General features: G+C 67.1%; 53 protein-coding genes and 1 tRNA gene (2 of these 54 only partly in view). 19 read left to right on the top strand and 35 right to left on the bottom strand.

Annotation, left to right across the window (positions count from 1 at the left end):
* Positions 1-1,227 carry the 3' portion of an AMP-binding protein gene (locus tag ACSQ12_RS01380; protein ID WP_436064027.1) on the top strand. The gene continues 1,437 nt to the left of window position 1, outside the view, so only the last 1,227 of its 2,664 coding nucleotides appear in the window; its start codon lies beyond the left edge, outside the window; the stop codon is at positions 1,225-1,227.
* Here the strand turns inward: ACSQ12_RS01380 and ACSQ12_RS01375 are convergent.
* The 11 genes from ACSQ12_RS01375 to ACSQ12_RS01325 all read right to left on the bottom strand — a co-directional run bounded on the left by ACSQ12_RS01375 (position 1,157) and on the right by ACSQ12_RS01325 (position 9,933).
* Positions 1,157-2,665, bottom strand: coding sequence for an FAD-dependent oxidoreductase (locus ACSQ12_RS01375; protein ID WP_436064026.1), 1,509 nt, complete (start codon positions 2,663-2,665; stop codon positions 1,157-1,159). The genes ACSQ12_RS01380 and ACSQ12_RS01375 overlap by 71 nt on opposite strands.
* Positions 2,666-2,738: 73 nt before the next feature.
* A complete protein-coding gene (locus ACSQ12_RS01370) occupies positions 2,739-3,323 on the bottom strand; it encodes an HhH-GPD-type base excision DNA repair protein (RefSeq protein ID WP_209741593.1) in 585 nt (194 codons plus the stop codon).
* Positions 3,324-3,390: 67 nt separating this feature from the next.
* The gene (locus ACSQ12_RS01365; protein ID WP_436064025.1) at positions 3,391-4,449 is read right to left on the bottom strand and encodes a HoxN/HupN/NixA family nickel/cobalt transporter; all 1,059 of its coding nucleotides are present in this window, start codon (positions 4,447-4,449) and stop codon (positions 3,391-3,393) included.
* Positions 4,449-5,321, bottom strand: coding sequence for an urease accessory protein UreD (locus ACSQ12_RS01360; protein WP_436064024.1), 873 nt, complete (start codon positions 5,319-5,321; stop codon positions 4,449-4,451). Before ACSQ12_RS01360 ends, ACSQ12_RS01365 begins: the two co-directional genes overlap by 1 nt.
* Positions 5,318-5,935 (bottom strand): urease accessory protein UreG, encoded by a 618-nt coding sequence (gene ureG, locus ACSQ12_RS01355; protein WP_209741595.1) that lies wholly within the window; start codon positions 5,933-5,935, stop codon positions 5,318-5,320. The genes ACSQ12_RS01360 and ureG overlap by 4 nt, the downstream gene beginning before the upstream one ends.
* Positions 5,936-5,947: 12 nt before the next feature.
* On the bottom strand, positions 5,948-6,628 hold the full coding sequence (locus tag ACSQ12_RS01350; RefSeq protein ID WP_436064023.1) for an urease accessory protein UreF: 681 nt from the start codon (positions 6,626-6,628) through the stop codon (positions 5,948-5,950).
* Positions 6,609-7,094 carry an urease accessory protein UreE gene (gene ureE / locus ACSQ12_RS01345; protein ID WP_436064022.1) on the bottom strand — a complete coding sequence of 162 codons (486 nt, stop codon included), beginning with the start codon at positions 7,092-7,094 and terminating at the stop codon, positions 6,609-6,611. The genes ACSQ12_RS01350 and ureE overlap by 20 nt, the downstream gene beginning before the upstream one ends.
* Positions 7,095-7,118: 24 nt before the next feature.
* The gene (gene ureC / locus ACSQ12_RS01340) at positions 7,119-8,864 is read right to left on the bottom strand and encodes an urease subunit alpha (protein WP_436064021.1); all 1,746 of its coding nucleotides are present in this window, start codon (positions 8,862-8,864) and stop codon (positions 7,119-7,121) included.
* On the bottom strand, positions 8,861-9,205 hold the full coding sequence (locus tag ACSQ12_RS01335) for an urease subunit beta (RefSeq protein ID WP_436064020.1): 345 nt from the start codon (positions 9,203-9,205) through the stop codon (positions 8,861-8,863). Before ACSQ12_RS01335 ends, ureC begins: the two co-directional genes overlap by 4 nt.
* 8 nt (positions 9,206-9,213) lie before the next feature.
* Entirely contained in the window at positions 9,214-9,516 is a 303-nt protein-coding gene (locus tag ACSQ12_RS01330) for an urease subunit gamma (protein ID WP_436064019.1), read from the bottom strand.
* Between the two features lie 114 nt (positions 9,517-9,630).
* Positions 9,631-9,933: a DUF4193 domain-containing protein gene (locus ACSQ12_RS01325; protein ID WP_028270561.1), complete on the bottom strand. Its 303-nt coding sequence runs from the start codon at positions 9,931-9,933 to the stop codon at positions 9,631-9,633.
* Positions 9,934-10,214: 281 nt separating this feature from the next.
* Here ACSQ12_RS01325 and ACSQ12_RS01320 point away from each other — a divergent pair, with 281 nt between their 5' ends.
* Positions 10,215-11,750 carry a DUF222 domain-containing protein gene (locus ACSQ12_RS01320; protein ID WP_436064018.1) on the top strand — a complete coding sequence of 512 codons (1,536 nt, stop codon included), beginning with the start codon at positions 10,215-10,217 and terminating at the stop codon, positions 11,748-11,750.
* Positions 11,751-11,808: 58 nt separating this feature from the next.
* Here the strand turns inward: ACSQ12_RS01320 and ACSQ12_RS01315 are convergent, their stop codons facing one another.
* Positions 11,809-12,444 carry a DedA family protein gene (locus ACSQ12_RS01315; protein WP_436064017.1) on the bottom strand — a complete coding sequence of 212 codons (636 nt, stop codon included), beginning with the start codon at positions 12,442-12,444 and terminating at the stop codon, positions 11,809-11,811.
* A 71-nt stretch (positions 12,445-12,515) separates the two neighbouring features.
* Here ACSQ12_RS01315 and ACSQ12_RS01310 point away from each other — a divergent pair, with 71 nt between their 5' ends.
* Positions 12,516-13,478 carry a 1-phosphofructokinase family hexose kinase gene (locus ACSQ12_RS01310; protein WP_436064016.1) on the top strand — a complete coding sequence of 321 codons (963 nt, stop codon included), beginning with the start codon at positions 12,516-12,518 and terminating at the stop codon, positions 13,476-13,478.
* Between the two features lie 155 nt (positions 13,479-13,633).
* Here ACSQ12_RS01310 and ACSQ12_RS01305 read toward each other — a convergent pair whose 3' ends face one another.
* Positions 13,634-14,920 (bottom strand): MFS transporter, encoded by a 1,287-nt coding sequence (locus ACSQ12_RS01305; protein ID WP_245198863.1) that lies wholly within the window; start codon positions 14,918-14,920, stop codon positions 13,634-13,636.
* 299 nt (positions 14,921-15,219) lie between these two features.
* On the opposite strand from ACSQ12_RS01305, the gene ACSQ12_RS01300 reads away from it, so the two are divergent.
* From ACSQ12_RS01300 to ACSQ12_RS01285, 4 genes are all read left to right on the top strand, one after another.
* Positions 15,220-15,948 (top strand): GntR family transcriptional regulator, encoded by a 729-nt coding sequence (locus ACSQ12_RS01300; protein ID WP_436064015.1) that lies wholly within the window; start codon positions 15,220-15,222, stop codon positions 15,946-15,948.
* A gap of 136 nt (positions 15,949-16,084) precedes the next feature.
* Positions 16,085-17,431: an L-fuconate dehydratase gene (locus tag ACSQ12_RS01295; RefSeq protein WP_436064014.1), complete on the top strand. Its 1,347-nt coding sequence runs from the start codon at positions 16,085-16,087 to the stop codon at positions 17,429-17,431.
* On the top strand, positions 17,428-18,900 hold the full coding sequence (locus ACSQ12_RS01290; RefSeq protein WP_436064013.1) for an aldehyde dehydrogenase (NADP(+)): 1,473 nt from the start codon (positions 17,428-17,430) through the stop codon (positions 18,898-18,900). The genes ACSQ12_RS01295 and ACSQ12_RS01290 overlap by 4 nt, the downstream gene beginning before the upstream one ends.
* Positions 18,897-20,099, top strand: coding sequence for a fumarylacetoacetate hydrolase family protein (locus ACSQ12_RS01285; protein ID WP_436066904.1), 1,203 nt, complete (start codon positions 18,897-18,899; stop codon positions 20,097-20,099). The genes ACSQ12_RS01290 and ACSQ12_RS01285 overlap by 4 nt, the downstream gene beginning before the upstream one ends.
* 219 nt (positions 20,100-20,318) lie before the next feature.
* Here the strand turns inward: ACSQ12_RS01285 and ACSQ12_RS01280 are convergent, their stop codons facing one another.
* Entirely contained in the window at positions 20,319-21,323 is a 1,005-nt protein-coding gene (locus ACSQ12_RS01280) for a LacI family DNA-binding transcriptional regulator (protein WP_436064012.1), read from the bottom strand.
* 149 nt (positions 21,324-21,472) lie between these two features.
* Between ACSQ12_RS01280 and ACSQ12_RS01275 the strand changes: the two genes are divergently transcribed.
* Positions 21,473-22,465, top strand: a complete 993-nt coding sequence (locus ACSQ12_RS01275; RefSeq protein ID WP_436064011.1) for a family 43 glycosylhydrolase — start codon at positions 21,473-21,475, stop codon at positions 22,463-22,465.
* Here ACSQ12_RS01275 and arfA read toward each other — a convergent pair.
* Positions 22,462-24,009, bottom strand: coding sequence for an arabinosylfuranosidase ArfA (gene arfA, locus ACSQ12_RS01270; RefSeq protein ID WP_436064010.1), 1,548 nt, complete (start codon positions 24,007-24,009; stop codon positions 22,462-22,464). The two genes, ACSQ12_RS01275 and arfA, sit on opposite strands and share 4 nt — an antisense overlap.
* Before the next feature lie 182 nt (positions 24,010-24,191).
* Between arfA and ACSQ12_RS01265 the strand changes: the two genes are divergently transcribed.
* Positions 24,192-25,301 (top strand): S1C family serine protease, encoded by a 1,110-nt coding sequence (locus ACSQ12_RS01265; RefSeq protein WP_436064009.1) that lies wholly within the window; start codon positions 24,192-24,194, stop codon positions 25,299-25,301.
* A 19-nt stretch (positions 25,302-25,320) separates the two neighbouring features.
* On the opposite strand, the gene araA is transcribed toward ACSQ12_RS01265, so the two are convergent.
* The 7 genes from araA to ACSQ12_RS01230 form a co-directional block, all read right to left on the bottom strand.
* Entirely contained in the window at positions 25,321-26,841 is a 1,521-nt protein-coding gene (gene araA, locus ACSQ12_RS01260; RefSeq protein WP_436064008.1) for an L-arabinose isomerase, read from the bottom strand.
* 35 nt (positions 26,842-26,876) lie between these two features.
* Positions 26,877-27,557, bottom strand: a complete 681-nt coding sequence (locus ACSQ12_RS01255; protein ID WP_436064007.1) for an L-ribulose-5-phosphate 4-epimerase — start codon at positions 27,555-27,557, stop codon at positions 26,877-26,879.
* On the bottom strand, positions 27,554-29,284 hold the full coding sequence (gene araB, locus ACSQ12_RS01250; protein WP_436064006.1) for a ribulokinase: 1,731 nt from the start codon (positions 29,282-29,284) through the stop codon (positions 27,554-27,556). The genes ACSQ12_RS01255 and araB overlap by 4 nt, the downstream gene beginning before the upstream one ends.
* 114 nt (positions 29,285-29,398) lie before the next feature.
* Entirely contained in the window at positions 29,399-30,115 is a 717-nt protein-coding gene (locus ACSQ12_RS01245; protein ID WP_436064005.1) for a class F sortase, read from the bottom strand.
* Positions 30,116-30,232: 117 nt separating this feature from the next.
* Complete coding sequence (locus ACSQ12_RS01240; RefSeq protein ID WP_209741615.1) at positions 30,233-31,066, bottom strand: DUF4397 domain-containing protein; 834 nt, start codon at positions 31,064-31,066, stop codon at positions 30,233-30,235.
* A 163-nt stretch (positions 31,067-31,229) separates the two neighbouring features.
* Positions 31,230-32,255, bottom strand: coding sequence for a LacI family DNA-binding transcriptional regulator (locus ACSQ12_RS01235; protein ID WP_436064004.1), 1,026 nt, complete (start codon positions 32,253-32,255; stop codon positions 31,230-31,232).
* On the bottom strand, positions 32,210-32,848 hold the full coding sequence (locus tag ACSQ12_RS01230; protein ID WP_436064003.1) for a hypothetical protein: 639 nt from the start codon (positions 32,846-32,848) through the stop codon (positions 32,210-32,212). The genes ACSQ12_RS01235 and ACSQ12_RS01230 overlap by 46 nt, the downstream gene beginning before the upstream one ends.
* A 95-nt stretch (positions 32,849-32,943) precedes the next feature.
* On the opposite strand from ACSQ12_RS01230, the gene ACSQ12_RS01225 reads away from it, so the two are divergent.
* Positions 32,944-33,747, top strand: coding sequence for a dioxygenase family protein (locus ACSQ12_RS01225; protein WP_436064002.1), 804 nt, complete (start codon positions 32,944-32,946; stop codon positions 33,745-33,747).
* Positions 33,748-33,767: 20 nt separating this feature from the next.
* On the opposite strand, the gene ACSQ12_RS01220 is transcribed toward ACSQ12_RS01225, so the two are convergent.
* From ACSQ12_RS01220 to arsB, 6 genes are read right to left on the bottom strand one after another with little or no spacing between them, the layout of a single operon-like run.
* A complete protein-coding gene (locus tag ACSQ12_RS01220) occupies positions 33,768-34,979 on the bottom strand; it encodes an MFS transporter (protein ID WP_436064001.1) in 1,212 nt (403 codons plus the stop codon).
* A 2-nt stretch (positions 34,980-34,981) separates the two neighbouring features.
* On the bottom strand, positions 34,982-35,428 hold the full coding sequence (locus tag ACSQ12_RS01215; RefSeq protein ID WP_436064000.1) for a low molecular weight phosphatase family protein: 447 nt from the start codon (positions 35,426-35,428) through the stop codon (positions 34,982-34,984).
* A 45-nt stretch (positions 35,429-35,473) separates the two neighbouring features.
* Positions 35,474-36,859, bottom strand: coding sequence for an NAD(P)-binding domain-containing protein (locus ACSQ12_RS01210; RefSeq protein ID WP_436063999.1), 1,386 nt, complete (start codon positions 36,857-36,859; stop codon positions 35,474-35,476).
* 32 nt (positions 36,860-36,891) lie between these two features.
* Positions 36,892-37,869, bottom strand: a complete 978-nt coding sequence (gene trxB / locus ACSQ12_RS01205) for a thioredoxin-disulfide reductase (RefSeq protein ID WP_436066903.1) — start codon at positions 37,867-37,869, stop codon at positions 36,892-36,894.
* 36 nt (positions 37,870-37,905) lie between these two features.
* Positions 37,906-38,328: an arsenate reductase ArsC gene (locus tag ACSQ12_RS01200; protein WP_209741622.1), complete on the bottom strand. Its 423-nt coding sequence runs from the start codon at positions 38,326-38,328 to the stop codon at positions 37,906-37,908.
* A gap of 23 nt (positions 38,329-38,351) precedes the next feature.
* The gene (gene arsB, locus ACSQ12_RS01195; protein WP_436063998.1) at positions 38,352-39,449 is read right to left on the bottom strand and encodes an ACR3 family arsenite efflux transporter; all 1,098 of its coding nucleotides are present in this window, start codon (positions 39,447-39,449) and stop codon (positions 38,352-38,354) included.
* Positions 39,450-39,557: 108 nt separating this feature from the next.
* On the opposite strand from arsB, the gene ACSQ12_RS01190 reads away from it, so the two are divergent.
* The gene (locus ACSQ12_RS01190; RefSeq protein WP_209741624.1) at positions 39,558-39,908 is read left to right on the top strand and encodes an ArsR/SmtB family transcription factor; all 351 of its coding nucleotides are present in this window, start codon (positions 39,558-39,560) and stop codon (positions 39,906-39,908) included.
* Positions 39,909-39,961: 53 nt separating this feature from the next.
* Here ACSQ12_RS01190 and arsA read toward each other — a convergent pair whose 3' ends face one another.
* Together arsA and ACSQ12_RS01180 are read right to left on the bottom strand one after the other, a co-directional pair.
* Entirely contained in the window at positions 39,962-41,725 is a 1,764-nt protein-coding gene (gene arsA, locus ACSQ12_RS01185; protein ID WP_436063997.1) for an arsenical pump-driving ATPase, read from the bottom strand.
* Between the two features lie 117 nt (positions 41,726-41,842).
* Positions 41,843-41,915 (bottom strand) — tRNA-Lys (locus ACSQ12_RS01180).
* Positions 41,916-42,157: 242 nt separating this feature from the next.
* On the opposite strand from ACSQ12_RS01180, the gene ACSQ12_RS01175 reads away from it, so the two are divergent.
* The 3 genes from ACSQ12_RS01175 to ACSQ12_RS01165 all read left to right on the top strand — a co-directional run bounded on the left by ACSQ12_RS01175 (position 42,158) and on the right by ACSQ12_RS01165 (position 44,771).
* Complete coding sequence (locus tag ACSQ12_RS01175; protein WP_209741626.1) at positions 42,158-42,817, top strand: hypothetical protein; 660 nt, start codon at positions 42,158-42,160, stop codon at positions 42,815-42,817.
* A 318-nt stretch (positions 42,818-43,135) separates the two neighbouring features.
* Positions 43,136-43,753 (top strand): DUF47 domain-containing protein, encoded by a 618-nt coding sequence (locus ACSQ12_RS01170; RefSeq protein WP_209741627.1) that lies wholly within the window; start codon positions 43,136-43,138, stop codon positions 43,751-43,753.
* A 1-nt stretch (position 43,754) separates the two neighbouring features.
* Complete coding sequence (locus ACSQ12_RS01165) at positions 43,755-44,771, top strand: anion permease (protein WP_436063996.1); 1,017 nt, start codon at positions 43,755-43,757, stop codon at positions 44,769-44,771.
* 7 nt (positions 44,772-44,778) lie between these two features.
* Here ACSQ12_RS01165 and pstB read toward each other — a convergent pair whose 3' ends face one another.
* The 4 genes from pstB to pstS form a co-directional block, all read right to left on the bottom strand.
* On the bottom strand, positions 44,779-45,558 hold the full coding sequence (gene pstB, locus ACSQ12_RS01160; RefSeq protein ID WP_011690076.1) for a phosphate ABC transporter ATP-binding protein PstB: 780 nt from the start codon (positions 45,556-45,558) through the stop codon (positions 44,779-44,781).
* Positions 45,559-45,604: 46 nt separating this feature from the next.
* Positions 45,605-46,714: a phosphate ABC transporter permease PstA gene (pstA, locus tag ACSQ12_RS01155; protein WP_436063995.1), complete on the bottom strand. Its 1,110-nt coding sequence runs from the start codon at positions 46,712-46,714 to the stop codon at positions 45,605-45,607.
* Positions 46,715-47,647, bottom strand: coding sequence for a phosphate ABC transporter permease subunit PstC (gene pstC, locus ACSQ12_RS01150; protein WP_209741630.1), 933 nt, complete (start codon positions 47,645-47,647; stop codon positions 46,715-46,717).
* Between the two features lie 194 nt (positions 47,648-47,841).
* Positions 47,842-48,963 (bottom strand): phosphate ABC transporter substrate-binding protein PstS, encoded by a 1,122-nt coding sequence (gene pstS, locus ACSQ12_RS01145; RefSeq protein WP_209741631.1) that lies wholly within the window; start codon positions 48,961-48,963, stop codon positions 47,842-47,844.
* A gap of 234 nt (positions 48,964-49,197) precedes the next feature.
* Here pstS and ACSQ12_RS01140 point away from each other — a divergent pair, with 234 nt between their 5' ends.
* On the top strand, positions 49,198-50,325 hold the full coding sequence (locus tag ACSQ12_RS01140; RefSeq protein ID WP_209741632.1) for an FUSC family protein: 1,128 nt from the start codon (positions 49,198-49,200) through the stop codon (positions 50,323-50,325).
* An 88-nt stretch (positions 50,326-50,413) separates the two neighbouring features.
* Entirely contained in the window at positions 50,414-51,787 is a 1,374-nt protein-coding gene (gene radA, locus ACSQ12_RS01135) for a DNA repair protein RadA (protein ID WP_436063994.1), read from the top strand.
* A gap of 3 nt (positions 51,788-51,790) precedes the next feature.
* On the opposite strand, the gene ACSQ12_RS01130 is transcribed toward radA, so the two are convergent.
* Entirely contained in the window at positions 51,791-52,552 is a 762-nt protein-coding gene (locus ACSQ12_RS01130) for an SDR family NAD(P)-dependent oxidoreductase (RefSeq protein ID WP_436063993.1), read from the bottom strand.
* 159 nt (positions 52,553-52,711) lie between these two features.
* Here ACSQ12_RS01130 and ACSQ12_RS01125 point away from each other — a divergent pair, with 159 nt between their 5' ends.
* The 3 genes from ACSQ12_RS01125 to ACSQ12_RS01115 form a co-directional block, all read left to right on the top strand.
* The gene (locus tag ACSQ12_RS01125) at positions 52,712-53,017 is read left to right on the top strand and encodes an SHOCT domain-containing protein (protein ID WP_436063992.1); all 306 of its coding nucleotides are present in this window, start codon (positions 52,712-52,714) and stop codon (positions 53,015-53,017) included.
* Positions 53,018-53,136: 119 nt separating this feature from the next.
* The gene (locus ACSQ12_RS01120; protein WP_436066902.1) at positions 53,137-54,627 is read left to right on the top strand and encodes a multicopper oxidase family protein; all 1,491 of its coding nucleotides are present in this window, start codon (positions 53,137-53,139) and stop codon (positions 54,625-54,627) included.
* An 87-nt stretch (positions 54,628-54,714) separates the two neighbouring features.
* Positions 54,715-56,702, top strand: partial view of a heavy metal translocating P-type ATPase gene (locus ACSQ12_RS01115; RefSeq protein ID WP_436063991.1) — the 5' portion only. Its footprint extends 172 nt past the window's final position; 1,988 of the gene's 2,160 nt are visible here — the first part of the coding sequence; it begins with the start codon at positions 54,715-54,717; its stop codon lies beyond the right edge, outside the window.

The raw sequence follows: 56,702 nt of genomic DNA, 5'->3' as shown, positions 1-56,702 counted from the left end.
TCCGCGTCCGTGCCGGACGAGGGACCGGCGGACGTCCGGCGGATCTTCGCGGAACAGCTGGAACTCGACGACGTCACGGACGACAGCACGTTCGTCACCCTCGGCGGTGACTCGCTGTCCTACGTGGCCGTCTCCGTGCGGCTGGAAAAAGCCCTCGGCGACCTCCCGCCGGACTGGCATGTCCGCACGGTCCGCGAACTCACGAACCCCGAACTCATGAACCCCGGTAAGACCCCGCGGCAAAGGCGTGGGCGGTTCTTTGCCCCGCTGGAAACCGGCATTGTCCTGAGGGCCCTCGCGATCGTGTTCATCGTCAGCACCCACGTTGGCCTTTTCAGCTGGCAGGGCACCGCGCATGTGCTGATGGCCGTCGCCGGGTTCAACTTTGCCCGCTTCCAGCTCGCCGGAGAACGGCTGCCCCGACTTCGCCGCCAGCTGCGCAGCCTCGGCAGGGTTGTTGTCCCCAGCGTCGTCTTCATTGGCGCGGCCTACCTGCTCACCGACCGGTACGGCCTCGCCAACGTCCTGCTCCTCAACGCCATCATCGGTCCGGAAGAGGTGACCACACAGTGGCACTTCTGGTTCGTGGAGGTGTTGGTGTACATCCTTTCCGCGGCAGCCGCCTTGCTGGCCGTTCCTTGGGCGGACCGCGCGGAGCGGCGCTTCCCGTGGACTTTCCCCCTGCTGCTGACCGGGGTCGGGCTGCTGGAACGCTTTGAACTGGTGGACCCCGACGTGCCCAACACCGGGCCGGTACTGTGGCTGTTCGCACTCGGCTGGGCAGCGGCACGTTCGCACGGCCTCCTCCAGCGACTCGCCGTCACCGCAATCACGGTCCTCACGGTCCCGGGCTTCTTTGACAACCCGAACCGTGAGGCGACACTCGCTGCCGGCGTCCTCCTGCTCATCTGGCTCCCCAGCATCCCCGTCCCCGCCCGCCTGCACCGCTTCGTGGGCCTGCTGGCTGCCTCCTCGCTGTACGCCTACCTCACACATTGGCTGGTTTACCCGCTGCTGGTCGGCGTTAGCCCTGCTTTGGCGGTGGTCGCTTCGCTTGCCGCCGGAGTGGCGTACTGGGCGCTTTCAATGCGCGTGATGGCGGCGTTGCGCCGTTGGAAGAAGACCCGGCTCGAGAAGGGACCCCAGGATAATTGTCCTAGGCCGGCGCCTGACCGGAACCAAGGTTCCGGGTGGCGGGGCCCTGGATCACGGTACCGTCGGTGCTGAACCGGGAGCCGTGGCACGGGCAGTCCCAGGTCACGTCGGCCGCGTTGAACTCCACGGTGCAGCCCAGGTGCGTGCAGACGGCCGAGACCGCACTGACCTTTCCGGCGGGGCTGACGTAAACGGCGGTCTTTGCCCCGTCCACGTCCACCACCCTTCCTGAACCCCGGACGAGGTCCGACCGAATGGGAACGGTGGCGCCCGGCTCGGGGGAAGGCGGCGCGACATCCCCGGCAGCGGCCGGCGTGGCGCCTCGTGCGCGGACAGCCCGGGTGCTGTCGAATACCGCCGCCCACGGGTTGCGGGTGCCGCACAGCGTGTCCCGGAGGATCAGGGCGCCCGCCGTTCCATTGGTCAGTCCCCATTTGCGCAGGCCCGTGATCACGTGGACGTGCCGGAAGTCCGGGGACAGGCGGCCGACGTAGGGCAGCCCGTCCGCAGGCATGGCGTCCTGCGTGGACCAGCGGAAGGCGATCTCACCGGCAGCCAGGCGCTCTTGGGCAAATCCGCTGAGCCGCCGGTACCGCTCCGCGGAGTCAACCTGCTCCGAGGCGGGGTGTCCTTCACCGCCGGCAAGGACGTAGCTGACGCCGTCGACGTCGATCGTCAGGATGGAGCGCATCGGCTCGTCCACGCTGAGGAAGGTGGATTCCAAAGGGGCGGCGTCGCTGCGGGCGGCAACGATATACGAGCGGTGCAGGTAGCACCGCTCGTCGAAGGTTCCGTTGTCCCCGAACGGCATATTCGTGGCCACGATGATTTCCTTCGCCCGGACCGAGCCCAGTTCCGTGTCCACCACTGCCGGTGTCCCGTCCCGGAACCCGGTGGCGGGCGAGTCCTCGAAGACAAAGCTGCCATCCCCGTCCACCGCGCGGGCCAGTCCCTGCACGTACCTGAGCGCGTGGAGCTGCGCCTGGTTGTCGAAGCGGACTGCACCCGTGACCGGGAACGGCAGCGGCACCTCGGTAGTGAACGACGCCGGAAGCCCGAACCTCCCGGCGAGCGCCGCTTCCTCCCGGACCAGGGCGAGCGTGCGCTCCGATTCGGCGTAGGTGTAGTTGGATACCCGCCGGAAGCCGCAGTCGATTCCTTCGTTCGCCACCGTGCCTGCCACATGCTCAATCGCGGCTTCGTTGGCCTGTCCGTAGATGCGTGCTGTCTCGGGTCCGTGCCGTCCGGCAAGTTCCGTGTAGGCCAGCCGGTGCAGGGACGTGACCTTGCCGGTCGTATTCCCGGTGACTCCGGTGCCCACCCGGGCCGCTTCCAGCACGGCCACAGCCTGCCCGGCCCGTTTGAGGGCCAGCGCGGCGGTCAGCCCGGCTATCCCGCCACCGATCACAGCCACATCAACGTCGATGGCCTCGCTGAGGGCGGCGTACTGCGTCGGTCCGCCGGTGGCCGCCCACAGGGAACCCAGCCTGCCTGCAAGCTGCTCAGTCACTGATGGTCCCGCCTTCGTAGTTGGCTTCCCCAACTAGTACGCTTCCGGACGCCGGGCGGTCAATGGGCGAAGGTCAGTCCCCGGCGGTCTTCGCGGCCTTGGCAGCGGCCTTGGCGGCCTGCTTGCTGGCGCGCACCTTGACCAGCGACTCCGGATCCACAATGTCCGCCACGGACAGGTAGGCGTCTTCCTGGCCGTAGTGGCCGGCCGCTTCGCGCCAGCCATCAGCTGTGAGTCCGCACTGCTTCCCCAGCAGCGCAAGGAAGATCTTCGCCTTTTGCTCGCCGAATCCGGGCAGGGCCTTCAACCGGCGCAGCACCTCCGGCCCGTCGGGGTCACCCTGCGTCCAGATGGCCGTGGCGTCCCCGTTCCAATCCTGGTGAACGGTCTCCGCGAGCGCCTGGACGCGGCCAGCCATGGAGCCGGGGAAGCGGTGCACGGCCGGGCGCTCCTTGAACATCTCGACGAATTCCTGCGGGTCGTACCCGGCGATCGCCGCAGGGTCCATGGAACCGATCCGCGTCCGGATCTTTTCAGGTCCGGCAAACGCCGACTCCATGGTCACCTGCTGGTCAAGCAGCATTCCGGTGAGCAGCGCGAACGCGTCATCGCTGAGTAGCTTGTCCGCCGCGGGGTCCCCTGTGATGTGCAGTTCCATGCGTCCTATCCTGCCACCCGCTCCGGCATGCGTCATGGGGTGCGTCGCGGGCCGCCCGGCGGGCAAGCTATGCGGCCGTTGAAGCGCCTTTCAACCGTCCGCGCCATACCGCAACGCCCCACACCGCCAGCAGGCCGGCCACCAGCAGCAGTCCGGCCTCGCCCAGGTCCACGGCGCCCAGCCAGGTGGTGAGGGGATCCTCCAGGCCAAAGGCCGCATTGAAGAAGCCGCCCAGGGTGATGGCTGAAATGAACAGTGCGGACACGGCAGAGATCCCGGTGATCAGGGCGTTGAACCCGAGTTTGCGCTGCGGATTGTGGATGGCTGACCGGTACATCCGCATCATGGCGACACCGTTGACCGTGTCGCACAAGGTCATGGCCGCGGTGAACGCCAGCGGCAGCGCCAGCAGTGCCAGCGGAGAGACTCCGGCGAGGGATGCCGCCGTCGCCATCACCAGCAGCCCGATGGTGGTGGCGGTATCGAAACCCAGTCCGAACAGGAAGCCGATCACGTAGATGTTGCGCGGCCGCTGGACACTGGACAGCGGTTTGGCCAGCAGGCGTGCCACGAATCCCTTCGCGTCAAGGTCTCCCTCCCGCAGCTCGCCGCCGCCCTGCACGTTCCGGTAGGCCTGCGCTGCCTGCAGGAACGCCGAGCCGTTGAACAGGCCCATGGCCAGCAGGAACAGCCCGGAGACGCCGCTGCCGATCAGGCCCAGCACCAGGTTTCCGGTGGTGCCGTCCTCCATGAACTGGCCCGCCATGGCGGCGCCGCCCACCACCAGGACTCCGGCGAGGATCACCACCGAGCTGTGGCCCAGGCTGAACGCGAACCCGACGCTCACGGGGTCCTTGTGCTGGGCCACGAACTTCCGCGTCGAATTGTCGATCGCAGCGAGGTGGTCCCAGTCGTAACTGTGTTTGATGCCCGCCAGGTACGCGGTGAGCACCAGCCCCAGCCCCAACCCCAGCGGTTGCACGGCACCCGCCGAACTGACAAGCAACAGTACGACGGCGGAAAGATGCAGCGCGGCCACCGCACCAAAGGCGAAGAGCAGCCGGGTCCGGAGCGGCAACTGCTCCCGCTCCCGGTACATCGCGGCGAACCCGGTCAGCGTGGCCATCAGTATTTCCTCAGGTTCAGGGGAGCCTGCCCGTACCAGCGCTCCCGCAGCGCGGCGGTGCAGGCGCCCAGCAAACGGTTGAGTTCCTCCGTCGAGTTGGAGAGCGACCGCAGCACCAGGCCGGTGGTCCCGCCGACGGATGCAGTCAGTGACACTCCGGTGCAGGCATCGTGCCCCGCAGTCAGCGCGTGGAGCTCGTCGGCCAGTGCCTGGTCCACCCGGGCGTCCACCACTACCAGCGAACCCAGGTGGCTGTAGCCCTCCATGAAGCCCATGCCGGTGACGTCGTTGAGGGGCGGCCGGATCAACAGGTTGTCGAGGGCCAGGAGCCCGGTACCCTCGGGGGTCTCCACCCGGATCTCATTACGGAGCCGCAGTTCCTCGTACCGGAACGACGACCCGTCGGGAGACCACCCCGGCGTGACCACTTCCGCCATCACCAGGCTCGACGACGGCCGCACGGTGATGCGGGTGTTCTGCCGGTAGCTGGCCTCCCGGTACGCGATCAGCTGGTCCGGGGCCAGCTCCAACAGTGCCCCCTCCCCCAGCCGCAGGCTCATCCGCTGTTCGGCAAAGGACCCGGGAGTCCGGTAGATCTTCGTGGCGGACTGGGTGGTCAGCAGGAGCTTCGCCCCGTCCCCAACCTCCACGTCAATGACGTAAAGATCGGCCCCAAGGTAGGCCCCGCCCGGATTCACGAGGACATAACAAACCTGCCCGGAGTCATCCAAGTAGTGGGGCCGTAGGATCCGCAAGGCGCCCCGATGGTACTGATGCGCGGCCACGGAGCGTCCGGCACGGTCAGCGATAACGAGCTCGAGCTCCCCCATCGGTGCGCAAACCGCGGCAGGAACGGCCGCCGTCGTGCTCATTGCGCCAGGTCGAGCATCAGGACGTCGCGCCGCACCCATTCGATGACTGCGTCGAGGCCTTCGTCTGTCTTCAGGTTGGTGAAGCAGAACGGCTTCTCTCCCCGGAATTCCTTCGAATCGCGCTCCATCACCGAGAGGTCCGCGCCGACGTGCGGGGCGAGGTCGGTTTTGTTGATGATGAAGAGGTCCGACTTGATCATGCCCTGGCCGGCTTTGCGCGGGATCTTCTCGCCCTGGGCCACGTCGATGATGTAGATCGAAAAATCCACCAGTTCGGGGCTGAATGTGGCGGAGAGGTTGTCGCCGCCGGATTCCACGAAGATGACCTGCAGGTCCGGGTGGCGCTTCTTGAGCTCCTCGATGGCCGCGGTGTTCATGGACGTGTCCTCGCGGATGGCCGTGTGCGGGCAGCCGCCGGTTTCGACGCCGATGATCCGGTCCTCGGGCAGGATGCCGTTGGCGGCCAGGATCTTGGCGTCCTCGATAGTGTAAATGTCGTTGGTGATGGCGGCCATGGAGATCTCGCGGCTCATGTGCCGGGTCAGCCGCTCCACGAGCTGCGTTTTGCCGGCGCCAACCGGTCCGCCGATGCCGATTTTGATGGGTTCAGACATGGTGTCCTCCTGCTAGCTCATGAACATGCGCGCACGCTGACGCTCGTGCCGCATCTGCGAAATTTCCAGTCCGGGGCTGACTGCCCCGAAGTCGTCCTGCGCAAGGCGGCCGATCCGTTCGACGGCGGCAGCGACGTCGTCGGCCGCTTTCCGCAGCAGCCGCTGGCCGGCGTTCTGCCCCAGCGGGATGGCGCGGACGGCGTTCTGGGTCAGCGACGTGACGGCGGCGAAAAGGTACGCGGCGAGCGCTTCTGCGAGCGGCACCCCAAGGGAACGGGCGACGACGGCGAACGCCAGCGGCTGATGGCCGGCGGCCCGGCCCGCACCCACCAGCGCCCGGTAGTCGGCCAGCTCCGGGGAAGGGAACACCTCGGAGCCGATCTCCAGCAGCCGGGTGCCCATCTTGGTGCTCGCCTCCCGCAACTGACGCGGGAGGAGCTGCGCCGTGAGCAGTGCGTCCAGTTCCGCAACGGAACCGTCGTCATAGAAGAAGCGGATTGCCAGGCCGTCGGAGTACGTGAGCTGCTGCCCCACGAACGCGGACAGCCACACCCCGAAGGACGCCTCATCGTGGACCAGGCCGCGCTCAATGTAGGTCTCGAAGCCAAGCGAGTGCGCAAACGCCCCGGTGGGCAACGCGGAGTCGGTCAGCTGCTGCAGCGCGAGCTGGTAGCTAGTGGCTGTGTTCGGCATGGCGGAAGGGGACGGGCATCACGCGTTCCTGGCGGTCGTAGGGCACACCGACGTGCTTGAGGTAGTCCTCCACGGTGTGGTCGTACTGGCACACCATGACCTCGGCCGCATATTCGGAACCGGCGTCGAAGAACTGCGCCTGCAGGTGCCGGTTGCCGAGCGAGTGCGCCACCACGCCCATTTCGTGGATGGTCCGGGGCGCCACCACCAGGACGTCGGTGGGCAGCACGGACACCACGATCATGTTGGTTTCGGCCACGTGCAGGATGTCGCCGTCGCGCAGGTCCCCGGAACCGGCGGGCAGCCGGATGCCGAGTTCCTTGCCGTGGTCCGTGGTGACGCGCTGGATCCGCTTCACCAGCTGGGCGCTGGGCAGCACCACTTTTTCCTGGTGCAGCCCGGCGAAGGCTCCGGCCTCCGAGGCAGGGAGCTCGTGCAGGTTGCCGAGGATATTCTCGATGATCACGTGGGGGCTCCGGGGGTCGGGATCTTAGAAGAGGAAGTAGCGCTGGGCCATGGGCAGAACGTCCGCCGGTTCACACGTGACGTCCTCGCCGTCCACCGTCACATTGTACGTTTCCGGGTCCACCTGGATGTCCGGCGTGGCGTCGTTGAACTTGAGGTCCGCCTTGGACAGCGTGCGGATCCCGGACACAGGCCGGATGACCTTCTGCAGGCCCAGCTCCTCCGGCACCCCGGCGTCGATGGCGGCCTGGGACAGGAAGGTGATGGAGGACTGCTGCACCGCCTTGCCGAACGCTGCGAACATGGGGCGCATGGTGCGCGGCTGCGGGGTGGGGATCGAGGCGTTGGCGTCGCCCATGAGTGCGTAAGCGATCTGGCCGCCTTTGAGCACCAGTTCCGGCTTCACCCCGAAGAACGCGGGGTCCCAGAGCACCAGGTCCGCGAACTTGCCTTCCTCCACCGAGCCGATGGAGTCGGCCATGCCCTGCGCGATGGCGGCGTTGATGGAGTACTTCGCCACGTAGCGCTTGATCCGGAAGTTGTCGCTGTCCGCACCGGAACCGCTGGGCGCACCGTGCTCACGCCCGGCAGGGTCCTTCAGCACGCCGCGCTGCTTCTTCATCTTGTCCGCCACCTGCCAGGTGCGGGTGATCACCTCCCCCACCCGGCCCATGGCCTGGGAATCGGAGGACGTGATGGCGAAGATGCCCAGGTCCTGCAGGACATCTTCCGCGGCGATGGTTTCGGCACGGATGCGGGAATCGGCGAACGCCACGTCTTCCGGGATGTCCGGGTTGAGGTGGTGGCACACCATGAGCATGTCCAGGTGCTCTTCGATGGTGTTGCGTGTGTACGGCAGCGTGGGGTTGGTGGAGGCGGGCAGCACGTTGGGCAGCCCGGCGATCTTGATGATGTCCGGGGCGTGCCCGCCGCCGGCGCCCTCGGTGTGGAAGGTGTGGATGACCCGGCCGGCGATGGCCCGGATGGTGTCCTCCACGAAGCCGCATTCATTGAGGGTGTCGGTGTGGATGGCCACCTGGACGTCGTATTCGTCCGCCACTTTCAGGGAGTTGTCGATCGAGGACGTGGTGGAACCCCAGTCCTCATGGACCTTGAGTCCGATGGCGCCGGCCCGGATCTGCTCGGCCAGCGGTTCGACGGCCGAGGCGTGGCCCTTGCCGAACAGCCCGATGTTGATGGGCATTCCCTCGGTGGCCTGCAGCATCCGCTGGATGTGCCATTTTCCGGGCGTGACGGTGGTGGCCTTGGTGCCTTCCGCCGGCCCGGTTCCGCCGCCCACCATGGTGGTCACGCCGCTGGTGAGCGCGGTGGGCACCTGGTCCGGGGAGATGAAGTGGATGTGCGTGTCCACACCACCGGCGGTGAGGATCTTGCGCTCCCCGGCGATGATCTCGGTGCTGGCGCCGATCACGATGTCCACGCCGTCGGTGATCTGCGGGTTGCCGGCCTTGCCGATCTTGAAGATGTGGCCGTCCCTGATCGCGACGTCCGCTTTGTAGATGCCGGTGTAGTCCAGGATGACGGCATTGGTGATGACCGTGTCCGGCACGTCTTCTTCCCGGACCGCCTGGCCGTTCTGGCCCATGCCGTCGCGGATCACCTTGCCGCCGCCGAACACCACTTCCTCGCCGTAGACGGTGAGGTCCTTTTCGATCTCAAGGAACAGTTCGGTGTCCGCGAGGCGGATGGAGTCGCCCGTCGTCGGGCCGTAGAGGTCCGCGTACTGCCTGCGGGTCAGGTCGAAGCTCACTTGGCTACCGCCTTTCCTGCTTTGGGATCAGCCGGGGCCAGCGTGCCGTTGACCGCGTTGCTAAGGCCGTACACCTCGCGGCTGCCCGCCAGCTCGATCAGCCGGACGGTCTTGCTGTCCCCCGGTTCAAACCGGGCCGCAGTGCCCGCCGGAATGTCCAGCCGGCGGCCATAGGCAGCGGCGCGGTCAAACTCAAGGGCGGCGTTCGCTTCAGCGAAGTGGTAGTGCGAGCCCACCTGAACGGGCCGGTCACCGGTGTTAACAACGACGACGTCGATCGCGTCGCGTCCGGCGTTGATCACCACGGGCGTGGATCCGAGAACATACTCGCCTGGAATCATGGCCTGCCCTACCGGATCGGATCGTGGACAGTGACGAGCTTGGTGCCGTCCGGGAACGTGGCTTCGATCTGGACGTCGTGGATCATTTCCGGCACGCCCTCCATCACGTCGTCCCGGGTCAGCAGCGTGGTGCCGTAACTCATGAGGTCGGCGACGGTCCGGCCATCCCGGGCGCCCTCGATCAGCTCGTAGCTGATGACTGCCACGGATTCAGGGAAGTTCAGCTTCAGGCCGCGGGCCTGGCGGCGCCGGGCAAGGTCTGCGGCGACCACGATCATGAGCTTTTCCTGCTCACGGGGCATCAGGTGCATCGAAAATCCCTTCAACGTACTGCTTGTGTAACCACAGTAGGCCGGTCACGTTTCCGTGAGATTTCCGGGGCCCGTCTCCCGGTTCAGGGACAGCGGGAGACGGCGTGGCGGCCCTTAGCCTTCGCAATCAACGCAATAGGCGTGACCGTTCTTTTCGCGGGCGATCTGGGACCGGTGCCGGACCAGGAAGCAGGAGTAGCAGGTGAATTCATCCTGCGCCTGGGGGATAACCTGGACCACCAGTTCCTCGGCGACGAACTCGCCGCCGGGGACCATGCCGTCGTCCAATGCGTCTGTCTCATCCAGTTCCCGGACAACGCTTCGCGCGTCGGGTGCGTTGGCGGACTGGAGCGCCTCCAGGGAGTTCTCCTGGGATTCCTTGACGTCGGATCGTACTTCGTCGTAATCGGTTGCCACTTTGGGTGTTTCTCTTTTCTGATGTTCTTGCCCTGACGGGAATGCAACCTACACCATCGCACCCTTATTCCCGATACACCACAACGAACTAAGTCGAAGTGGTGTAATGTTCGGCACGCTCCGGCACGAAATCAGGTGGCGGGCGCTGCGCGCTCAGCTCGCGGGGGCCCGTGATGCCCTGCGAACGCGCCTCGTCTGCCTGCGGTTTTGAAGCGGGGTGGCTTTGAAGCGGGGTTAATTGTCCGGGGTTTTTTGTCGGTGCCTGCTGGCATGCTGTGGGTATGGACGGCAAAGCAGTGGCGGAGACGTTGGAGGGCATGGCGGCCTCCCTTTCTGCCTTGGCTGCGTTCGCCGGTCGCGTGGCCGGACGCGCGGCCTCGAGTCCCAATCCTCTTCGGGACGAAGCGGACGCGTGCCTGGACGGCATGGCTGAGGCGGGCAGCATGGAAGCCATGCTGGCCGCGCTGAAAGTGCACTTCGCCGCCGGGTACGCGTCCGCAGCCGCGGCCATGGCGGCCCCGGCCGTTTCCCCGCAGGAGCGCACGGCCCGGGACATGGCAGTGACAGCGGAGGTGGCGTGTGCCCTGACGGTGAGTGAACGATCGGCAGCGGCGTTACTGGCGGACTCAGTCACCCTGACCACCCGGTTGCCCCTGACGCTGTCCGCGCTGCGGGCCGGGGGCATTTCGTGGCAGCATGCGCGGGTGATGTGTGATGAAACATCCGGTCTTGACCCGGTCGCGGCTGCTGCCCTGGAGGGGCATTTCCTGGACCCCGAAGCTCCTTTTGCTGCGCGGGGCTGCCCGGCCGGGGAGCTGGTGCCGGGCAGGTTCCGGGCCAAGGCGCGGAGCTGGCGTGAGCGGCACCATCCGGTAAGTATCGAAGCGCGCCACCGCAAGGGCGTGGAGGACCGTCGGCTGGACTATGCCCCGGACCGGGACGGGATGGCCTGGCTCTCGGCCTACGTGAGTGCGGACGTGGCGGCGGGTGTGTGGGCCCGTGCGACGGAAGCGGCGCGTGCCCTGCAGGGGCCGGCCGAGTCCCGGACCCTGACCCAGCTCCGCGCGGACGTCGCCGCTGACTGGCTCATCGCCGGCGTCGCCGAGGGTGTTCCGTCGCCGAAGGCACAGGTGTTGGTGACCGTGCCGGTGTTCTCGCTTCTGGGCGCCGGGACGGAACCGGCCACCCTGGACGGGTACGGTCCGGTTCCGCCGGGCATGGCCCGCCGGCTTGTCGCCGATGGCGCCGGATCGTTCCTGCGTGTGCTGACCGATCCGCGCAGCGGGGCGCCGCTGGAGATCGGACGCAGCAGCTACCGGGTCCCGAAGGCGATGCGCCAATGGCTGCGGCTTCGGGACGGCCGCTGCCCTTTTCCCGGCTGCACCAACCACTCCCTGGACAACGAAGCGGACCACCTGCTGGCCTGGTCCGACGGTGGCGGCACCGGCATCACCAACCTGGGCCAGCCATGCCGGAAGCACCACCGGCTCAAACACACCACAGCCTGGCGGCCGATCGGCGCCACCCGGGACCAGCCACCGGGCTGGATCTCACCCGCAGGACGCTCCTACCCCAGCGAACAACAGGACTGGGAACCACCCCACTGGCCCGACGCACTAACCGCCGCCCACGGCCCCGCGGACCACGACGGCCACACAAGCGAGGACCCCGGGTGGGAACCGGAGTGGGAACCACCCGACTGGCCCGAAGCACTTGCCGGTGTAGACGGCGCCACCCCTGCCCCCGGCCCCGGAAAGACCCGGCCACCACCACCGGTGGACCCCTTCCCTGACTGGGCCCTATTCACCGCGGCCTAGGATCCACCCTTGCCTCTGCTGCCCGGCCATCCGTGGCGAGTAGTCAACGCTCTGGGGGTCACGATTGTGGATGCGCGCTGCTGTCTGCATCCGTCGCCTGCCGGTGCCGGCGGATCCGCCATGTGACCAGCACGCCGACTGCCACTGCGGCAACAACGATGGCGGCAGCACTTCCGGCGGTGTGTGCCACCTCGTCGTACAGGTTCCCGGCAAGGTATCCGAGGGTCACGAACAGGCTCCCCCACAGCACGCCGCCGGTGATGTTCCACAGCGCGAAGCGCCGGTAGGGCATGCCGCTCAACCCGGCCAGTGCCGGCATCACTGCGCGGAAGAAGGCGGTGAACCGGCCAAGGAAGATGGCCGGGCCGCCCCGCCGCTTCAGGAACTCCTGGGCTTTCTCCAGTTGGGGGCGCTTCCGGTCATAGGTCTTGAGCGACATCAGCCGGGGGCCCAGGTGCTTGCCGATTTCATACCCCACCGTGTCGCCCAGGATCGCGGCGGAGACCACCACGGCAATCATCACCGCGAGCGGGATGCTGCCCTTGCCGGCGATCACACCTCCCACCACCGCCGCGGTTTCGCCGGGAATGACGAAGCCGATGAAGAGGGCGTCCTCGGCGAAAACGAGCGCGAACACAACACAGGCCACCAGTACCGGGCTGGCGTTGAGGAGTCCGTCGAAGAATGCCTGCATCAGCAACAGTCTGGCAGTAGGGACGGGCTGCCGTCAGCCCTTCACGTCCCCGCGTCTCCTATGCTGGGGCCATGGACGCCTCGCAGCAGTTGGGCAGTAAGCCGATTCTCACCCTGACGGTGAATCCGGCCTTGGACATCAGCACCTCAACCGAACAGGTCAGCAGCGGCCACAAGCTCAGGTGCGGCGCGAGCCGCCTCGACCCGGGCGGCGGCGGTATCAACGTGGCGAGGGTAATCCAGCGACTGGGCGGACAAACCCTGGCGGTATACACGGCAGGCGGGCCCACGGGGGAAGCCTACCGGCGGCTGATCGAAGCGGAGCGCATCCCGACGCTGGCGGTCCCCATCCACGGGAGCACCCGCCAGGACTTCACCGTTGATGAGACGTCCACCGGCAAACAGTTCCGGTTCGTTCTCCAGGGCCCGGAACTCAGGGAACCGGAGTGGCAGTCCTGCCTGGACATTGTTGCCGCGTCCATGCCGGCGGGCGGCTATGTGGTGGCCAGCGGCAGCCTTCCGCCGGGAGTTCCGGACGACTTCTATGCGCGGGTTGCCCGCTTGGCGCGGCAGTCCGGTGCCCACTGCGTCGTTGACGCCTCCGGGCCGGCACTCACCCAGGCGCTGGCCGCGGGAGTGTTCATGGTCAAGCCGAGCCTGCGCGAACTGGGGGCGCATTTCGGCGCCGCCCTCGACAGTGAGCAGAGCCAGGTGGACGCCGCATCCGCCCTCGTGGCTGACGGGGCAGCGGAACACGTCGCCCTGACGCTCGGCGGGTCCGGAGCCCTGCTCGCGTCGAAATCCGGCCTCATCCGTCTCACCGTGCCGAACGTGCCGGTGGTCAGTACGGTGGGGGCCGGGGACAGTTTCCTCGCCGCTTTTGTGCTCCGGCTCGCCCAAGGGCGCCCGCTTGAAGCGGCTTTCCGGGCCGCAGTGGCCGCCGGAAGCGCCACGGTCATGACGCCTGCCACCGAACTGTGCCACCGGGCCGACGTGGAACGCCTGGAGGCTGAACTCGCCAACACAGCGACCTGACCGGCCACGGGGGTCCTGCGCGCCCTGGCACCGCAGCCGGAACCTGTCCACGTGTAGGTGGTCTGCATCGGGAAAGGTCCCTGGCCAAAGGCAAAAGGGCGGCGGCAACCCCTCCGGGTTGCCGCCGCCACGCGGTTGACGACTGTTGCCGGCGGTTACACCACGGCTACGGGCTCTTTGACCTTCAGGGGCTCAATCTTGCCCATGACAAAGAGGTAGTTGGCGGCACCCACGAGCGAGATTGCTCCGATGACCGCCAGCGGGGCGACGAAGGAACCGGTCTGGTCCACCAGCACGCCGATCAGGATCGGGGTGAAGATTCCGGCCAGGTTGGAGGCGAAGTTCTGCAGTCCGCCGATGGATCCGACGTGCTTGGAGCTCGGGGCAACGTCCGCCGGCAGCGACCAGATGCCGGTCGCGGCGACGGTGAGGCTTGAGTAAGCAACGGAAAGCAGCGCCAGGGCCATCCAGGCTTCCGGCACGAGGGCGGCGAACATGATGACGGAGCCGCCTGCGAGGCCGCCCGCGATGGCGGTTTTGCGGACCTTGGTGACGGATGCTCCGGCCCGGACTGCGCGGTCCGCCAGGTATCCGCCCAGCCAGCCGCACAGCACCGCGCAGATGCCGGGGATGGCACCGAAGAAGCCCAGCTTGAGCAGGTCGAATCCGCGTTCCTTCACGAGGTAGCTCGGGAAGAAGGTGATGAAGAAGTAGATGGCGCTGTTCAGGCAGAAGAAGCCGAACATCATGCTCAGGATGGTGCGGTACTTGAAGAGCGAGCGCCAAGGGAGCTTGGCGGCGTTGGCGTCGTCGCTGCCTTCGCCGCGGGCGCCGCCTTCTTCGATGTACGCCACTTCGGCGGCGTTGGCGCCGGGGTGCTCCTGGGGGCTGCGGTACACCTTCCACCAGACGGCTGCCCAGATCACGCCGGCGATGCCGATGATGATGAACACTGCGTGCCACGAGGTCAGCGCCACGATCAGGGTAACGATGGGAAGCGCAATCACGGCCCCCACGCGGGAACCCGAGTCCCAGATGCTCGTGGCAAAAGCCCGCTCACGGACGGGGAACCAGGTGGCCACCACCTTGGCGGCAGTGCTGGGTGCGGGGCTTTCGCCGACACCCAGGAGGAAGCGGGCCGCGAACAGCGACCAGAAGTTCGTCGCGGCGGCGGTCACCATGGTGAAGACGGACCACCAGAGTGCTGCCAAGGAGAACGACCTGCGGGGTCCGACTTTATCCACGTACCAACCGGCCGCCAGCTGGCAGAAGTCGTAGGCCCAGAAGAAGGCCGCAAAGATCAGGCCCTGCTGGGTGGCGGTCAGTTCGAAGTCCTTGCCCATGAAGGGCAGGGCAACACTGAGGCTGGAGCGGTCCAGGTAGTTGATGCTCAGCCCGATGAAGGCAAGCCAGATGATGACCCAGCGCTTCCGGGTCATCATGCGGGGATTTTTTGGGGATGACGTACTGGCAACTTTACTTCCGAGCGCAGTCATGTGGTCTCCTTCGACGTGAACATGGCTTCGGGCGCTTGTGGCGCCGGGGGAAGACACCGAAGATATCGATGCCAAAATCATATAGGAATCTGGTTAATCATATAGAAAATGTGATCCGGATCAAGCCCCCCTCGAAATCACCCGAAACAGCTCTCCGCCGGAGCGACTGATGGCCCGGTGGAATATGATTCCCCCAGCGACTCCCACCCGAACAACACACCCAACCAGCACTAAGAGGTCAGCGCGTGCCCCCACGTCAGTCTTCCGATATCTCCCGCGGCAAAGCGGCCGTCAGCGATGTGTATACGTCCATGCGCGCCTCCATCCTCGAAGGCGAAATCGCACCCGGCACCCGGATCAACATCGATGCCGTCTCGCGGAACCTGGGCGTATCGCAGACGCCGGTGCGCGAAGTGCTGCAGCGGCTCGAAGGCGACAACCTGGTGGTCTACAACCCCGGCCGGGGCTACAGCACCACGCCGCTGCTGGATCTGGCCGAACTCCGCTCCCTCTTCGAGTTCCGGCTGCTGGTGGAGCCCTGGGCGGCACGTTCGGCAGCCGTCGACCGGCTGGCCAATCCCTCCGCCGCGCTCGAGAAGGAAATTACGGCGTTCCGCGGCGCCATGACGTCCGCAGGTGATCTGCGGCAGGACCTGGTGGCCCATGACACCCGCTTCCACGACACGATCCTGGCCGCCGCCGGCAACACCGTAGTCCGCCACGCCTTCGCCCAGACGCACTGCCACCTGCACACCTTCCGCCTCTACCCGGCCGACGTCGACGGCGCCATCACCGTCGCGGAACACTCGGCCGTCCGCGAAGCCATCAAGGCATGCCAGCCCGAACAGGCCGAAGCGGCCATGGCGGAGCACATCCGGAACTCGTTTGCCCGCTTCGCCCAGGCCTTCGAAGGCCACGCAGACCTCGCACCGCTCGAGGACGGCGGCCCGCCCAGGCGGCACATCGTGGATTAGCTCCAGAGCCCCGGCCCCTCGGCCGGGGCTCTTTTTTGTCATCGGCGCTTGATCTGGATCACAGCTCCTATATGATTATGGAAATTCATATAGGAAATCACTCCACCCTTTCAGATCAATCCGAGAGAAGAGATCCATGCCTTCCATCACTTCCATCACCACCCAGGACGTCCGCTTTCCCACGTCCCTGGAGCTCGATGGGTCCGACGCGGTCAATGTTGACCCCGACTACTCCGCCGCCTATGTCGTCATCCGCACCGATGCGGGCGATGAGGGCCACGGCTTTGTGTTCAGCTGCGGCCGCGGCAGCGAAATCCTCACGGCGGCCATCAACTCGTACGCTGAGCTGCTTCGGGGCCGGGACATTGACGAACTGATCTACGACCTCGGCAGCGCCTCCAAGCGACTCATCCACGACTCGCAGCTCCGCTGGCTCGGCCCGGAAAAGGGCGTCACCCAGATGGCGGCCGGCGCGCTGGTCAGCGCGCTCTGGGACATCCGCGCCCGCCGCGAAAACAAGCCGCTCTGGCTGCTCCTGAGCGAAATGTCCCCGGAAGAGATCGTGGACGTCGTGGACTTCACCCACATCCGCGACGCCCTGAACCCGCAGCAGGCGCTGGACATCCTCCGGGCAGGCCAGGACGGCAAGTCCGCACGGATCGCCTCCCTCAGGACGGATGGCTACCCCGCCTACACCACCTCGCCGGGGTGGCTGGGCTACAGCGATGAGAAGCTCGTCCGGCTCAGCAAGGAGGCCGCCGCCGCCGGCTTCTCCATGATCAAGCTCAAGGTGGGCGGCGACATCGCTGACGACCGCCGCCGCATGGCCCTCGCCCGGCAGGCGGTGGGCAACCTGCCCATCGCCATCGACGCCAACCAGCGCTGGGAAGTGTCCGAGGCGATTGAATGGGTCAACCAGCTGGCCGAGTTCAATCCCTACTGGATCGAAGAGCCCACCAGCACCGACGACATCCTGGGCCATGCGGACATCCGGAAGGGAGTAGCCCCGGTCCGCGTCGCCACCGGCGAGGCCGTAGCCAGCCGCATTGTGTTCAAGCAGCTGCTGCAGGCAGGGGCCATCGACGTCCTGCAGCTGGATTCCACCCGGGTGGGCGGCGTCAACGAGAACATCGCCAACCTGCTACTCGCCGCCAAGTTCGGCGTCCCGGTCTGCCCGCATGCCGGCGGCGTTGGCCTGTGCGAACTGGTCCAGCACTTCTCCTTCTTCGACTACGCCGCCATCACCGGAAGCCAGGACGGCCGCATGATCGAATACGTGGACCACCTGCACGAACACTTCGCCGAACCGGTGCGGATCGTTGGGGGACGCTATGCCGCCCCGGAACGCCCGGGCACCGGGGCCGAGATGCTCAGCGCTTCCCGGACGCGCTGGGAATTCCCCTCCGGCCCGGGGTGGCTTGAAGTGGGCAACCGTGCCGCCGTCACCGGCGCGAGCCTTGCACCTGCCGGGGCCGGCCGATGAATACCACCGCCGGCCAGCTGAACGCATCCGTAGAGGCCGCCCACGCAGCCTTCGAGAAAGCCCGCCTGGCAGGTCCCGGAACACGGGCGTCCTGGCTTGAAGCGGTGGCCGCAGGCCTGGAAGGCGACGCCGCGGCACTCGTGGAGGTCGCGGCCGCGGAGACCCATCTCGCCGAACCCCGGCTCCAGGGCGAGCTGAAGCGCACTGTCTTCCAGCTCAGGCTCTTCGCCGACGAGATCCGCCGCGGCGAGCACTTCGACGCGACGATCGACCATGACGATGCCGCCTGGGGCATGGGACCCCGGCCCGACCTCCGCCGCTACAACGTGCCGCTCGGCGTGGTGGGCGTCTTCGGGGCGTCCAACTTCCCCTTCGCCTTCAGCGTGATGGGCGGTGACTCCGCGTCTGCCCTGGCGGCCGGCTGCGCCGTCGTCCACAAGGCGCACGACGGACACCAGGAACTTGCGGTCCGCACCGCCGAAACGGTGACCGCGGCTCTCGAGGGCGCCGGGGCGCCGTCGGGCCTCTTCTCCCTGGTCACCGGCCGCCAGGCTGCGGAGGCACTGGTTGACCACCCGCTGGTGAAGGCCATCGGGTTCACGGGTTCGACGGCGGGCGGCCGGGCTTTGTTCGACCGTGCAGCTGCGCGGCCCGAACCGATCCCGTTCTTTGGCGAACTGGGCGGCATCAATGCCGTCTTCGTCACCGGCAACGCCTGGTCCGCACGCCGCGCGGAGATCCTGGGCGGCTACGCCGGCTCCTTCACGCTGGGAATGGGTCAGTTCTGCACCAAGCCGGGCGTGCTCTTCATCCCCGCCGGGCACACTGACGAGGTCCGGGACAGCCTCCGGAACGCCCTCGCGGACTTCGCTCCGGCGCAGCTGCTCAGCGAACGGCTGCACGAAGGGTTCCGGCAGGCAGTTGCCGGGCTGCGGGACACGGCAGGCGTGCAGGTGCTGGTGGACGGCGATTTCGCTGAGGCGCCGGCACCCACGGTGTTGCTGACCACGGCCGACGCCGTCCGCCGGGACCCCGGCATCCTCCGCCAGGAAATGTTCGGGCCGGCCAGCCTGGTGGTGGAGTACAGCGACGACTCCGAACTCGCCGCCCTGGCCGGGCTCCTGGAAGGCCAGCTGACCACCACCCTGCAGGCCGAACCGGAGGACGACGTCGCCGAACTTGCCGGCAGGCTCGCGGACATCAGCGGGCGCCTGCTCTGGAACGGCTGGCCAACGGGGGTGACCGTCAGTTACGCCCAGCACCACGGCGGGCCGTACCCGGCCACGACGTCGGGCACCACCTCCGTGGGGACGGCCGCCATCCGGCGGTTCCTGCGGCCGGTGGCCTTCCAGTCTTTTCCGGAGCAGCGGCTGCCGGAGCCGTTGCGGGATGCGAACCCGTGGAACGTCCCGCAAAGGGTCGACGGCGCCTGGCGGCGGCCGTCCGCACGGCCGGACGGCCAGCTGTGACGGCGCTGCCGGCGCGGGTCGCCGCAGTCCTTCCGGAGGATGCGGAGGACGCGCTCCTCATCGGCCGTCTCTGGGATGTGGAAACCTCCGGTCCGCGGGTCGTGGGGGTGCGGGGCGGCGATGTGTTCGACCTGCAGCATCTCGCCGGCACGGTGTCGGAGCTGATGGAACGCCCGGAGCCCGCGGCGGAGGTCCGTGCAGCCATGACGGAGGCTCGGTGGAAGACGGCGGACGTCGTCAGCGCCTCGCTGGCGCAGGACACAACGCGTCCGCACCTGCTGGCGCCCGTTGACCTCCAGGTCATCAAGGCCTGCGGGGTGACGTTCGTGGACAGCATGATCGAGCGCGTCATCGAGGAGCGCTGCGGCGGGGATGCAGGCCGGGCCACCGAGATGCGTGAACTTGTGGGCAAGGCGCTGGGCGGCAGCATCGGCGAGGTCCGGCCGGGCTCCCCCGAGGCCGCCGAAGCCAAGCGGATACTGATCGCCGAAGGGCTGTGGTCGCAGTACCTCGAGGTGGGCATCGGCCCCGACCCCGAGGTCTTCACCAAGGCGCCCGTGCTGTCCTCCGTCGGCCTGGGTGCCGGTGTCGGAATTCCTGCGTTCTCTTCCTGGAACAACCCGGAGCCGGAGCTCGTGCTGATCGCCACCTCCGCGGGCAAGGTGGTGGGTGCGACACTCGGCAATGACGTGAACCTCCGCGACGTTGAAGGGCGGAGCGCCCTGTTGTTGGGCAAGGCCAAGGACAACAACGCCTCCAGCGCCCTGGGGCCGCTGATCCGGCTGTTCGACGGCGGGTTCACCCTCGAGACCCTGCGGCAGGAAGAGATCCTGCTCCGGGTGGAGGGTACGGACGGGTACCAGCTCGAAGGTCGGAACACGGTGGCCCGGATCAGCCGTCCATTCGAGGAGCTGGTGGCCGCGACCTTCGGCAGGCACCACCAGTACCCGGACGGGTTCGCGCTCTTCACGGGCACACTGTTCGCGCCCACGCAGGACCGGGACGAACCCGGGCAGGGCTTCACCCACAAGATGGGGGACGTGGTCACCATCCGCAGCAGCCATCTGGGAGCCCTGGTCAACACAGTGGGCGCAGCCGAGGAACTGCCGCCCTGGCGCTACGGGCTGCGTCAGCTGTTCGCCTACCTCGCCGGGGCGGAGCGGCCCGCTTCAGCTGTGGCCTCTGCAAGCGTCAGCTGAAGAGGCCTTCTCCGATGAAGCCGCCGGGCCTGGTGCCCGGCGGCACCGCGGCCAGGGCGGAGCCGGTGTGCTTGAGGTACTCCACGGCCAGGGTGTCCTGCTTCGCCATAGCCATCTGCATGGGCACGAAGTGCGTGCGCGGGTCCTTGACGAAGGCGATGAAGAACAGTGCGCTAATTAGCCGTACGTTACGCGCCGGCGGTCCGGTCGGGGCTGGCCCTAGGGCGCCGAGTCCCGGACCTTCAACTCGAAGCCGGCCTCGACCCGAAGGCCTTCCTCGGCCGGCTCCGCGCCTTCGATCCTGTCGATCAGTAACTTGATGGATCGCTCGGCGATTTCCGCCATGCCGGGCGACACCGTGGTGAGGGACGGTGACGCGAAACGGGCCTCGTCGATGTCGTCGAAACCTGCCACCGCAACGTCGTCCGGTACTTTGATTCCGCGAATCAGGAGCTCGTGCAGGGCACCCAGCGCCACGGTGTCATTCAGGCCGAAAACGGCGTCGAACCCGGTGCCGCTGTTGAGCAGGCCGCCGACGGCGGAGGCGCCGGCATCGCGGCGCCAGTCGCACTGCACCACCAGCGCGGGATCGAATTCCACTCCCGCAGCATCCAATGCCTGCCGGTAGCCGTTCAGGCGCAGGCCCGGACTGTCCGCCGTGTCTCCTGCCGCAGCACCCAGTACGGCGATGCGGCGCCGGCCCCCTGCAAGGAGATGGCCGGTGATTGCCGCCGCGGCTTCGGCGTTCTTCATGGTCACGAGATCGAACCGGGGATCCGCGATGTGCTCTCCCAGCATGACGACCGGCTTGGCGCCCCGGTGCGCGGCGATGGTCCCGGCATCGAGGGTCAGCGGGGTGAACAGCAGTCCGTCCGTGAGCTGGCGGAACGGGCCCTGGAGCGCGCTCAGCTCGTGCGCGGCGGTGGCCCCGGACTGCTCCACCAGGACGCGGTAGCCGCGGCCGGCCGCAACGGTCATCAGCCGGGACGCGAGTTCCGCGTAATACGGGATGGAGAGGTCGGACAGCACCAGCCCCAGCATGCGGGTTTTCCCGGAGCGCAGGCTTCGCGCCGTCAGGTTGGCTTCGTAGCCCAGTTCCGCGATGGCATCCAGCACCTTCTGCCTGGTGGCCGGCCGGATGAACTCGTAGTCGTTGAGCACATTGGACACGGTCTTCAACGAGACGCCGGCGGCGCGCGCAACGTCATTCATGGTCACAGCCACAGGTGATTCCCTTCCCGGCAACATCTTCAGCTACATCGTTGCAGACCGGCACGGTTTTTGCCCTGTCCACGACTTATACAACGTTATAGAATGAGCCCGGCCGCAGCATCCGAACCGGCCCTCCGCCCGCGAGTCCCGAAGGAACAGCCATGCCGCCTGCCACGTCCCCCCTCTTCCGCTGCCCGGTGTTCGACGGCGCCGCCGATCCCACTGTCATCCACCGCCGCGGCACCGGCGAGTGGTGGATGTTCTACACGGCCCGCCGCGCCACCCTCACCACAGGCGGCGTGGACTGGATCACCGGCACCCGGATCGGAATCGCCGTCTCCGCCGACGCCGGAGCGTCCTGGCAGTACCGCGGCGTGGTGGAGGGCCTCGATCCGGAAGACTCCCCCGGGCTTAACACGCACTGGGCCCCCGAAGTCGTGTGGCACGACGGCGAGTATCACATGTTCCTGACCTGGGGCGCGGGCGCTCCGGGCACCTGGGCCGAGCAGACGAGGCGTCGGCTTGTGCACTTCACCAGCCCCGACCTGGAGCAGTGGGAGTTCGAAAGCCGGGTGGACGTCGGCTCCGAGAACGTCATCGACGCAGCGTTTGCGGTGGTGGCGGACGGCCGCCCGCGGCTCTGGTTCAAGGACGAGGTGGACGGCTCCACCACCTGGTCGGCGGTGTCGGAAGAAACGGGTTCAAGAGGCCATTGGCGCGCCGAAGGCCAGGTGATCGGGTTGCCCGCCCACGAAGGTCCCAACGTGTTCCGGCTTGGCGGCTGGTACTGGATGGTGGTGGACGAGTGGCGCGGCCAGGCCGTGCACCGCTCGGCCGATGGCCTGGCCTGGACCCGGCAGGAAGCCGGCAACGGCCTCATCCTGGATGCACCCGGCGCCGGCGCGGACGACGCCACGTACGGGCGGCACGCGGATGTGGTCACCCAGGGCGGCCACGCCTACATCTTCTACTTCACGCATCCGGAATGGCAGGACACCGAGATGGCCAACGGCCTGGCGGATCCGGCCCGGGCTGTCCGGGAGCAGCGCACCAGCATCCACGCGGCACGGCTGCATGTGGAAGGGGACGTCCTGGTCTGCACACGCGACCTGGACGCCCCCGTCCACCTTGACCCGGCGTTGCTCGAGGACTAGCTGGCCGCCCCGTCGACGGCCAGGCGGATCATGCTCCAGGAGACGGCGGGGAGCTCGGCGGTGAGCCGGCCGCCGTCGAGCTTTACGCTGACGTTTTCGCCGGGCAGCACCGAGGTGGAGTCATCCGCCGTGGCCTGCCAGTACGGGTCCTTGTTGGCATAGGTGACCGCCTCGATGACCTTCGCGTTGCCCAGCCCGGCGACGGCGGCGCTCAACGTGAGCGAGTCCGCGGCCGAACGGTTCACGGCAAACACCACGGCTTCACCCGACTCGGCGTCGAAGGTCGCCACGGCGGACAGCGCGGCGAAGTCCGCGGTCTTGCCGCCGCTGAGCAGCGGGGACTCGACGGCGAGCTGCAGCACCGTGCCCCTGGCGTGCTCCGACGTCAGGGCGAACGGATGGAAGGTGGTCTGCTTCCAGGCGCGGCCGCCGGGTTCCGTCATGATCGGGGCAATCACATTGACCAGCTGCGCCAGGCTGGCGGAGTGGACGCGGTCGGTGTTGCGGAGCAGCGTGATGAGGAGATCACCGACAACCACGGCATCCGCCACGGTGTACCGGTCCTCAAGCAGCACGGGCGCCACCGGCCAGTCCTTGCCGGCGGGCGACTTCGATTCGTCGCGGCTCATGTGCCAGACGTTCCACTCGTCGAAGGAGATGTTCACCTGTTTGGTGGACTTCTTGACCGACTTCACATGGTCGATATGCGCCACGATGTCCTTGATGAACGCCTCCATCCGATGCCCGGATGAGAGGTGCTCCTGCAGGTCGCCGAAGTCCTCGAAGTACTGGTGCGCCGAGATCATGTCCACGAGGTCGTAGGTTTCGGTGAGGACCACGCGCTCCCACTCGCCGAACGTGGGCATGCTCGGAGCGGAACTGCCACAGGCCACGAGCTCCAGGTCGGGCTCCACCATCCGCATGGCGCGGGCGGTGTCGGCGGCGAGCCGGCCGTATTCGGTGGCGTTCTTGTGGCCGATCTGCCAGAAGCCGTCCATCTCGTTGCCCAGGCACCACATTTTGATGCCGTAGCCGTTTTCGGCCCCGTTGGCCCGGCGCTGGTCGGAGAAGGCGGTGCCGCCGTCGATATTGCAGTATTCGAGCAGGTCCAGGGCTTCCTGGGTCCCGCGGGTACCCAGGTTCACCGCCATCATCGGCTCGACGCCGGCCTTGGCGGACCATTTGGCAAACTCGTCCACGCCCACATGGTTGGGGTCGGTGGAGTGCCAGGCCAGGTCCAGCCGGGCCGGCCGCTGCTCCACCGGCCCCACGCCGTCCTCCCAGCGGTAGCCGGAGACGAAGTTCCCGCCCGGATAGCGCACCGTGGACACGCCCAGCTCGCGGGTGAGTTCCAGGACGTCGGTCCGGAAGCCGTCCCCGTCAGCCTTGGGGTGGCCCGGCTCGAAGATGCCGGTGTAGACGCAGCGGCCCAGGTGCTCCACAAACGCGCCGAAGGTGCGGCGCCGGACCGGCCCCACGGTGAAGGCCGGGTCCAGGGTGATCTTGGCAGTTGTCTTGCCTGCGGCAGATTCGCTAGTGCTCACGTAAACATCCTCGTTTTCTCATCTTCTACAACGTTATAGAAAACAATTGTTAGCGTTCATCATCCGGACGTCAAGAGGGGACTTCCGGACCTATGGCCCCCATGGGCCGGCGGGCTACTTTTTAAGGGCCCGGATCTGCGGGACCGGCGCCTCTGAAGACCAGGCCAGCGAAAGGGAGTCCGATGATCTCATCGCGAGCCGGAACCCGTGTCCGGGCGGGCGTCCGGGCCGGTGTAGCCCTGACCGTGTTGGCAATCCTTGGCTCCGGCATGGCCGGATGCACGGGGGCAGACCAGCGCCCGGCCCCTTCCGCCTCGTCAACTGCAGTATCCACAGCTCAAGGCTCCTCCGGGACAGCCCTTGCCACCCAGCCGGGCACGCCGCAGGCCGCCGCGGACATCCCGTCCATCGTGGAGAATGTCCAGCCGTCCGTTGTCACGGTGCTCACCAACGGCGGGCTGGGCAGCGGCGTGGTCTTCACGGCGGAGGGACTGATCCTCACCAACGAGCATGTGGTGCGGGGCAACACCGACGTGGAGATCGCCTTTGCTGACGGCCAGCGGGTTGCGGGCACCGTCAAGGCCACGGATGCCATTTCGGACCTGGCCCTCGTGGAGGCGAAGCGCACGGGGCTTCCTGCCGCGAAGTTCCAGTCCGAACTCCCCCGGGTGGGCGAACTGGCAATCGTGATCGGCTCGCCGCTGGGCTTCGAAAACACGGCGACGGCGGGAATCATCTCCGGCTTGCACCGCGAGATCCCGGGCTCGGCGGCCAGCAGCCAGTCGCTGGTGGACCTGATCCAGACTGATGCGGCCATCAGCCCCGGGAACTCCGGCGGCGCCGTGGTGAATGCCCGGGGCGAGGTGATCGGCATCAGTGAGGCGTACATCCCGCCGCAGTCCGGGGCGGTGGCGCTGGGCTTCGCGATCCCCGCGGCGACCGCCGTCCGGGTGGCCGAGCAGCTGCGCGAGGACGGGACCGCGGACCACGCCTTCATCGGCGTCCGCCCGGGTGCGATCACCTCACAGATCGCAGACACGCTGGGACTCGAAAACACCCGCGGTGCCCTGGTGCTCTCGGTGGTGGACGGCGGACCCGCGGACCGTGCGGGCATCCGGCCCGGGGACCTCCTTGTCTCCTTGGACGGCAAGGAACTGGCCTCACCCGAGGACCTGCTCGCCGAACTCCGCGGCAAGAACCCGGACCAGACCGTTAACGTCGGATACCGCCGGGGTACGGAATCCAAGGAAGCCAAAGTCATCCTCGCTGCCCGCCCCGCCTCGGAGGGATGAGCGGACAGCGGAGTAGCCCCTACAGCCCGCCAGCCAGCTTGTAGTAGGCCGCGTTCCAGTTCAGTTCCTTCTTGAACTGCCTGATGGTGGTGCCTTCGTCGATGGTCAGCAGTTCGGTCTTCGCAATTTCGGCGAAGTCCTCGAACACGTCCATGCCCACGGCGGTGGACAGCACCGTGTGGTGCGCCGCGCCGGCGGTGAGCCAGGCCGCGGCGGAAGTGGCGAAGTCCGGCTTGGGAGACCACAGGGCCCGGGCCACCGGCAGGTTGGGCAGCGGCTCGTCCAGGTCCACCACGTCGACGGCATTCGCCACAAGGCGGAAACGGTCGCGCATGTCGGACAGCGCCACCACTACTCCGGGGCCGGCGTCGGTGTCGAACACCATGCGGACGGGATCTTCCTTGCCGCCGATGCCCAGCGGGTGGATCTCGACGCGCGGCCTGGTGGCGGTCAGCGACGGGCAGACCTCCAGCATGTGCGCACCCAGGATCTTCTCCTGGCCGGGGGCGAGGTGGTAGGTGTAGTCCTCCATAAGCGAAGCTCCGCCGGGCAGTCCTGCACCCATCACTTTGGCGGCGCGCACCAGGATGGCGGTCTTCCAGTCGCCCTCGGCGCCGAAGCCGTAGCCGTCCGCCATCAGCCGCTGCACGGCCATGCCGGGCAACTGGCGCAGTTCGCCCAGGTCCTCAAAGGAGGTGGTGAACGCGGCCGAGCCGTTGGCCTCCAGGAAACTCCGCAGGCCGAGTTCGATCCGGGCGCTGTAGCGCAGCGATTGGTGCCGCGCTCCCCCGGCCTGCAACTCGGGGACCACGTCGTAGAGGCGCTCGTACTCCGCAACGAGCGCGTCGACGTCGGACTCCGCAGCGCCGTGCACGGCGTCGGCGAGCTCGTTCACGGACCAGGTGTTCACCGAGACGCCGAAGCGGAGCTCGGCCTCGGTCTTGTCACCTTCGGTGACGGCCACGTTGCGCATGTTGTCGCCGAAACGGGTCAGTTTCAGGGTGCGGACGGCGGCCCAGCCCGCGGACGCCCGCTGCCAGACGCCCACCTGGCGGGTGACCTCCGGGTTGGACACGTGGCCCACCACGGTCTTGCGGGGGATGCCCAGACGGGACTGGATGTAGCCGAACTCGCGGTCGCCGTGGGCGGCCTGGTTGAGGTTCATGAAGTCGAAATCGATGTCCGCCCAGGGCAGCTCGACGTTCGCCTGGGTGTGCAGGTGCAGCAGCGGTTTGCGCAGCAGGTCCAGGCCCTGGATCCACATCTTGGCCGGGCTGAACGTATGCATCCAGGCGGTCACCCCGATGACGGAATCGTCGGAGTTCGCTTCCAGCGCGGTGCGGCGGATGGCTTCCGAATCAGTGAGGACGGGCTTCCAGACCACCTTGACCGGGACATCGGAGGAGTCGTTCAGTGCGGCGGCAATCTCCTGCGACTGCGCTGCGACCTGCTTGAGGACGTCCTCGCCGTACAGGTGCTGGCTGCCGGTGAGGAACCAGACCTCGTACTGCTGGAGGGACGTGTTGTTTGCGTTGCTCATGGGGGTTCTCCTGAAGAAACGGGCGCGCTGCGGCGCTACTGGCCGTAGACGTTCTGGTAGCGGGCATAGAGGGATTCGATGCTGTCCTGGTCGATGGGCAGCGGTTCGCCCAGCTGGCGGGAGATGTGGACGGTGCGCGCCACTTCCTCGCACATCACGGCGGCCTTCACCGCGGATCTGGCGTCCTTGCCGATGGTGAACGGGCCGTGGTTCTGCATCAGGACCGCGGGGGATGTGGAGTTCCGCAAGGTTTCCACAATCCCCTGGCCGATCGAGTCATCGCCGATCAGCGCGAAGGGGCCCACCGGGATGCTGCCGCCGAACTCGTCGCTCATCATCGTGAGCACGCACGGGATAGCTTCGCCGCGGGCCGCCCACGCCGTGGCGTAGGTGGAGTGCGTGTGCACCACGCCGCCCACTTCCGGCATATGCCGGTAGACGTATGCATGCGCAGCAGTGTCCGACGACGGCGAGAACGGCGGATTGCCCCACTCCCCGTCCGCCGGGGTGCCGTAGAGGTCGGTGACAACCATGCTCCCGGGGGTGAGGTCCGCATAGGAGACTCCGGACGGCTTGATCACCATCAGGTCGTGGCCGGGAACCCGGGCGGAGACGTTGCCGGCCGTCCACACCACCAGTTCGTAGCGCGTGAGCTCGGCGTGAAGGTCGCAGACCTCGCGGCGGACCTGCGCGATGGTTTCGAGGAGGTGGCTCATGCGGACACCTGCTCTGTGGCATGGTCAGGGGCCGCCAACGACGGCCTGGCCGCACGCTGGATGGCTTTGAGCCGGTGCATTACGCTGTTGGTGCCGCGGCCGAAGTAGTCATGCAGCGCCCGGTACTCGCGGAAAAGTTCTTCGTAGGCGGCAACATTTTCCGGAATCGGAAGATAAATCCCGCCGGGCTCTGAGCCCATGGCGGCCGAAGCGGCGCGGACGTCCGGGTATTCACCCGCCGCGACGGCGGCGTGGATGGCGGAGCCCAACGCAGGCCCCTGGGCGGAACCGATGGTGGACAGCGGCAGGCCTGTGACGTCGGCATAGATCTGCATGAGGAGCCTGTTCTTCAGCAGGCCGCCGGCCACGATGAATTCTTTGACCGGAACTCCCGAGTCGCGGAAGGCGTCCACGATGGTGCGTGTGCCGAAGGCCGTGGCTTCCAGCAAGGCCCGGTAGCTGTCTTCGGGGCGGGTGGCGAGGGTCTGGCCCACCACCACGCCGGACAGTTCATGGTCCACCAGCACGGAGCGGTTGCCGGAGTGCCAGTCCAGGGCGATCAGCCCGTGTTCGCCGATGGCCTGGCGGGAGGCGAGGTCCGTAAGGTATTCGTGGATGCCCAGCCCCTGCCCGGCGGCAGCCTGGTGGTATTCGGGCGGGACGCCGTTGTTGGTGAACCAGCCGAAGATGTCGCCCACCCCGCTCTGGCCCGCTTCGTAGCCCCACAGTCCGTCAACGATGCCACCGTCCACCACGCCGCACATGCCAGGGACTTCCCGCAGCTCGGCGCCGTTCATGACGTGGCAGGTGGAGGTGCCCATGATGGCCACCAGCTGACCGGGCTCCACGGCCTTCGCGGCGGGGGCCGTGACGTGGGCGTCCACATTGCCCACCGCGACGGCGATGCCTTCCGGCAGCCCGGTCCAGGCCGCGGCCTCGGCCGTCAGCCTGCCTGCGGCGTCGCCCAGCCGCCCGATGGGGTGTTCGAGCTTGGTGCTGACAAAATCCTTGAAGTCCGGATTCAGGGCGGCCAGGAATTCCTCGGACGGGTATCTGCCGTCCTGGTAAATGCCCTTGTACCCGGCGGTGCAGGCATTGCGGACGTAGTTGCCGCAGAGCTGCCACACGATCCAGTCGGCGGCCTCCACCCAGTGGTCCATTGCGGCGTACGCTCCCGGGTCCTCCTCCAGCAGCTGGAGCCCCTTGGCGAACTCCCATTCGGAGGAAATGAGCCCCCCGTAGCGCGGCAGCCAGCTTTCTCCGCGGTCGGCGGCAAGGGCGTTGATCCGGTCCGCCTGCGGCTGGGCGGCATGGTGGCGCCACAGTTTCACATAGGCGTGCGGCCGGTTCGCGAAGCCGGAAAGTTCATTCAACGGTGTGCCATCGGCCCTGACCGGGACCATGGTGCAGGCGGTGAAGTCGGTGGCGATGCCCACCACGGCGGCGGGGGCGATCCCTGCGTCGGCAATGGCAGCGGGCACCGCCCGGCGCAACACCTCGCGGTAGTCATCCGGCACCTGCAGGGCCCATTCCCCGGGAAGCCGTTCGGCGCCGTCGCCCGCCAGGTCCGCCGGAAGGGAGTCGGTGACCACGGCGTGGGGATATTCGAACACGCCGCTGCCCAGTTCCTTGCCGTCCCGGACCCGGACCACCACGGCCCGCCCGGACAGCGTGCCGTAGTCGACGCCGATCACGTAGCTGTCTGAACCGTCTGCTGTGACGTCCATCAATTCCTCCCATAGTCTCCGCCGCTCTGCGGTTGCCTTAATTGTTAGCGCTAACAAACAGAAAGTCAACAGAGGAAGAAGTCAACAGAGAAAGGAGTTCCGAAGGAGCACCGCTCACTCAAGGACGGCGGTGACAATCACATTGTCGCTGTAGTCCATTCGCTCCTGCAGCCACCTGCCCCCGCAGGTGACCACTTTGAGTTCATGCGGACCGGAACGGCGGAAAAGTGAATCACCATCGAAGCTATCTTTGGCCATCAGCTCCACACTGACCACCCGGTAGTTCAGCGCGGGCGCGCCCTGGCGTCCCACCTGGACCGCAGTCCCCGGCGCCAGTGTCTTTAATTGCGAAAAGGGCGCCCTCTCGGAGGTTGTGTCAATGTGCCCTGCGATCACCGCTGTCCCGGCAGCCGCTCCTGGGGCCGGCCCAAACCTGTACCACCCGGCCTGGTCGAAGGCCTCAGGGATCTCCATGGCCCTGTCGGATGAGACCCCCACCGGCACCACTGCCATGTTGATGGACGTTCCGGCCACAGAGAGTGAGATCGGGGCCGGCGCCGCCTCAGCAGCTGCCGGCAGGCTGGCCGGCCGCTGTGGAATGGATTCCTTGTTCTGACCAGCATGCCGCGAGGCGCCAGGTGCCGCGGCAGGCGGGGACGGAGTCGCGGCCGGCAAGGCACCTTCGCTCGTCACTGCCGCCGAGGGCTGCGGGACGGGCACGGAGGGAGCGCACGCCGCGAGCAGGAGCGCCGCTGCGGCCACGGCGGCAGCCTTGGGCGGAAAGGAATAACGACGGCGGAACGCCCCTGCCGTCGCGGTGCCTGGCTTCATGACCGGCCTTCCCCGACGCAAGCCCCGTCAGGGCTTGCAACGTTGGTTGATGAGGACTGCGGCCCGGCCGTCCGACGCGCGTCGGACGGCCGGGCCTCCTGCTGCCGTGCTGCCTTGCTAGCCTGCCCGCCGGGCGGCAATGGTGCGGGCTACACCCACGCCCCCGAGGAGCAGCGCAAGGGCTGCGGCACCGAACCCGACCGTCACGACGGCCGGTCCTGCCGCCGAGGTCCCGGACGAGCCGTCACGGGCTCCCGGGACCGAACCCGGCGCGGAATGCAGCCCCTCGATGGTCTGCACGGCCAGCTGGAGATTGCTGTCCGCCAGGCTTCCCCAGGCGTAGACAATCGTGTGCGTGCCTTCGGCCACAGTGACGTCAGCAGGGCCAATCACCGGCGTGGTGGTTCCGGTCGCCGCCACTGCTGCGGAGATAGTGGCGGGGTCCAGGCTGAGAGTCTGCTCGCTGGGGTTGGCCAGGTTGGAAACAACGGCTGTTCCGCCGGCAAGGACATCCACGGCAGGCGCCGCAGCTGCGTGCCGGACGGTCAACTTGCCCTTGCCTGCCGCGATCTGCGAGACGTCATTGGTAAAGAAGTTCGCCGTCGGCTTGCCCGCCGCGTCGAGGTTGGCTACTGCGGTGTAGTTTCCGCTCGCGGCGAGCGTCACGGTGACTGGACCGATGACAGGAGCCGACGCATCGGCGGCGTCCGAGGCAGTGATGGCGAGTTCGTAGGCACCGGCCGGCAGCGAGAGCGGCCCGGCAAGGGTTCCGGGAGCGAAATCGTCAAGGGTGCGGTCGCCGTTGACCCAGACATCCACGGTGAGCCCGGGAACGCCGTGCAGCACCGAAAGCCGGGCGTCTCCGTCGGCGGCCTGGGCCGGGCCGGCGAGAGCGATTGCTGCCGCGATTGCGGCTGCTCCGGCGCCGGCTGTGAAAATGCTTGTGCGCATGTCCTTCTCCTTCATCGGCCCGGCTGGCGGGCAATTGTGCTTACACCCCTAACTACCGGCGCAGCATCAAATCTGGATGCACATGCATATAAATTTCTTGAAAAAGGTCTGGTTTCGCAGGGGCCGGGAGGCAGCGCCCGACATATTGCCGGGAAGGGCGTCGTCAGCGGCGACTGGCGTCCGGTCGGGCCGTGCTTGCACGCACCACTATCCGAGGTTCCACCACGGTTGTTCCCGCCGCCGCGCCGTCTTCCAGCAGCGCCAGCATCATATCCATGCAGCGGCGGCCAAGCTCCTCGAAGTCCTGGCGGACAGTGGTGAGCGGCGGGGTGAAATAGCCGGCTTCCGGCTGGTCGTCGAAACCCACCACTGAGACGTCCTGGGGCACCCGCACGCCCGCTTCACTGAAGGCGCGCAAGACCCCGAGCGCCATCTGGTCGTTGCCCACGAATACCGCGGTGGCGGTCCGCTCGACGGCGAGCTTCTGGCCGATGCCATAGCCGCTGCCCGCGCTCCAGTCCCCCTCGACGAGAAGGTCGTCAGCCAGTCCCGCCTGCGCCAGCGCCTCACGCCAGCCTTCGGTACGCTCCGAGCCGTCGATCCAGTCCTGCGGTCCGGATATGTGTCCGATTCGCTGGTGGCCCTGCTCGATCAAATGCGCGACGGCCAGCCGCGCACCCATCTTCTGGTCCACCATGGCGCCGCTGAACCGGCCCTCACCGCTGGAGCCCACCACCACCACGGGCACGTCCAGGTTCAGCTGCTCCAATGCCTGCAGGGTTCCGGCGTGCGGCACCAGGGCCACAATGCCGTCCACACCCTGGTCCATAAAATGGCGCGCGGCATCGGCGATCGATTCCGCGCTGACCTCGCGGATGGCCGCGATGCTCACGAAGTAGCCGGCATCGCGGGCAGCCTGCTCCACGCCAAGGAGCGTGTTGGCGGGTCCGTACTGGGACAACTCGCTGGCCAGGACGCCGATGGTATGCGAACGCCGCGTCACCAGGCTGCGCGCCGCGGTGTTCCGCCGGTATCCCAGCTCGGCAATGGCCGCCTCAACGCGCTCCCTGGTTGCCTTGCTCACGTTGGGGTGGTTGTTGATGACGCGGGATACCGTTTGGTGCGAGACGCCGGCGCGTTCCGCTACATCTTCAAGTCGCGGAAGGCGCCGCTCGCTGCTGTTGGCCATGAAGCTATTGTGCGCGAGCCTGCAGCGCATCCGCGAAAACGCTCGGGATGTCCGCCGAATTCCTCGCAACATAGCTGGTGCCGCCGGTGGCTCTGCAATCTTCCGGAGGGTCTCGGCATCCGCATCCTCGGTGACGCCGATGCTGACAACCACCACAGGCCTGGCGGGGTCCCGTTCGCGCTCGAGGGCTTCGAGGAGTTCCTCGAGGCTGAGGGAGTCCGGGTCTTCCTGATGGGATCGAGCTCTACGTAGTCCTGGCTGCCGCCTCCCAGTCCAATGGAGAACGCCCACATCCCCAAAGCGGCGGTGTCGGGGAACAGCTTGCTGCCCGCTATGGCCGCCTGTTGCGTGAGCTGCATGCGGGTCTGTTCGCCAGCCTGGAAGTTCATCGAGCCGGAGACGTCCATGACCACCAGCGACCTGAAGGGGATGGCCCGGAGGGACCAGCCCTTCAGCGCCCGCTCCACGGATTCCGGCGAGGCAGGCTTCAGGGCCGCGACACTGCCCACGCCCGCCTGCTCCGGGGTGCGGCTGCCGTCCACGGGCCTGAGGCCGCTGTCGGCGAGCGCCTTCTTTCCCTCCCCGGTTGCCATCGCGGACGCCGGGCGTCGACGGCCTCGCCGGCCACTTCCTGATCCAGTCCGGACTAATGGTTGAAGATTCAAGTAAAAGCTTCTAGAATGGAGATATGACGCAGACACTTGACCGCCCGCCCGTTCTCTTCCTGAGCCACGGCGCGCCTCCCCTGGCCGACGACGCGCGCTGGACCAGTGAGCTCAGCGCCTGGTCCGGCGCCTTCGGCAAGCCGAAGGACATCCTGATGGTGTCCGCACATTGGGAAAACGCCCCGGTGACCCTCAGCGCCACCACACGGAACCCCGGACTCGTCTACGACTTCTGGGGCTTCCCGCAGAAGTACTACGACGTCAGCTACGACGCCCCCCGGGCGGTGGAACTCGCCAATGAGGTGGAGAAGCTCGTTTCCACCCATGGCCACCACGTGGAACGCGACGAGGAACGCGGCCTGGACCACGGCGCCTACGTGCCGCTCGTGGAAATGTATCCGGAAGCTGATATCCCGGTGCTCCAGATGTCCATGCCCACCCTGGATCCGCAAGGCCTGTTCAATCTAGGCAAGACGCTGGCCCCGCTGCGGGACCGCGGCACGCTTATCGTCGGTTCCGGCTTCACCACGCATAACCTGCGCTGGTTCAACCCGGCCGGCGGCCCGGACACCGCGCCGCCGGCCGCTTCGAGCGAATTCGACCACTGGGCTCAGGAAACCATGGCGGCCGGCGATGTCGATTCGATCCTGGATTTCCTGCACAAGGCACCGGCAGCGTTGGAGGCGCATCCGCGCAGCGAGCACTGGGCACCGCTTTATGTGGCCCTCGGTGCCGCCTACGGGTCCGGCGACCTGAACGCCAAAACGGCTATCGACGGCTTCTGGTTCGGGCTCTCCAAGCGCTCCTGGACGCTGACCGGGAAATAGCGGGCGCTAGCGGGGCGGGTTTAGGAAGGGATCGTCCGCGGGCGTCGTGAGGCGACGACGGCGATGACGGCTGCGGTCCCCGTGGCGGCGGCCGCGGCGTAGGCCATGTTTGTGTAACTTCCGAGCCAGGCTGCCAGTGCAGGTCCGGCGGCCGGGGTGATGGCGGTGACAGCTGTGAGCGGCGCGGCGAACAGTCCCTGCAAGGTGCCAAGATTTTGTGTTCCCCACCGGTCAGCGACGACAGTGGCCTGCAGCAGGGTCTGGCACCCTCTGACCGCACCCGCGAGCATGCCGGCGGCCATCAGCGCGGGGACCGGCCCGGGCATGACGGCGAGGAGCAGGACGGCGCCTGTGGCGGTACCGGTGATGACCGGCAGCCGCGCGCCGGACGGGATGGTGCCGAATAGCAGACGTCCGCCAACCTGTCCGGCGCCCACGAGGCCGAGCCCGAGCGCGGCCGTGGTGTAGTCGGCTCCCTTTTCGATCAGCAGGGGGATGACATTCAACGTCACGGTATAAAGACCGAGGCACAACAGGAGCATGAGGACCTGCAAGCCAAGGAATTCACCACTGCGCCTGATGGTGCGCACTGCGTCCCGTCGCTCAGCCGCAGGGGGTGTGATAACGGCCGGTGCCCAGTCCCGGTTCAAGTAGCGGGCATGCAACGGCACGGTGATGATCCCAAGGATCCCGGCGAGGATGATGAAGGCGCCTCTCCAGCCGAACGCGGAGCCCAGGGCCGCGGTGAAGGGCGCGAAAATGGTGGATGCGAACCCGGCGACGAGGGTCAGCACCGTCAGCGGCCGCATGCGCGCAGGCCCGTACCAGCGGCTGATCACCGTGAAGGCCGGCTGGTACAGCACGGCGGCCTGCGCGGCGCCGACGAGCAGCCAGGCCACAAAGAATACGGGCAGGTTCGGTGCCACCGACACCATGGCCAGGGCCAGCACTCCGATGAGGGATCCGCCGATCATCAGCCTGCGGGGCCCGGTCCTGTCGAGGACCCTGCCGACGGAGATCCCGGACACCGCGGAAACCAGCAGGCCGGCCGAAAACGCGCCCGTCACGGCGGCCGGGCCCCAGCCGGTGTCCTGGCTGATGCGCGGGACTGCCGCGATCAAGGCGTAGTACAGCGCGCCCCACGCGGTGGTCTGGGTGACGCACATCGCGGCGAGTCCGCCGCGCGGTGCACCCTCCGCGACGAGGATCCGGGCGGGAGCGGGCGCCGGCACGGTCAGTTACCGGTCAGCTCCGCATACAGCTTCCGGACGCGCGCCCTGATGTCATCCCGGACCAGGCGCATGCGTTCCATGCCTTCGATGCCGCGCTCGGAGGGCTCGTCCGTATCCCAGAACTCAAGCCGCTTGCCCGCGTGGGCTTCGACTTTCGCCTCGTTGCCCAAGACGATGACGACGTCGACCGCGTCCAGGACGTCGTCGGTGACGGGTTTGGGGTGTTCCCCCGTGATGTCGATGCCGAGCTCTGCCAGCGCGTCCACGGACTGGGGGTTCAGCGACTTGCCGGGTTTCGTCCCGGCGGAGTGCACCGTGACGGTTCCGGCGGCGAGCTGGTTCATCAGTCCGGCGGCGAGCTGGGACTTCCCGCCATTCTTACTGCATACGAACAGGACGCCGGGCTTTTTGTCCTGCCGGTCCGGGCGGTGTTCGGGGTGGTCGGTCATGTCGGTACTCCAGTGTGGTCGGTTGGTGAAAGCTTCGGAAGGAGGTCAGTTGTCGGCGGAGCGGCCGTGGGCCAGGCCCGTGGGGAATCCGACGAGGACCGGCTCGGGCGTTCCGCAGCAGCCGCCGGAGGTCTCGGCCACAAAACCTGCAGGCTGGACCGCGGGGATGTCGCAGCTGGTGCCGATATCGGAGGAGCAGACACCGGTTTCGGGCAGCTCGAGCTGGACGGTGTCGGCAGCCTTCCGGTCCCCTGCCAAGGCTGCGGTGACGGAGCGTACCTGCTCGTAGCCGGTGGCGAGCAGGAAGGTCGGGGCACGGCCGTAGGACTTCATGCCCACGATGTAGAAGTCGGCTTCCGGGTGGGCCAGCATTCTGGCACCGTGGGGTTCGACCGTGCCGCAGGAGTGGAATTCGGGGTCGATCAGCGGGCCGAGCTCACGCGGGGCTTCCACACCGGGGTCGAGTTCCAGCCGGAGTTCACGGAGGATGCCCAGGTCCGGGCGGAAGCCGGTGGCCGGAACCACGACGTCGGTTTCGAGGGTGCGGCCGTCGGTTGAGGTCAGGGTGACGGCGCCCTCGGCAGCCGTCAGGGATGCGATCCCGAAGCCGGCGTGAAGTTCCACGGCACCGGACTCGACGAGGCCGCGGAGCCGGCTGCCGAGCTGGCCGCGGGCAGCAAGGCCGTCAGCGTCACCGCCGCCGTAGACCTTGGCAGCGGAGGTGCCGCGGATGGCCCACACGATCTTCGTCCCGGGCACCTGGGCCGCGAGCTCGGAGAGATTGATCAGGGTGTTGGCGGCCGAGTGGCCGGCCCCGACGACGACGGCGGTGCGCCCGGCAAAGGCTGCACGGTCACGGCCCAGCACGTCAGGCAGCGGGGAGGAGATGCGGGCGGCCGCATCAGCCTCGCCGAGGGCCGGCAGGCCGGAGGTGCCGAGCGGGTTGCGCGTGGACCAGGTGCCGGAGGCGTCGATGACGGCGGCAGCCCGGTAGTCGCGGACTTCGCCGTCGGCGTGTTCCACCCGGACCACGAAGGGTGTGGTGTTCCGGTTGCGGCTGTGGGTTTTGTCCATGCCGTGCCGGGTCACAGCCACCACACGGGCGCCCGTGTGCAAGCGGGACGCGATGGCGGGAAGTGCGGCCAAGGGGGCGAGGTAGTGATCGATGAATTCACCGCCGGTGGGCAGCGCCGTCGGCTCCGGTGATTCCCAGCCGGTCCCGGTGAGCAGGCGGACGGCTGCAGCGTCAGTGTTGTACTGCCATGGCGAGAACAGCCGGATGTGGCGCCACTGCTCGATGGCAGAGGCAGGAGCCGCGCCGGCCTCAAGGATCAGCGGCTCCAAACCTCGTTCGATGAGGTGCGCTGCCGCGGCGAGGCCGATGGGCCCGGCTCCGATGACAGCTACGGGAAGGATTGTTGTTACATCCATGGTGTCCTCTGTTTCATCCGGCGGGGGCCAATTCAGGCGTGGGTGGGTTCTTCGACCAGGGCGGTCGCGATGCTGTCCGCGTCATCCAGGGCGGCGAGGTAGCGCTCGGCGTCGAGGGCGGCTGCGCACCCGGTGCCTGCGGCGGTGATGGCCTGGCGGTAGCGGTGGTCCACGGCGTCCCCGCAGGCGAAGACGCCGGTCAGGTTGGTGACGGTGGTGGGCGAGTCCACCTTGATGTAGCCCTCGGCATCCAAGTCGACCTGGCCCTCGACGAGTTCGGTGCGGGGCACGTGTCCGATCGCCACGAATATGCCCGTAGCGGCATGTTCACGGGTTTCACCGCTCCGGGTGTCGGTCAGCGTAACGCCGGTGACCTTGGGGTCGCCGTGGATGGCGGTGACGGCGGAGTGCCAGGCGAAACTGATCTTCGGGTTGTCCTTGGCGCGCTGCGCCATGATGCGGGAGGCGCGGAGTTCGCCCTTGCGGACCACCACGGTGACGGTCCGCGCGAAGCGGGTCAGGAAAGTGGCTTCCTCCATGGCGGAGTCCCCGCCGCCGACGACAACGATGTCCTGGTCACGGAAGAAGAAGCCGTCACAGGTGGCGCACCAGGAGACACCGTGGCCGCTGAGCTTCTTCTCCTCGGGCAGGCCGAGCTCTTTGTAGGCGGAACCCGTCGCGAGGATGACGGCGGGCGCCTCGTGGATGTCACCGGCGCCCGTGACCACGCGCTTGAGGTGCCCGGTCAGCGTCACTTCAGTGACGTCGTCGAACACCACCTGCGCGCCGAACCGCTGCGCCTGTTCCTGGAGTCCGTCCATCAGCTCGGGGCCCTGGATGCCGGCGGGGAAGCCCGGGAAGTTCTCAACTTCGGTGGTGTTCATCAGGGCGCCGCCGGCCGTTACCGAGCCGGCCAGGACCAGGGGCCTCAGGCCTGCGCGGGCGGCGTAAATCGCCGCAGTGTAGCCGGCGGGGCCGGATCCGATGATGATCAGCTGTTCGGTGCTCACTTCGGTGCTCATGGAAGGTCTCCTAGGTTCGGGCGGTTACTTGGCGGCGGGGGCAAGGGAGGCGATGAGGTCCTCGATGCGGGCCTTGATGTCGTCCCGAATGGGGCGTACGGCATCCACGCCCTGGCCGGCCGGGTCTTCGAGTTCCCAGTCTTCGTAGCGCTTGCCGGGGAAGATCGGGCAGGTGTCACCGCAGCCCATGGTGATCACGACATCTGATTCCTTGACGGCCTCGGTGGTGAGGACCTTGGGGATTTCGGCGGACATGTCGATGCCGAGTTCGGCCATTGCCTCGACGGCGGCCGGGTTGACCTTGTCGGCAGGCTGGGAACCTGCGGAGCGGACCTCGATGGCGCCCTTGGACAGGGTGGTGAGGAACGCGGCGGCCATCTGGGAGCGGCCGGCATTGTGGACGCAGACGAACAGGACGGAGGGCTTCTTGGCGGTTTCGGTGCTCATCGGTTTCTCCTGGGATTTCTGGATCAGACGGAAAGGGGGCTCGAGGTGAAGTAGCGCTTGCGGGCCCAGAGGGCCGCATAGACCAGTGCAACAAGGACCGGGACTTCAATCAAGGGTCCGACGACGCCGGCCAAGGCCTGCCCGGAGGTCACCCCGAAGGTGCCGATCGCCACGGCGATGGCGAGCTCGAAGTTGTTGCCGGCGGCGGTGAACGCCAGGGTGGTGGTTTTGGCGTAGCCCAGGTCGAGCCACTTCCCGATCAGCATGCCGGCGCCGAATACCACCAGGAAGTAGACCAGCAGGGGCAGGGCGATCCGGACGACGTCGAGCGGGCGCGAAGTGATGGTCCCGCCCTGCAGGGCGAACAGCAGCGTGATGGTGAACAGCAGGCCGTATAGCGCCCACGGTCCGAGCTTCGGCAGGAACGTTCCTTCGTACCAGTCCCGGCCCTTGGCCTTTTCTCCGATCGTGCGGGTAAGGAAGCCGGCCAGCAGCGGGATCCCCAGGAAGACCAGGACGGAAGCGGTGATGGCCCAGAAGGAGAAGTCCGCACTGGTGGTGGGCAGGCCCAGCCAGCCCGGCAGCAGCTGCAGGTAGAACCAGCCAAGGGCGCCGAACGCGATGACCTGGAAGACGGAATTGATGGCAACCAGCACGGCGGCGGCTTCGCGGTCCCCGCAGGCGAGGTCGTTCCAGATCATCACCATGGCGATGCAGCGGGCCAGGCCCACGATGATCAGTCCGGTCCGGTACTCGGGCAGATCCGGAATGAAGACCCAGGCCAAGGCAAACATGAACGCCGGGGCGAGGACCCAGTTCAGCACCAGGGAGGTGATCATGAGCTTCCGGTCCCCGACCACGCGGTGTGCCTGGTCGTAGCGGACTTTCGCCAGCACCGGATACATCATCACCAGTAGCCCGATGGCGATCGGCAGCGAAACTTCGCCCACCTTGACTGCCTCAAGTGCGGTGTTCAGGCCGGGGATGAAGCTGCCCAGGAGCAGGCCCAGGACCATGGCAGCGATGATCCACACCGGCAGGAAGCGGTCCAGGGTGGAAAGTTTGCCAACGACGGCAGCCTCGCCTTCACGGGTGGGCGAAGAAACGGTCTGGGTGCTCACGGGACTCCTGTGCTGCGTTTGTGTCGCTCTGCGGAAAGATTGATGGTTGTCGATATGAAGTATTCCCAACTATATCGATGAATGTCAATCTGTGTGCATAATAGACCCATGAATTCTCTGCAAACTGTTGAGCCGGCCCTCGACGAGGGCTGCTGTGCACCGTCCGGCCGGCCTGTCCTCAGTGCTGAGGATGCCCGGCGCAAGGCCCTCGTGTTCAAGGCCCTCTCCGATCCCAACAGATTGCGACTGCTATCCATCGTCAAGAGCGGCGGGTCCGGGGAGGCCTGCGTCTGCGACCTCACCGAGCCGCTGGACCTGGGGCAGCCCACCGTGTCGCATCACCTTAAGATCCTGGTCGACGCCGGCCTGCTGCACCGGGAGAAGCGCGGCACGTGGGCCTACTACTCCCTCGTTCCCGGCGCCATGGAACAGACGGCAGGCCTCCTGACGTCCCTGTGATCCACAGTCCGGCGGCGGAAAAGTAGTCCGTGGAAGCCGGGTGGGGCCCCACGTCAGGCAGGCAGGGAGCTTAGGGCGGTCAAGGCCGACAACTTCTCCTCGCCGATGGGTTCTTCGGCCAGCAACGGAATGAGCGCCACCCTGTCCGTCAGGGTGCGCACCTTCATGATCTGTTCGATTTCGCTCGCGGCACGGGCCCGCAGGAACGTCGTCCGGGGGTGCGCGGCGGCGATCGAGTTGTTGATGACCCAGGCCCATGGATGAATTCCGGCCCGTTCCAGGTCGCTCTTCAACTCCTCGACTTCCAGCACCGGCGTTGTTTCGGCCAAGGTAACGAGGACAACCTTCGTCCGGGCCGGGTCCTGAAGCCGCATGAGCGGAGTCACGAACCCCATCGTGTCGCCGACCTGTCGCGCGATCTCCCGGTGGTACGAGCCGGTGGCGTCCAGGAGCAGCAGGGTGTGGCCGGTCGGCGCCGTGTCGATCACTACGAAGTGCCGGCGGGATTCCTGCACCACCCTGGAGAACTGCCGGAACACAGCCACCTCGTCCGTGCACGGGGACATCAGGTCCTCAGCGAGGGCCGCGCGCCCGTCATCGTCCAGGCTCCGGCCCTTGGTCTCCATCACATGGCTTCGATATTCCTGGATGGCCGCTTCCGGATCGATGCGGGAAACCTTCAGGCCCGGGATGGAGCCGTGGAGTGTTTCGGTGAGATGGGCTGCGGGATCGGTGGTGGTGAGATGGACCGCATGCCCGCGCTTGGCCAGGGCGACCGCAATGGCGGCCGCGACGGTGGTCTTCCCGACCCCGCCCTTGCCCATGCACATCACGAGGCCGTGCCCGCCGAGCTCCACTTCGTCGACCAGGGCAGCCAGGGGGGCGTCCTCAATCTCGGGGCCCGGCGCGGCGTCATCAGCAATGTGGGCGCCGGAAGTGGGCGCGAACAGGGACTCAAGCGCCGCAATGCCGACCATATTCCCCGGTTTCAGGTCCAGGACATCCCGGGGCAGGCCGGCGACCGCGTCGGGGATGGCTGCGATGGCAGCAGCCTCCCGGGCGCGAAGGGCCTGCGCCAGGTCCTCCTCCCCTGCCGCTTCGGGCAGGACGCCGTTGACAACGACGTAACCGCTGCCGATCCCGATCCGGTTGAGCTCCAGATAGGTCCGCTCGATCTCGCCCAGCGATGATGTCTGCGCACGGCTGACCAGCACAAGCCGGGTCCTGGCCGGGTCCGTGAGGGCCTGGACTGCCTTGGCATACACCTGCTTGTGCTTCTCGAGCCCCGACAAGGGGCCCAGGCAGGACGGGTCCCCCTTGCCGGCTGCCAGGAAATCGGTCCACGAGCCGGGCAGCTGTAACAGCCGGATCGTGTGGCCCGTCGGGGCGGTGTCGAAGACGATGTGGTCATACTCCCCGTAGGAGCTGTCGTCGGCGAGCAGGTTCGTAAATTCATCGAACGAGGCGATCTCCGTGGTGCAGGAACCGGAGAGGCTCTCCGCAATGCCGGCCAATTCAGTCTCGGGCAGGAGTCCGCGGACGGGCGCGATGATCCGTTCCCGGTAGGCTTCGACGGCCTGTTCGGGGTCAATTTCCAGCGCAGAGAGACCTGGTACGTCCTGGATGGCAGTGACGGTGTTCCCGATGGTCACGCCGAAGACCTGTCCCACATTGGACGCGGGGTCGGTGCTGACCAGCAAGACCTTCCGGCCGGCCCTGGCAAGGGTGAGCGCTGTTGCACACGCCACGGAGGTCTTGCCCACGCCACCCTTCCCGGTGAAAAACAGGAAGCGGGGTGCGTTCTGGAGAAACTTCACCCGCACAGCATATCGACAATGGTCGATGCACATAAGGGCAAGCAGTTCCGGGCAACAAAAAACCTCCGGCCTCCTGTCACCAGGAAGCCGGAGGTTTTCCACTCTTCGCTAAAAGAGTGGGCCCTGTGGGGATCGAACCCACGACCCACGGATTAAAAGTCCGATGCTCTACCAACTGAGCTAAAGGCCCCAGCTGACTGCCGTAAATATGCGCGGATGCGCACCTCAACGAACTATCAGCCCAGTCCATTTCTGGACGTTAAATACTGTACCCCACGTCGGGGGCAGCTTTGACACAACGGCACGCGGCGCCGTCGTGCGTTAACGGTGACACCCAAACATCAACAATGGCCGCCAGCGCTTCCCCCAATACTCCTTAAGCAGCCCGGCGGCAAGCTCGATAACAGAACAGCACAGGAGTAGCGTGGGGGCATGAGCGAGCAAGCTGGATCCAAGCCCTACGGCGGTGCAAACCGGCATCACAAGCCCAAGCCTTTTGCGCCCATCGACTTTGAGCCGTTCGCAGGCGGCGCAGACCCTGCCCGGGTCTCCGAGGCTGCGCACCTTGCCGCCCAGGCGCTGGTGCGCCACGGCCGTGACAGCGACGACCCCAAGGTGACCAAGCGCCTCGTCAAGCTTGCGGACGAGCAAGGCCTGGAAGCCATCGCAGAAATGTGGGCGGAAAGCCCGGCCAGGTCACTGCCCGGCGCACTCTGGCGGCTCTACGCGCTGCGGGCCGCCACCATCCAGGACCCCGAGCGGATCTCCGTGTACTTCAAGGCCGGCAAGGACACCGCGCAGGTTTCCAATGTGGTGGCCGGCGCTGCCGAGCCGCCGGGAGCGGACGAAATGAAGACGATGGCGGACGCCATCCTTTCCGGAGCGTTCGACGGCGAGTTCGACGTCGCGCTGGAACGCTCCGCCGCGTTCTGCCGCGTGGTTGCGCTGGGCCAGGCCACCCTGGCCGACGGCGCCGAGCACAGCAACGAGAGCCACGCCAGCAAACTGACCCGCAATTCCCACCTCCTGGTGAAGACCGCCGAGGACCTGGAGCACGCGGCAAACGCCTGGCGGCTGGGCGAACTGGACTGAGGCGAGCCGCGAGGCATCCGTGCGGTGCGGCCTGCTCAACAAGTCCGCCACCGTTACGCACGGAGGGGCCCGGCTGTCAATGTTGACTTGGTTCAGCCAAAGTAGAAAACTGAAACCGGTGCCGAACCGCGAAACCCCCGGGCTTCAACATTTAGCCGCCTAGAGCGGCCTACCGCCGAGAGGCGTATCCGGTTCGGCACCACTTTTATGCCCGCGTGGATCTGCCGGTAAAGTAATCCCCATGTGCGGGTCAACGTCAAGTCACATGGCCCGTGGGCCACATTCCCTGCCGCTCCCTGCCTTCGCCGGAACCCGAAGGTGAAGCTCCGCCTGTTTCCGCAGGAGCCCGCAGGGCTGCACCTGCTCTCGCAGATGGCCCGCCAGATCGTCCTCGCCACCGCGACGCTGGCCGAAATCCTCGGCGTCCCGGCCACCGAGCACAACCGCCTGGTTGAAGACATGCACGATCACGAGGCCAAATCCGCGGAGCTGCACTTCGCACTGCTGACCCACATGCGCACCAGCTTCGTGAATCCGCTCCCCCGCGAGGACATGTACGCCCTCTCCCGCTACCTCAACGAGGCCATGGAGAAGCTGGACGCCGCAGCGGAACTGGTGGCCCTGTACAAGCTCGAACGCCTTCCCAAGCGCGCCGCGGACCAGCTCGAGATCATCAGCCGGCAGGCCGAACTCACCGTGGACGCCATGCGGCAGCTGAACAACCTGGACGATCTGGAGGACTACTGGATCGAGATCCTCCGCCTGGCCAAGCGGGCGGAACGGACCCACCGGGTGTGGGTTGCGGACATGATCAAGGACATGAAATGGGCCCAATACGCCCGGAACCGGGATATTGCCAACCAGCTGGTGGAAGTCACCAAGGACATGCGGCGCATCGCCACCCAGGTAGGCAGCATCATCGTCAAGGAATCCTGACGTGACCCTGTTCTTCTTCGTGGTGGTGGTGCTGTTTGCCGCCGCGTTCGCCTTCCTGAACGGATTCAGGGATGCGTCAACGTCCGTGGCCCTGGCCGTGCGTACCCGGGCCCTGACCCCCACGGTGGCCGTCCTGCTGGCCGCCCTCTTCAACTTCGTCGGAGCCGGGCTGAGCGGGCTCCTGGCGCTGCAGGTGAGCAGAACCTGGATCTCGCTGCCTCCGGGTGAAAACGGTCTGACCATCCTCGCGGCCGGCCTGCTCAGCGCCGTAGCCTGGGGCATTTACACCTGGTGGCGCGGCATTCCCTCCTCGTCCACCCACGCACTGGTGGGCGGGCTGGCCGGCGCGGGCCTGGCCAGCGTGCTGGTGGGCGGCAACGCGGTGGGCGGAGTGAACAATTCCCTGCTTTTCCAGGTGGTGCTGCCCCTCCTGCTGTCCCCTGTCATCGCATTTGTGGGCGCGTACCTGCTGGTGTGGCCGGCCACCTGGGCGGCGCGCTACACCCCGCCCAGCGTAGTGAACAGCCGCTCCCGCAGGACCCAGGCCATCGCCGCCGGGGCGGTGGCCTTCGGCCACGGCCTCCAGGACGGACAGCGGACCAGCGCCGTGTTGCTCCTGGCGCTCCTCGCCGCCGGCCTGTCCGACGGCGCCGGCATCCCCGGCTGGGTGCCGCTGCTTACCGCGGCGATGCTGGCGGCCGGAACGCTGGCCGGAGGCTGGCGCATTTCCTACACCATCGGCTACAAGCTCACCCGGATCGATCCGCTTCGGGGCTTCGTGGCCCAGCTCTACAGCTCGGTCATCCTGCTGCTCGGCGCCATCGGGCTGCAGTGGCCCATTTCCACCACGCACACGGTGACGGCGGCCGTGCTGGGTGCCGGCAGCAACCAGGGCTTCCCGGTAACCAACCGCAGGCTGGTGCTCCGGATCCTGGCGTTCTGGGTACTCACGCCCGCGCTGACGGCGGCTGCCGCCTTCGTGCTGGAGCTCTCGCTCTCGCCCCTCACAAACCTCTAGGTGTCGCTTATCCGAAGCGGCCGGAGACGTAATCCTCCGTGGCCTTCTGGGTGGGGTTGCTGAAGATGGTGTGGGTGTCTCCCACTTCGATCAACTTGCCCGGCTTGCCGGTTCCGGCGATGTTGAAGAACGCGGTCCGGTCCGAGACGCGCGCGGCCTGCTGCATGTTGTGCGTAACGATGACCACCGTGTACTGGTCCTTGAGGTCGTTGATGAGGTCCTCAATGGCCAGCGTGGAAATGGGATCAAGCGCGGAGCAGGGCTCGTCCATCAGGATGACCTGCGGTTCCACGGCAATGGCACGCGCAATGCACAGGCGCTGCTGCTGGCCGCCGGAAAGACCGGACCCCGGCTTGGCCAGGCGGTCCTTCACCTCGTTCCACAGGTTGGCGCCCTGCAGGGAGCGCTCCACGAGGGCGTCGGCCTCGCCCTTGGAGATCTTCTGGTTGTTCAGCTTCACCCCGGCCAGGACGTTGTCCCGGATGGACATGGTGGGGAACGGGTTGGGCCGCTGGAACACCATGCCGATCTGCGAGCGGACGGTCACGGGGTCCACGCCGGGTCCGTAGAGGTTGTCACCGTCCAGCAGCACTTCGCCTTCAACCCGGGCGCCCGGAATCACTTCGTGCATGCGGTTCAGCGTCCGCAGGAACGTGGACTTGCCACAGCCGGACGGGCCGATGAATGCCGTGACGGACTTGGCTTCGATGTTGATGTTGACGTCCTCAACGGCCAGGAACTTGCCGTAGTAGACGTTCAAATCCTTGACGTCGATGCGCTTAGACATGGTATTCCTTCACTTGCTGGATACGAATTGAATTTTACCGGCGGAGCTAGCGGCCGGTCTTGGGTGCGAAGATCCTGGCGATGAGCCGTGCGCCGAGGTTCAGCAGCATGACCAGGATGATGAGCACCAGCGCGGCACCCCATGCCCGCTGCGAGGACGGATCCGGGTTGGACGGCGAGGTGGGGTTCAGGATCTGGGTGTAGATGAACGTGGGCAGGGAGGCCATCCAGCCGCTGAACACGTTGGTGTTGATGTTGGTGGCGAAGCCTGCGGTCACCAGGATCGGGGCGGTTTCGCCGATCACGCGGGCAATCGCCAGGGTGACGCCGGACGCGATGCCGGAGATCGCCGTCGGAATGACCACCTTGAGGATGGTGCGCCATTTGCGGACGCCCAGGGCGTACGCAGCTTCGCGGAGTTCGTTGGGGACGATCTTCAGCATTTCCTCGCTGGAACGCACCACCACCGGGATCATCAGGACGGAAAGCGCGACGGCGGCCACAGCCCCCGTTTTGGTGCCGGGACCCACCACGGCGAAGAAGAACGCGGCGGCGAAGAGGCCGGCGACGATCGAGGGGATGCCCGTCATGACGTCCACGAAGAACGTGATGGCGCGGGCCAGCGGGCGGTCCTCGCCGTACTCCACAAGGTAGACCGCGGTCAGCAGGCCCACCGGAACCGAGATAACCGTGGCCAGCAGGGTGATCTGGATGGTGCCCAGGAGCGCGTGGTAGATGCCGCCCACGACGGGCGCGCCCTCCTCCGTGCTCTTGTTGTCGAAGGCCCCGGTGACACCGTTCATGGAGGTGGTGAGGAAGCCCGGATCCAAGAGGCCGGGGAGCCCGTTGACCAGGACGGTCCAGATCACTGAGATCAGCGGCAGCAGGGCCACCAGGAAGGAACCGACCACCAGGCAGGTGGCCAGCTTGTCCTTGGCCCTGCGTGCTCCTTCGACGGCGGCGCTCCAGCCCACCAGGCCGGCCGTGAACAAGATGGCCGAGACGATGCCCCAACCGAACGCGTTGAAGCCGATCACGGCCAGGATGGCGGCGCCGACCACCAGGGCAAGGGCCAGTACAACGTACGGCGCGAACTTGGGCAGCTGGCCCTTGGTGAGCGCGGAGCGCTTGCGGACCGGGGTGAGGGTGGAGGTCATTTAGTTGGCTCCCGAGAATTCTTTGTGCCGGCTGATGATCCAGCGGGCAATCATGTTGACGCCGAGCGTGATGACGAACAGGACCAGGCCTGCCGCGATCAGCGTGCTCACCTTCAAGCCGCTGGCCTCCGGGAAGTTCAGGGCGATTTCGGCGGCGATGGTCTGGTTGCCGGACTGGATCAGGCTGGCGGTGAGGGCGCCGGAGGAGAGCACCAGTGCTACGGCCATGGTTTCGCCGAGTGCCCGGCCCAGGCCCAGCATCACGGCGCTGACGATGCCCGGGCGGCCAAACGGAAGAACGGCCATTTTGATCATTTCCCAGCGGGTGGCACCCAGGGCCAGGGCGGCTTCCTCGTGCAGCTTGGGGGTCTGCAGGAAGATTTCGCGGCTCAACGAGGTGATGATGGGAAGGACCATCACGGCCAGCACGATGCCGGCGGTGAGGATGGTCTTGCCGGTGGCGGACGCGGGGCCCTGGAAGATGGGCAGCCAGCCCATGTTGTTGGCCAGCCAGTCGTAGGCCGGGGAAATCTCCTTGGCCAGGAACGCGGCGCCCCAGGCGCCGTAGACCACCGACGGAATGGCGGCCAGGAGGTCGATCACGTAGCCCAGGCCGGAAGCGAGGCCGCGCGGGGCGAAGTGCGAGATGAAGAGCGCAACACCGATGGCCACGGGGGTGGCGATGACCAGGGCAATGACGGCCGCGATAACAGTGCCGATGACGATCGGCCAGATGTAGGCGAAGAAGCCTTCGCCGCCTTGGATCTTGTCCGGCGAAGCCACGAGGGCCGGGATCGCCTGGACTACCAGGAACAGGGCCACGCCGAAGAGCACGGCAAGGATCAGGCATCCTGCGGCCAGGGCGGCTCCGGAAAAGACCTTGTCTCCGGCGCGGCCTGCGCCCCGGGACTGTGTCAGGGAGGTGGTGGTCACAAACGATCCTCTGGGTTCGAATAGAACCGACTGCCTGGTCCGGGCTGAGCCGGCAAGCAGCGGTGAAACTGGCTGTACTTCGGACAAACACCTAGGTTCCCTGCCCCGCGCGACGGTCTGTGACCGACCCGCACGGGACAGGGAACCTGGCTCAGGCTCGTGTTTCCACTATGCCTTGCTGTGCAGTGAATCCCCTAGGACTTGACCTTGATGGATTCGATGGCCTTGGCAGCCTTCTCCTGGAGGGACTTGGAGAGGGGAGCGGACTTCGCGGCGTCAGCGGCGGCCTGCTGGCCGGCATCGGACACTACGTAGTTTTCGAAGGCCTTGACCAGGTCAACGGTTTCCTTCTTGTCGTAGGTGGAGCACACCACGTGGAAGGAGACCAGGACAACCGGGTAGGCGCCTTCGATGGTGGTCTTGCGGTCCAGCTTGATGGAAAGGTCGTTGGCGGAACGGCCTTCCACCGGCTTGCCGGCGTCCACGGCCTTGGCCGCAGCCTCGGCGGAGATCTTGGTGAAGGTATCGCCGACCTTGACCTGGGCGATGCCAAGCTTGCCGCTGACGGCCGAGTCATCGGCGTAGGTTACGGCGCCCGGGGTGTCGGTGACGGTCTTGACCACGCCGGAGGTGCCCTTGGCGTTCTCGCCCTTCAGGGATGCGGGCCAGACGCCGGCAGCCTTGTCGGTCCAGACCTCCGGAGCTGCGGCGGCCAGGTAGTCGGTGAAGTTGCTGGTGGTGCCGGAGTCATCGGAACGGTTGACCGGCGTGACCTTGAGGTCCGGCAGCTTGGCGTCCGGGTTCATTGCCGCGATGGCGGGATCGTTCCAGTTGGCGATTTCGCCGCGGAAGATCTTGGCCACGGTGGCGGCGTCCAGCTTCAGTTCCTTGACATCCGGAATGTTGAAGGCGATGGCGATCGGGGAGATGTACACCGGAATGTTGATGGCACCCTCGGGGCCGCACTTTTCCTTGGAGCTGGCGAGCTCCTCGTCCTTGAGGTAGGCGTCGGAACCGGCGAACTGGGCCGAACCGTCGATGATGGCCTTGCGTCCAGCGCCGGAGCCATCCGGGGAGTACTGCACGGAGGCGCCCTGGTTGGCGGACGCGAAGTTGGTCTTCCATACGTCCATGGCCGCGCCCTGGGCGGAGGAACCGATGCCGGTCAGCGTGCCGGTGACGTTCGCCCCCGTGGCGGACGGGGCGCCGGACTGGCCGGTGCCCGTGGCGTTGTCGGAACCGCAGGCGGTGAGCGCGAGTGCGCCGGCTGCGATGACAGCGATAGCCGCGTGGCGGCCGAAGCGGAGTGCCTTCACTGATGTACCCCTTCCAGGGATTTCTGATGCGTAGCGGACCGGAGACGTCCGAACATAAGAAGTTGCGTACTTTTTGTACCTTCATTGAAGTTAGGGGCCGCAGGTAACGGGATGTGGGGACCAAAGTGAACGGAGGGTTAACGACGGCGGGACATCGGCTTACATGTGCAGCGTCACCATTGCGCACATCACATCTCCGGTCGTAGTGCAACGCCAGTGAATAGACTGGAACGCATGGCCATCCCAGCAGGACTTTCAGCAAGCGGGCGTTTCCTGCGCGGCCGCATCCGTACCGGCCTGGTCCGGAGCCGCAACTCGCTGATCCCCGCCGTCCAGATGACCGGCTGCGCCGTGGGGGCTTATGCCTTCGCCGAGTACGTACTGGGGCATTCGGGTCCCCTGTTCGCGGCAACGTCGTCGCTGATCGCCTTGGGCTTCTCGCGGGAGCCCCGGCTGCGCCGGGTGGTTGAGGTGGGCCTTGGCTGCACCATCGGCATTGCGGTGGGCGACCTGCTCCTGCACTGGCTGGGCGGCGACATCTGGGTGGCCGCCGTCGTGCTCCTCACCTCCATCCTGCTGGCGCGTTTCCTGGACAGCGGCAACATCTTCACCACCCAACTAGGGCTGCAATCGCTCCTGGTGGTGCTGCTGCCGGCGCCCGCCGGAGGCCCGTTCACCCGCAGCATCGATGCGATAGTGGGCGGACTGTTCGCGCTGCTGGTCACCATCCTCATCCCCAAGGATCCCCGGCGGGAACCGCGCAAGGACGTCCGGAAACTGCTGCACGAGCTCGCCGAAGTGCTGCGCGAATGCGCGCAGGCCCTCATCAAGAGCGACTCCACCCAGGCATGGCATGCCCTGATCCGCGGCCGGAACTGCCAGCCCCTGGTGGACGCAATGCGCCATACCCTGCGCGCTTCCGGTGAGGTGGCCACGCTCGCACCGGCGTACCGCAGGCACCGCGATGAGCTGGACCGGCTCGAGCAGTCGCTGGACTTCATCGACCTGGCGCTCCGTAACAGCCGCGTTTTTGCGCGCAGGCTGACCAGTGCCATCAACCATGCCGCGTTGTCCGACGAAGCCACCGAAAACATCGCCGAGGTGCTGCAGGAAACCGCCGCCGCCATCGACGAGCTGTCCCTGGGCCTTGCCGAAACGCACGACGGCGCTCGGCGGGCCCATCTCCGGACGGCCCGGCAGGACCTGAGCGGGATCGCACTGCGCCTGCACCCGAAGCTGCTGGAAGTCCAGCGCCTCGAGGGCGAAACGGTGGTCATGCTGTTCCGCCCGCTGATGGTGGACCTGCTCGAAGCCAGCGGAATGGACTCCCGGGAGGCCAGGGACATTCTCCCGCCGCTGTAGTAGCAGGATCCCGCTGGTTGAACTCGTCGAAGCCGGGACCCCGACGAGCTGGCGCCGGGATGTCACTGCCCCCGGATAGTGTGGAGCAATGGCAACCAAGACTTCCCGGGCATCCAAAGCCCCGGCCTACAAATGCGCCGAATGCGGCTGGACCACCGTCAAATGGGTGGGGCGCTGTGGCGAGTGCCAGGCATGGGGCACCGTGGAGGAAACCGGCGCCGCCGTTGCGCGCACGACGGCGGCCACCACCGTTGTGGAGCCCGCCCGCCGGATCGCCGACGTCGATGCCACCACCGCGGCGTTCCTCCCCACGGGCGTGGATGAACTGGACCGCGTGCTCGGCGGCGGGCTGGTTCCGGGCGCCGTGATCCTGCTGGCCGGCGAGCCCGGGGTGGGCAAGTCCACGCTGCTCCTGGATGTTGCCGCCAAGTTCGCCCGCACGGCGCAGGATGTCCTCTACATCACGGGTGAGGAATCCGCTGCGCAGGTCAAACTGCGGGCGGACCGGATCGACGCTGTTGCAGAGTCCCTCTACCTTTCGGCCGAAACGGATCTTGGCCAGGCGCTCGGGCAAGTGGAGAAGCTGGAACCGCGGCTGCTGGTGGTGGACTCCGTCCAGACCCTCAGCAGTGCCGACGTCGAGGGCAGCGCCGGCGGCGTCTCCCAGGTGCGCGAGGTGGCCGCCTCCCTGATCGCCGCGGCCAAGCGCCGCAACATGACCACGCTCCTGGTGGGGCACGTGACCAAGGACGGCTCCATCGCCGGGCCCCGCCTCCTGGAGCACCTGGTGGACGTGGTCTGCCAGTTCGAGGGCGAGCGCCACTCGCGGCTCCGGCTGCTGCGGGCCGTGAAAAACCGGTACGGACCCACGGACGACGTCGGCTGCTTCGACCTCAATGAGGACGGCATCGTAGGCCTTGCCGATCCCAGCGGCCTGTTCGTCTCCCGGACCAAGGAGCCAGTGTCCGGCACGTGCATCACCGTGACTGTGGAAGGCCGCCGGCCGCTGCTGGCGGAGGTGCAGTCGCTCCTGGCCGAGAGCGCCAGTTCGCAGCCCCGCCGTGCCACCAGCGGCCTGGACAGCTCCCGGGTGGCCATGCTGCTTGCCGTGCTCCAGCAGCGCGCCGGCTGCCTGCTGCACAAGGATGATTCCTATGTGGCAACGGTGGGCGGCGTGAAGCTCAGCGAGCCGGCAACCGACCTTGCCGTGGCGCTGGCCGTGGCTTCGGCCAAGGCAAAAAAGCCGCTGCCCATCCGGCTGATTGCCTTTGGCGAGGTGGGACTGGCCGGTGAAGTCCGTCCCGTTCCGGGCATCAACCAGCGCATCCAGGAAGCCCACCGGCTGGGCTTTACCCACGCCGTGGTCCCGGCAAGCCCCAACGGCCCCGGACCGGTTCCCGCCGGTTTCTCCGTTCGGGAAGTGGGGCATCTGGCCGAAGCCCTGAGCCTGCTCATCAGCTGAGCGTCAGATGGTGGACCAGCCCCCGTCGCTGGGCAGAATCGCTCCGTTGACGTTGGCCGAGTCCTCGCTGAGCAGCCAGGTTATGGCTGCGGCGAGCTGGGCGGGCTGCGCCACCGAACCTACGGTGGCCTGCAGGATGGGGCCGATCCGCCCTGCCGCGAAGTCCGACTTCCAGGGCGCCTCGATGTTGGTGGCAACAGCCCCCGGTGCCACCGCGTTCGCCCGGATCCCCTGGGGTCCATAAAAGAACGCCACGCTCTTGGTGAAGCCCACCAGCGCGTGCTTGGACGACGTGTAGGCCACGCCGGAAGCGGACGCCCGCAGCGACGCCTCGGACGCAACGTTCACGATGGTGCCCGTTCCGGCCGCCAGCATCAGCGGCAGGACCGCCCGGGTGAGGCGCATGGGGCCTGTCAGGTTGACGCTGAACACCCTGTCCCAGGTGGCATCGTCCACCTCGGCCGGCGGCAGGAAGGCGTCCATTATCCCTGCGACGTTGGCCAGCCCGTCCACCCGGCCGTCGGCGGCAGCCACAATCGCGGCGGTGGTCTCCGCCTCGGCCACGTCTCCGGTGACCGTGACGACGTCGAACTCGCGCAGTCCGGCGGCAAGGTCCACCAGCCGCTGCTCCAGAACGTCCGTGGCGATGACCCTCGCGCCCTCATGTGCCAGGCGGGTGGCGGTGGCCAGTCCGATCCCGGAGCCCGCTCCGGTCACGATCACGGTTTGCCCCGCGAAGCGGGAGGGGTACGCGGCTGGCGGCATGGCCTGCTCCTCGGCCTAGGTGGCCCCGGGCAGGGGCGCGGCTATGGTTACAGGCTCCGCCCTGCGGACAGTCCTCCACAAGCGACTTAGGACCCTAGTGAAGTCCGGGAACCGGGAGCACTGTTGTCGTAGGAAGTAGAGGCCGCGAAGGGAGCAGCCATGATGTGGGGTTACGGTCCGGACATGGGCTGGATGTGGCTGTGGGGAGTGCTGATGCTGGTGGGCGTGGCGCTGCTGGTGCTTGTTGCCGTGCGGTTGTTCTCCGGTGGCGGCCGCGGCGGGTTCACGGGAGGCGGGTTCAACCCGCAAGGGCCTCCGGGTCCGGGCGGTCCGTGGCCTGGGGCCGGTGGTCCCGGACAAGGACGCAGCCGGGCACGGCAGATCCTCGACGAACGGTTCGCGAAAGGGGAACTGACCGCTGACGAGTACCGCGAACAGGCCAGGATACTCGGCGAGGAGCACTAGTGCCTCCCGCCAGCAGGCCTCCCGCGGGTCCGCAACCAGGTCCGCAACACGCCGCCAGCCCGCCCGGCCCGAAACCCGGCCGCGAGCCATTGGTTGGCAGCCGTCCCGCCAGCCGTCCCATAAGCCGGCGCAGCGCGCTGCTCCTGGGCGGACTCGGCGCGGCCGGAACGGTGGCTGGCGGAGCGGGGCTGTGGTGGACGCTGGATTCCCGGTCCTCATCCCGGTCGGCCCCGGTCACCGGAGCCGACCTGTCCCAGCCGTCCGAGCTGCGCAGCACCGGCGGGCGGCTGGAGGTCCGGCTCGAAGCCGGGGCAGGCCAGTTTCCGCTCGCCGGACGGCAGGCCCAGGCGCTGGGCTATAACGGCGGAATTCCGGGTCCCACTCTTCGCTTGCTGCCGGGTGATGTACTCAACGTCCGTCTGGCCAACAGCCTGGACCAGCCAACCAACCTGCATGTCCACGGGCTGCACGTCTCCCCCGAGGGCTCCGGGGACAACGTGTTCGTGGTGGTGAATCCCGGCGCCGTCCATGACTATGAGTACCGGCTCCCGGCTGACCACCCTCCGGGTGTGTACTGGTACCACCCGCACCACCACGGCATGGTGGCCGACCAGATCTTCGCAGGCCTCTTTGGCGCGATCATCGTGGAGGACCCGGATCCTGTCCCGGTCAGCACCGAACGCGTCCTGGTCATTTCCGACACCACACTGGACGGCGGCGGGAACGTTGTCCGCGTTTCCCAGATGGAGCGGATGCTGGGCAGGGAAGGCGAACTCATCCTGGTCAATGGCCAGAGCAACCCCGAGTTCACCGCCATGCCGGGTCAGCGGGAGCGGTGGCGCCTCATCAACGCCTGCGTGGCCCGCTATCTCGCGCTGCGGCTTGACGGCCAGCAGCTCCAATTGCTGGGGATGGACTCGGGCCGGTTCCGCACGCCGTCGCCGGTGGAGGAACTCCTGCTGGCCCCGGGTAACCGGGCAGACGTGCTGGTCACCACGGCGGCCGGAAACTCCATCCTGCGGGCCGCGTACTACGACCGCGGCAGCATGGCCGGCATGATGGGCCAAGGACCCGGTCCCCGGCGGACGGGCCAACCGGACGCGGCCGGCGCGGCGCTGGCGACGTTGCGCGTGGCCGGAAGCACCGCCGCCTCTCCAGCACCCCTGTCGCCGCTGCCGCCCTTGCCGGCAGGCAGGGACCCGGACGACCTGCGGACGGCCGCCGTGGCAGCGCACCGGCAGCTCACGCTTTCTTCTGGCGCAGGCATGGGAATGGGCGGGGCCATGATGGGCTTCACCATCAACGGCCGGGAGTTCAGCGCAGCGAGGACGGACACCACGGTGGCGGCAGGGAGCGTGGAGGAATGGACCCTGACCAACCCCAGCCCCATGGACCACCCGTTCCACCTGCACGTCTGGCCGATGCAGGTCATTGAGGAGGGCGGTCGCGTACTGGATCCGCCGGAGTGGCGGGACGTAGTCAATGTTCCGGCTCAGGGCCGGGTGAAGGTCCGCGTGGCTTTCAAGGACTTCGCCGGCCGGGCCGTCTACCACTGCCACATCCTGGACCATGAGGACCTCGGCATGATGGGCGTGATCGAAGTCCGCTAGCGGGAAACCCTTGCCATATATACCCCCTGGGGGTATGTTGACGTTAAGCCGCGACCACTACGGGTGAAAGTCTCAAAGGAGCACACCATGGAACCCCGCCACGGTGCAGGCCAACTGCACACTCGGCAATCAGATCAGGGCCGTCCGCACGCCGGCCACTCCGGGCATCCGGAGCACGGCACCCATCAGATGCCTGGGCAGGGTACGCATCCGGCAGGCCACGGGCCCGTTGACGACGAACACATGGTCCACAGCCAGGGCCAGCATGCCGGCCACAGCGTGGCGATGTTCAAGAACAGGTTCTGGCTGACGCTTGCCTTGGCCGTGCCTGTGGTCTTCTTCAGCCCGATGTTCGGGCACCTCCTGGGCTACATGCCGCCGTCCTTCCCCGGTTCCCTCTGGATCCCGCCGCTCCTGGGCACCGTGATCTACCTGTACGGAGGCCAGCCGTTCCTCCGCGGCGGGCTCAACGAGCTCAAGTCCCGGAAACCCGGCATGATGCTTCTGATCGGCATGGCCATCACAGTGGCCTTCGCTGCATCCTGGGCCACCAGCCTGGGGATCGGCGGATTCGATCTGGACTTCTGGTGGGAGCTGGCGCTTCTCGTCGCCATCATGCTGCTGGGCCATTGGATCGAGATGCGGGCGCTCGGCTCGGCCCAGGGGGCGCTGGATGCGCTGGCGGCACTGCTTCCCGACGAGGCGGAACGCATCACGGACGCCGGCTCCGAAACCGTCGCAGTTTCCGAACTCCGCTCCGGCGATCTCATCCTGGTTCGCTCGGGCGGGCGGATGCCGGCTGACGGCACCGTCAGCGACGGGCAGGCGGAGTTCGACGAATCCATGATCACGGGCGAATCAAAGACCGTCCTGCGTTCGCCGGGAGATCCGGTGGTGGCCGGAACGATCGCGACGGACAACTCTGTCAGGGTACAGGTCACCGCCATCGGCGAGGACACGGCCCTGGCCGGAATCCAGCGGCTTGTTGCCGAGGCTCAGGCGTCGTCCTCCAAGGCCCAAGCCCTCGCGGACCGGGCAGCGGCGTTCCTCTTCTACTTCGCCGCTGGCGCCGGCGTCATCACGTTCGTCGCTTGGACGCTGCTGGGCAGCATTTCCGACGCCGTGACACGCACCGTGACGGTGCTGGTCATTGCCTGCCCCCACGCGCTGGGGCTTGCCATCCCGCTGGTGATCGCCATTTCCACCGAACGCGCAGCCCGGGCCGGCGTGCTGATCAAGAACCGGATGGCACTGGAGCGCATGCGGACCGTCGACGTCGTGCTTTTCGACAAAACTGGAACCCTGACCAAGGGCGAGCCCGAACTCAAGGACGTGGCCGCAGTTGAGGGGATGGAACGGGACGGGCTCCTGGCACTGGCCGCCGCCGTGGAATCGGACAGCGAGCACCCCGTGGCCCGCGCAATCGTCGCGGCCGCCCGCGGGCGCGGGCTCACCGTACCCAAAGCCACGGACTTCAGCTCCATGACCGGCCGCGGCGTCCGTGCCGGCATCGATGGCAGGACTGTGTACGTGGGCGGTCCCGCGCTGCTCCGCGAACTGGGAGCAAACGAGCCGGAGACGCTCGCAGCCGTCACGGCAACCTGGATGGAGCGGGGCGCCGCCGTCCTCCATGTAGTGGATGACGGCGGGAGGGTCCTTGGCGCCGTCAGCCTTGAGGACGCCGTGCGACCGGAATCCCGCCAGGCTGTCGCGGCCCTGCAGAACCTCGGGATCAAGGTGGCCATGATCACTGGCGATGCCCGCCAGGTGGCCCGCGCCGTCGCCGCCGACCTCAAGATCGACGAGGTCTTCGCTGAAGTGCTTCCGGCAGACAAGGACAAGAAAGTCGCCGAACTCCAGGGCCGCGGACTCCGGGTGGCCATGGTGGGCGACGGCGTCAACGACTCCCCCGCCCTGGCCCGGGCGGAAGTGGGCATCGCGATCGGCGGCGGGACCGATGTGGCAGTGGAGTCCGCCGGCGTAGTCCTTGCCGGCAACGATCCACGGGCCGTTCTCTCCATGGTGGACCTTTCCCGGGCGAGCTACCGGAAGATGTGGCAGAACCTCGTTTGGGC

Source organism: Arthrobacter sp. LjRoot14 (assembly GCF_964253905.1).
Taxonomy (GTDB): Bacteria; Actinomycetota; Actinomycetes; order Actinomycetales; family Micrococcaceae; genus Arthrobacter.
This window is presented reverse-complemented; position numbering and strand designations above follow the sequence as displayed.

Excerpts from the sequence above, each read along its gene's own strand:
- ACSQ12_RS01370 (WP_209741593.1), bottom strand. The coding sequence starts at position 3,323 with ATGGAACTGCACATCACAGGGGACCCCGCGGCGGACAAGCTACTCAGC.
- ACSQ12_RS01365 (WP_436064025.1), bottom strand. The coding sequence starts at position 4,449 with ATGGCCACGCTGACCGGGTTCGCCGCGATGTACCGGGAGCGGGAGCAG.
- ACSQ12_RS01360 (WP_436064024.1), bottom strand. The coding sequence starts at position 5,321 with ATGAGCACGACGGCGGCCGTTCCTGCCGCGGTTTGCGCACCGATGGGG.
- ureG (WP_209741595.1), bottom strand. The coding sequence starts at position 5,935 with ATGTCTGAACCCATCAAAATCGGCATCGGCGGACCGGTTGGCGCCGGC.
- ACSQ12_RS01350 (WP_436064023.1), bottom strand. The coding sequence starts at position 6,628 with ATGCCGAACACAGCCACTAGCTACCAGCTCGCGCTGCAGCAGCTGACC.
- ACSQ12_RS01335 (WP_436064020.1), bottom strand. The coding sequence starts at position 9,205 with ATGATTCCAGGCGAGTATGTTCTCGGATCCACGCCCGTGGTGATCAAC.
- ACSQ12_RS01330 (WP_436064019.1), bottom strand. The coding sequence starts at position 9,516 with ATGCACCTGATGCCCCGTGAGCAGGAAAAGCTCATGATCGTGGTCGCC.
- ACSQ12_RS01320 (WP_436064018.1), top strand. The coding sequence starts at position 10,215 with ATGGACGGCAAAGCAGTGGCGGAGACGTTGGAGGGCATGGCGGCCTCC.
- ACSQ12_RS01315 (WP_436064017.1), bottom strand. The coding sequence starts at position 12,444 with ATGCAGGCATTCTTCGACGGACTCCTCAACGCCAGCCCGGTACTGGTG.
- ACSQ12_RS01310 (WP_436064016.1), top strand. The coding sequence starts at position 12,516 with ATGGACGCCTCGCAGCAGTTGGGCAGTAAGCCGATTCTCACCCTGACG.
- ACSQ12_RS01305 (WP_245198863.1), bottom strand. The coding sequence starts at position 14,920 with ATGATGACCCGGAAGCGCTGGGTCATCATCTGGCTTGCCTTCATCGGG.
- ACSQ12_RS01295 (WP_436064014.1), top strand. The coding sequence starts at position 16,085 with ATGCCTTCCATCACTTCCATCACCACCCAGGACGTCCGCTTTCCCACG.
- ACSQ12_RS01290 (WP_436064013.1), top strand. The coding sequence starts at position 17,428 with ATGAATACCACCGCCGGCCAGCTGAACGCATCCGTAGAGGCCGCCCAC.
- ACSQ12_RS01275 (WP_436064011.1), top strand. The coding sequence starts at position 21,473 with ATGCCGCCTGCCACGTCCCCCCTCTTCCGCTGCCCGGTGTTCGACGGC.
- ACSQ12_RS01265 (WP_436064009.1), top strand. The coding sequence starts at position 24,192 with ATGATCTCATCGCGAGCCGGAACCCGTGTCCGGGCGGGCGTCCGGGCC.
- araA (WP_436064008.1), bottom strand. The coding sequence starts at position 26,841 with ATGAGCAACGCAAACAACACGTCCCTCCAGCAGTACGAGGTCTGGTTC.
- ACSQ12_RS01255 (WP_436064007.1), bottom strand. The coding sequence starts at position 27,557 with ATGAGCCACCTCCTCGAAACCATCGCGCAGGTCCGCCGCGAGGTCTGC.
- araB (WP_436064006.1), bottom strand. The coding sequence starts at position 29,284 with ATGGACGTCACAGCAGACGGTTCAGACAGCTACGTGATCGGCGTCGAC.
- ACSQ12_RS01245 (WP_436064005.1), bottom strand. The coding sequence starts at position 30,115 with ATGAAGCCAGGCACCGCGACGGCAGGGGCGTTCCGCCGTCGTTATTCC.
- ACSQ12_RS01240 (WP_209741615.1), bottom strand. The coding sequence starts at position 31,066 with ATGCGCACAAGCATTTTCACAGCCGGCGCCGGAGCAGCCGCAATCGCG.
- ACSQ12_RS01235 (WP_436064004.1), bottom strand. The coding sequence starts at position 32,255 with ATGGCCAACAGCAGCGAGCGGCGCCTTCCGCGACTTGAAGATGTAGCG.
- ACSQ12_RS01230 (WP_436064003.1), bottom strand. The coding sequence starts at position 32,848 with ATGGCAACCGGGGAGGGAAAGAAGGCGCTCGCCGACAGCGGCCTCAGG.
- ACSQ12_RS01225 (WP_436064002.1), top strand. The coding sequence starts at position 32,944 with ATGACGCAGACACTTGACCGCCCGCCCGTTCTCTTCCTGAGCCACGGC.
- ACSQ12_RS01215 (WP_436064000.1), bottom strand. The coding sequence starts at position 35,428 with ATGACCGACCACCCCGAACACCGCCCGGACCGGCAGGACAAAAAGCCC.
- ACSQ12_RS01210 (WP_436063999.1), bottom strand. The coding sequence starts at position 36,859 with ATGGATGTAACAACAATCCTTCCCGTAGCTGTCATCGGAGCCGGGCCC.
- ACSQ12_RS01200 (WP_209741622.1), bottom strand. The coding sequence starts at position 38,328 with ATGAGCACCGAAACCGCCAAGAAGCCCTCCGTCCTGTTCGTCTGCGTC.
- ACSQ12_RS01190 (WP_209741624.1), top strand. The coding sequence starts at position 39,558 with ATGAATTCTCTGCAAACTGTTGAGCCGGCCCTCGACGAGGGCTGCTGT.
- ACSQ12_RS01175 (WP_209741626.1), top strand. The coding sequence starts at position 42,158 with ATGAGCGAGCAAGCTGGATCCAAGCCCTACGGCGGTGCAAACCGGCAT.
- pstB (WP_011690076.1), bottom strand. The coding sequence starts at position 45,558 with ATGTCTAAGCGCATCGACGTCAAGGATTTGAACGTCTACTACGGCAAG.
- pstA (WP_436063995.1), bottom strand. The coding sequence starts at position 46,714 with ATGACCTCCACCCTCACCCCGGTCCGCAAGCGCTCCGCGCTCACCAAG.
- ACSQ12_RS01140 (WP_209741632.1), top strand. The coding sequence starts at position 49,198 with ATGGCCATCCCAGCAGGACTTTCAGCAAGCGGGCGTTTCCTGCGCGGC.
- radA (WP_436063994.1), top strand. The coding sequence starts at position 50,414 with ATGGCAACCAAGACTTCCCGGGCATCCAAAGCCCCGGCCTACAAATGC.
- ACSQ12_RS01130 (WP_436063993.1), bottom strand. The coding sequence starts at position 52,552 with ATGCCGCCAGCCGCGTACCCCTCCCGCTTCGCGGGGCAAACCGTGATC.
- ACSQ12_RS01125 (WP_436063992.1), top strand. The coding sequence starts at position 52,712 with ATGATGTGGGGTTACGGTCCGGACATGGGCTGGATGTGGCTGTGGGGA.